Below are 56000 nucleotides of genomic sequence, written 5' to 3' on the forward strand. Positions count from 1 at the left end.
GTCAGCCGAGATTCTGGTGCCCCTCGCTCCGGGAAGCCCTCGCACCAGAACACTCTTGCTCAGGCGGGCCCTTGACGACCTCGGCGTGCCGCATGTCTGCGATGAGTGCGGAATTGGAGACACATGGCAGGGCCGACGGCTCGTGCTGGAGATCGATCACGTCAACGGCGATCGTCTGGACAACAGGCGGAAGAACCTGAGGTATCTGTGCCCTTCGTGCCACAGCCAGACGAGCAGCTTCTCGAAGCGGCGCCGGGAGGACGTCACTGCCTAGGTGCCGAGCCAGGCACAGTACAGTAAGCGTCCTGGGCCCGTACCCCAGCTGGCCAGAGGGCGCCGGTTTAGGTCCGGTGTGTCGTGGGTTCGAATCCCACCGGGCCCATAGGCAGATCAAGCCCCGCACCTTAGATGCAAAGGTGCGGGGCTTTTCCGTTGGTTCAGCCCAGCAACTCCCGCACCACCGGCACCAGCCCCCGGAACGCCTTGCCGCGGTGGCTGATCGCGTTTTTTTCTGCTGCCGTCAGTTCCGCGCAGGTGCGCGTCTCGCCGTCCGGCTGGAGGATCGGGTCGTAGCCGAAGCCGTTGGTGCCGGTCGGGGTGTGGCGGAGGGTCCCGGTGAGGCGGCCCTCGACGACGCGTTCCGTGCCGTCCGGGAGGGCCAGGGCCGCCGCGCAGGCGAAGTGGGCGCCCCGGTGCTCCTCGGCGATGTCCGAGAGCTGGGCCAGGAGCAGGTCCAGGTTGGCCCGGTCGTCGCCGTGCTTGCCGGCCCAGCGGGCGGAGAAGATGCCCGGGGCGCCGTTCAGGACGTCGACGCAGAGGCCCGAATCGTCGGCGACGGCCGGGAATCCCGTCGCCTGCGCGAGGGCGTGGGCCTTCAGCAGCGCGTTCTCGGCGAAGGTGACGCCGGTCTCCCTGACGTCGGGGATGTCGGGGTAGGCGTCCGCGCCGACGAGGTCGTGAGGCAGGCCTGCGTCGGCGAGGATCGACCTCAGTTCGGTGATCTTTCCGGCGTTGCGGGTGGCGAGGATCAGGCGGGTCATGCGCCCAGTATCCCCAGTTCCGCCCGGCGTCTCCTACGGGGTGCAGACCTTCGTCAGTTCGCCCGCCGCGTCGGTGACGGGGCTGAGGTCGGGGGTGTTGTCGCCGTTCTCGACAGCGGTGCGGACGTTGGCGACGGCTGCCTGGAGGTCGTCGACCGCCTTGTTGACGTCGGTGTTGTCCGTCTTGTCGCCGATCTTGTCGAGGTTGTTCTCGATGGAGGTCAGCGACTCCTCTGTCTGCGTGGGGTCGTTCGCGGCGTTCTCCACGGCCTGCTGGAGGTCGGTGACGCTGTCGGCGATGGAGTCGGCGGTCTGGACGCAGTCCAGGGCCTTGTTGACTGCGTCGCAGCCGGTCGCCGTCAGTCCCACGGTGAGGGCGACGGCCGCCGTGGCGGCGGCTATGACGGTTCGGCGACGCCGCTTCGGGCGTCGGCTCGCGGCCGTGGACATCAGTGTGTTCCTCCCCTTGCCAGGCCCAGGAGGCCCCCGTTGGTGTACTGGCCAAGACGCGTCGGCGGGCGGGCCGGTTGCTCGCGCCCGCCGCCCCTCTTGGTGTTCCCTTTACTTTTCGAGGACCGTATCAAGTGCCGTGCGCTGGAGGACAGTCAGTTCCGTGCAGCCCAGAACGGCCAGGTCCAGCAGGGAGTTGAGTTCCTCGCGGGCGAACGGCTCGGCCTCGGCGGTGCCCTGGACCTCGACGAAGCGGCCGTCGCCGGTGCAGACGACGTTCATGTCGGTCTCGGCGCGGACGTCTTCCTCGTAGCGGAGGTCGAGGAGCGGGACTCCTCCGACGATGCCGACCGAGACCGCGCTCACCGTGCCGGTGAGGGGCTGGCGGCCTGCCTTGATGAGCTTCTTGCCCTGGGCCCACGTGATGGCGTCCGCCAGCGCGACGTACGCGCCGGTGATGGCCGCCGTGCGGGTGCCGCCGTCGGCCTGGAGGACGTCACAGTCGAGGACGATGGTGTTCTCGCCGAGTGCCTTGTAGTCGATCACCGCGCGCAGTGAGCGGCCGATGAGGCGGGAGATCTCGTGGGTGCGGCCGCCGATCTTGCCGCGGACGGACTCGCGGTCGCCGCGGGTGTTGGTGGCGCGGGGGAGCATGGAGTACTCCGCGGTGACCCAGCCCTCGCCGCTGCCCTTGCGCCAGCGGGGGACGCCTTCCGTGACGGAGGCGGTGCAGAAGACCTTCGTGTCGCCGAAGGAGACGAGGACGGAGCCCTCGGCGTGCTTGCTCCAGCCACGTTCGATGGTGACGGGGCGGAGCTGTTCGGGGGTGCGGCCGTCGATTCGAGACATGGCGCTGATGCTAGCCGTAGCTGCGGAAGGGGCTCCTCCCACGGTGGTGGGAGGAGCCCCTTCGGTGGTGAGCCCTCAGGTGTGAGCGCGAAGGCTCACATCATGTCTTCGATCTCCGCGGCGATCGGGTCGGCGTCGGTGCCGATGACGACCTGGATCGCGGTGCCCATCTTGACGACGCCGTGGGCGCCGGCGGCCTTCAGGGCGGCTTCGTCGACGAGTGAGGCGTCGTTGACCTCGGTGCGCAGCCGGGTGATGCAGCCTTCGATCTCTTCGATGTTGTCGAGGCCGCCGAGTCCGGCGACGATCTTCTCAGCCTTGGTGGCCATGTTCCGTCTCCCTGAATTCCCTGATGCGAACCGCGATGTGAACCGCTTTTTCGCAGTAACCCACAGTTGGCCCAACTTCGCGAGCGATTGTGCCGGGTGTGCCGAAGGATGACGTCAGCGATGACGTCGCAGCAACCCAATCGTCCGTAGCTGGTCTACACCACCTGACAGGCGGTCGCCAAACGATGAGTGCCGAGAGCGCCGAGACCGAGATCAGCCCGGCCCGCCGACGCTGGCACACCGCGTTCCAGGGCCTGCAGAAGATGGGGCGCAGTCTTCAGCTGCCGATCGCCGTGCTGCCGGCCGCGGGCATCCTCAACAGGCTCGGTCAGCCGGATGTGTTCGGGGACGACGGGCTTGGCTGGACGAATGTGGCGAGGGTGATGCAAGGGGCGGGCGAGGCGCTGCTCGACGGTTCCCTCGGGCTGCCCCTGCTGTTCTGCATCGGCGTGGCCATCGGCATGGCGAAGAAGGCGGACGGTTCGACCGCGCTGGCGGCGACGGTGGGTTTTCTCGTCTATTACACCGTGTTGCGGCAGTTCCCGGAGGACTGTGAGCCGGGTTCGAAGGTGATTCCGGACATCGGGTGCCAGGCGACGGACAACACGGTGGGGGCTTTCGCGTTCCAGAACCCGGGGGTCTTCGGCGGAATCGTCATCGGGTTGCTGACGGCGTACTTCTGGCAGCGGTACCACCGCACGAAGCTGGTGGACTGGCTGGGCTTCTTCAACGGGCGCCGTCTGGTGCCGATCATCATGGCGTTCGTGGCGATCGGGTTCGCCGCGTTGTGCCTGTGGGTCTGGCCGCCCATCGGCGACGCTCTGGAGAGCTTCAGCGACTGGCTCGACAGGTTGGACGCCTGGGGTGCGGGCATCTTCGGGGTCGCGAACCGGGCGTTGCTGGTGATCGGTCTGCACCAGTTCCTGAACGTGCCCATCTGGTTCCAGTTCGGCAGTTTCACGAAGCCGGACGGCACGGTGGTGCACGGCGACATCAACATGTTCCTTCAGGGCGACCCGGACGCGGGTCAGTTCACCTCGGGCTTCTTCCCGATCATGATGTTCGCGCTGCCCGCGGCGGCGCTGGCGATCACGCACTGTGCGAGGCCGTCCCGCCGCAAGGAGGTCGGCGGGCTGATGCTGTCCGTGGCGCTGACGTCGTTCGTGACCGGTATCACCGAGCCGATCGAGTACTCGTTCCTGTTCGTCGCGCCGCTGCTGTACGCGGTGCACGCGGTGCTGACGGGGGCGTCGATGGCGGTGACGTGGGGGCTGGGTGTGCACGACGGTTTCAGCTTCTCCGCCGGGCTCATCGACTACGTCATCAACTGGAACCTGGCGACGCGGCCGTGGGCGATCATCCCGATCGGTCTGAGCTTCGCGGTCGTCTACTACGCGATCTTCCGTTTCGCGATCACGAAGTTCGATCTGAAGACCCCCGGGCGGGAGCCGGAGGATGAGCGGGAGGACGTCACGAAGGCGTGAGCGGAGGCCTGTGGCGGCCTGCCGCCGCACGGCTCGAGGGCCCTCGGAACTCGGTTCCGGGGGCCTTTTCGCATGCCCCGCGCAGAGCGGGAGGACGTCCGGGATCCGGCACGGCGCGTAGCGCTCCGGTTGCAGGTTTGACGGGTTCCTTATATCGCCTTCACCGTGCTACAACATGGTCTACACCACTGAGTGGTGTAGACCACCACCCGATGGAGGAAGTCTATGAGCACCGCCACCGCGCCCACGGCGGCCCCCTCGAAGAAGTGGGGATCCGGCCTGTTGCAAGGCCTGCAGAAGGTCGGCCGAAGCCTTCAGCTCCCGATCGCCGTGCTGCCGGCGGCGGGCATCCTGTTGCGACTCGGTCAGGACGACGTCTTCGGCAAGGACGGCCTCGGCTGGGACAAGGTCGCCAAGGTGTTCGCGACCGCGGGTGACGCCGTCTTCGCCAACCTGCCGCTGCTGTTCTGCGTCGGCATAGCCATCGGCTTCGCCAAGAAGGCCGACGGCTCGACCGCCCTCGCCGCGCTGGTGGGCTTCCTCGTCTACAAGAACGTGCTGACCGCGTTCCCGATCACCGACGCGCAGATCACCAAGGGCGCGGACGTGGCCGCCACCTACAACGACCCCAAGGTCTTCGGCGGCATCATCATGGGCCTGATAGCCGCGGTCACCTGGCAGCGGTTCCACCGCACCAAGCTGCCCGACTGGCTGGGCTTCTTCAACGGCCGCCGACTGGTCCCGATCCTGATGGCCTTCATCGGCACCGCTGTCGGCGTCCTGTTCGGCCTCGTGTGGGAGCCCGTCGGCGACGTCATCACCAACTTCGGCGAGTGGATGACCGGACTCGGCGCCGTGGGCGCGGGCATCTTCGGCGCCGTCAACCGTGCGCTGCTCCCCGTGGGCATGCACCAGTTCGTCAACACGGTGGCCTGGCAGGAGATCGGCTCGTTCAAGGACTCCTCCGGTGCCGTCTGGCACGGTGACCTGCCGCGCTTCTTCCACGGCGACCCGACCGCCGGCCAGTTCATGACGGGCTTCTTCCCGATCATGATGTTCGCGCTTCCGGCCGCCGCCCTGGCCATCACCCACACCGCTCGCCCCGAGCGCCGCAAGGCCGTCGGCGGCATGATGCTGTCGCTCGCGCTGACCTCGTTCGTCACCGGTATCACCGAGCCGATCGAGTTCGCCTTCATGTTCATCGCGCCGGTGCTGTACGTCATCCACGCGGTCCTGACGGCCCTGTCCATGGCCGTCACCTGGGCTCTGGGTGTCCACCACGGCTTCAGCTTCTCGGCAGGTGCGATCGACTACTTCCTCAACTGGAACCTGGCCACCAAGCCCTGGATGATCATCCCGATCGGCCTGGTGTTCGCGGCGATCTACTACGGCGTCTTCCGCTTCGCCATCATCAGGTGGAACCTCCCCACCCCGGGCCGTGAGCCCGAGGAGGAGGTCGAGGACCTCACCAAGGCGTAGGCGCGCACCCCGCCCGCGCAGGACATGCGAAGGCCCCCGGAGCCCTGAACCGCTCCGGGGGCCTTCTGCGTGGCGTCGGGTCTAGATCTCGTACGTCATCCGTGGCGCGGCCAGTTCCACCGGGCCGTCGAACACCGCGCGGGCGTCCGCCAGGTTGACCCGGGGGTCGGTCCACGGCGGGATGTGGGTCAGTACGAGCTTCCTCGCGCCCGCCCTGCTCGCCGTCTCGCCGGCTTCGCGGCCGTTGAGGTGCAGGTCGGGGATGTTCTCCTTGCCGTGCGTGAAGGCGGCCTCGCACAGGAAGAGGTCGGTGTCGCGGGCGAGGTCCTCCAGCGCGGGGCTGATGCCGGTGTCGCCGGAGTAGGTCAGCGACCTGCCGCCGTGCTCGACGCGGATGCCGTAGGCCTCCACCGGGTGCGCCACACGTTCGGTGTGCACGGTGAACGGGCCGATGTCGAAGGTGGACGGCTTGACCGTGTGGAAGTCGAAGACCTCGCTCATGGAGGAGGCCGACGGGGTGTCGGCGTAGGCCGTGGTCAGTCGGTGCTCCGTGCCTTCCGGGCCGTAGACCGGGATGGGGTCGCAGCGGCCGCCGTCGTGCCGGTAGTAGCGCGCGACGAAGTAGGCGCACATGTCGATGCAGTGGTCGGCGTGCAGGTGGCTCAGGAAGATCGCGTCGAGGTCGTAGAGACCGCAGTGGCGCTGCAACTCGCCCAGGGCGCCGTTGCCCATGTCGAGAAGCAGCCGGAAGCCGTCGGCCTCGAGGAGGTAGCTCGAGCAGGCCGATTCCGCGGACGGGAACGACCCCGAGCAGCCGACGACGGTGAGCTTCATGAAGGCGAAACCTCCGCTGGCGGGAAACCGAGAAGTACCGGGTGAGGTCCGGGGGACGGATCGTGGAACGAATGATCGTTAAATGGGGCGACGGGGGTCGTGCGGTGCGTCGAGCGTAAGGCGCAAAACCCCGGGTCGCTCCTCCGCCAGGGGCCGTTGTGGGCGAACTCACCTGTGGTGTCACCGGTTCGGCTGGACCGGGGGCATGTGAAGTGGTGATGGGGCGCGCGGCGGCGCTCGCACGCCGGTAACGTCGTCGTATGGACACGTCCTGGTGGCTCGCGCTCGCGGCGGTGATACTGCTCGCGCTGGTCGCGACGCTCGTGGACGGCTGGGGGCGGGGCCGCCGGCCGAAGCGGCGCGGGACCCGGCCGCCGGGCCGGACGACGGGGCGGCCTTCGGGCCGGTCGACCCGGGGCCACGGCTTCGCCGGCCGTCCCCAGCCTGCGGAGATCTGGTGGGCGGACGTGCCGTTCGAGGACGGTCCCGGGGTGAAGGACCGGCCGTGTCTGGTGCTCATGGTGCGCGGTGACCGCGCCACCGTCGCGAAGATCACCAGCAAGTACCACGACGAGCGGGCCGGGGTGATCCCGCTGCCGCCGGGTGCCGTGGGGGACGCGCAGGGGCGGCCGAGTTTCCTGGAGACGGACGAGCTGCGCCAGGTCCGGGTGAGCGACTTCCGGCGCAGGGTGGGTGTGGTGGACCCGGTCCTGTGGGACCAGGTCCGTCACCTGGCTACCTGAAACCCTACGCCCAGAGCTGGCCCTGGAGGGTTTCGATCGCTTCCTCCGTGGTGGCCGCGGTGTAGACGCCCGTGGACAGGTACTTCCAGCCGCCGTCCGCGACGACGAACGCGATGTCGGCGCTCTCCCCCGCCTTCAGCGCCTTCTTGCCGACGCCGATCGCCGCGTGCAGGGCCGCGCCCGTGGAGACGCCCGCGAAGATGCCCTCCTGCTGGAGGAGTTCGCGGGTGCGCGTCACGGCGTCCGCCGAGCCGACCGAGAAGCGGGTGGTGAGGACGGAGGCGTCGTACAGCTCGGGTACGAAGCCCTCGTCGAGGTTGCGCAGGCCGTAGACCAGGTCGTCGTAGCGCGGCTCGGCGGCGACGATCTTCACGTCCGGCTTGTTCTCGCGGAGGAATCGGCCGACGCCCATCAGCGTCCCCGTCGTGCCGAGGCCGGCGACGAAGTGAGTGATGGACGGAAGGTCGGCGAGGATCTCGGGGCCGGTGGTGGCGTAGTGGGCGCCCGCGTTGTCGGGGTTGCCGTACTGGTAGAGCATCACCCAGTCGGGGTGCTCGGCGGAGAGTTCCTTGGCGACGCGGACCGCGGTGTTGGAGCCGCCCGCGGCCGGGGAGGAGATGATCTCGGCGCCCCACATGCCGAGCAGGTCCCGGCGCTCCTGCGAGGTGTTCTCGGGCATGACGCAGACCATGCGGTAGCCCTTGAGCTTGGCCGCCATGGCGAGGGAGATGCCGGTGTTGCCGCTCGTCGGTTCCAGGATGGTGCAGCCGGGGGTGAGGCGGCCGTCCTTCTCGGCCTGCTCGACCATGTGCAGGGCGGGGCGGTCCTTGACCGAACCGGTGGGGTTGCGGTCCTCGAGCTTCGCCCAGATACGGACGTCGGCGGACGGCGAGAGCCGCGGCAGGCGCACCAGAGGGGTGTTGCCCACCGCGGCCAGCGGGGAGTCGTAACGCATGGGGTCCGGCGGCCGATCAGGCCATGCCGCCGGCCACGGCCGGCAGGATGGTCACGGTGTCGCCGTCGGTCAGCTTGGTGTCGATGCCGTCGACGAAGCGGACGTCCTCGTCGTTCAGGTACACGTTGACGAAGCGGCGCAGCTTTCCGTCGTCCACGATGCGGGCCTGGATGCCCGTGTGCCGGGTCTCGAGGTCGGTGAACAGGTCGGCGAGGGTGTCACCGGTGCCCTCCACCGCCTTCTGACCGTCGGTGTACTGGCGGAGGATGGTGGGGATGCGGACCTCGATGGCCATGGCTCAGGGCTCCTGTCGGAAGGTGTGGGCAGCGCGGGTTCGTGCGTGTGTGGCTCCCCCACGCTCGGCTGCGCTCGCGCGGGCGTACCCCCATCGGCTCACGGCCGTACGGCGGCGGGGTGGTGCGTCAACAGATGGCGCTGGCGAGCCTGCACAGGTCGACGTGCAGCCGCGCCACGAGCAGTGCGCCCGGCGTCTTCTCGCTCACGTCGTTCAGAACCATGGGCTCATCGTATCGATTCCCGGTCCGGCTCCTGGAATGTGATCCCACATCGCGGACGGTATGGGGCCGGGGAGTGAGATGTCACGGTGCCGCTAGGCCGACGTACGGCGCACCAGGCGAGTGGGGACGATCACGGACGGCCCGTCCGATGCCCCCTCCGATGCCCCCTCCGATGCCCCGTCCGGCGAACCGTCCGGGGTGTCCTCCCGGGCGAGCAGCAGCCGGGCCATCAGCCGGCCCATCTCCTCGATGTCCTGGTGGACGGTGGTGAGCGGCGGGTCGGTCGTCTCGGCGATGGAGGTGAGGTCGTCGAAGCCGACGACGGCCACGTCCTCGGGGACCCTGCGCCCGCGCTCCCGCAGGGTCTGCAGGGCGCCGGACGCCATGAGATCGGAGGCGACGAACACGGCGTCGAGGTCGGGGTGGCGGTCCAGCAGCGCGGCCATGGCGTCGGCGCCGCCCTGGCGGGTGTAGTCGGCCCGCTCGACGAGGGGCGGCGAGCCGGCGTCGCGCAGCACGTCCCGGTACCCGGCCAGCCGGTCCGCGGCGGAGTTCTCCTGGTCGTAGGGCCCGGTGACGGTCGCGATCCGCCGCCGGCCGAGGGCGACCAGGTGCTGGACGGCCAGCCGGGCGCCGCCGCGGTTGTCGCCGTCGACGTGGGCCTGGCCGGGCCGCACGGGGTCGCCGTCGCGCAGCAGCGGGCGGCCGCCGAACACGGCCGGGAGACCGAGCCGGTCGATGATCTCGGCCAGCCGGTCGCCGGGGCGCAGGGAGAACAGGATCGCGCCGTCGACATGGCCGCCGCCGAGGTAGTCGGCCACGCGCGCGTAGTCGTCGGGTTCCTCCAGGAACAGCAGGACGGCCTGGGCGCCGTGGAGTGCGAGTTCGCGGCGGACGCCGCGCAGGAGGAGGTCGAAGAAGGGGTCGATGAAGAGCCGGTTCTCGGGCTGGGCGGCGACCACGGCGACGGCGTTCGTGCGGTGGGTGACGAGTTGCCGGGCCCCCTGGTTGGGGACGTAGCCCAGTTCGGAGATCACCCGGCGGACCCGGTCGACGACCTCCGCCCGGACCCGGGCCTCCCCGTTGATCACCCGGGACACGGTCGACTTCGACACTCCCGACTGCCGGGCGACGTCTTCGAGCGTGGGCCGCCGTGCGTGCGAGCGTTGCGTCAACACCATCTCCGTTGGGGCGAGTTGTGCGTGCACCTTGCGGAAACGGTAACCGGCGGTCGGGAGCGGCGCCGGGACCAGGGCCTGCCCCGGGGCGTGTCCGACCACGCGAGCCCGGCGGGGACGGCCGGACGTGCCCTAGACGACCGGCTTGCCCGTCAGTTCCACGCCGGCCGAGCGCAGTTCCTCCAGGGCCCGGTCGGTGCTCTCCTTGGCCACGCCGGCGGTGAGGTCCAGCAGGACCTGGGTGCGGAAGCCCTCGCGGGCCGCGTCCAGGGCGGTGGCGCGTACGCAGTGGTCGGTGGCGATGCCGACGACGTCGACCTCGTCGATCTGGCGGTCCCGCAGCCAGTCGCCCAGCGTGGCGCCGTTCTCGTCGGCGCCCTCGAAGCCGCTGTACGCGGCCGCGTAGGCGCCCTTGTCGAAGACGGCGTCGATGGCGCCGGAGGCGACGGCGGGCGCGAAGTTGGGGTGGAAGCCGACGCCCTCCGTGCCCGCCACGCAGTGCGCGGGCCAGGAGTGCACGTAGTCGGGGTTGTCGGCGAAGTGGCCGCCGGGCGCGATGTGGTGGTCACGGGTGGCCACCACATGCCGGTATCCGGCGGGCGCCTGCCCGATCAGCTCGGTGATGGCGGCGGCCACGTCGGCGCCGCCGGCCACCGCGAGACTGCCTCCCTCGCAGAAGTCGTTCTGCACGTCTACGACGATCAAGGCGCGGCGCATGGTCGGTGTCCTTCGACTGAGGGTGAAGTAATTGAGCCTAGAGACTTTGTCGGCCCCGCGGGAGGGGGCGTCGCCCGGTGTGCGCCGGGTACACGCCCTAGTTACCCGACAGGCCCTGTACATACTCCGTGGGAATGACGGGTTCCCCGCGCGACAGCTGGGTCGCGGAGAGGGGCAGGCCGGCACGGGCCGCGATGTGGCGGTCGCGGACGGCGTCCAGGGGCTCGCGGCCGGCGACCTCGCCGCCCTTGACCAGCTCGACGAGCAGCTGGTGGTCGGCCAGTGCGGCGGGGACGGCGCCGGTGCCGACGACCTCGGCCTCGGCCACCCCGTGCGCGTCGGGCCGGCGTGCCGCCCACTTGCGGCCGCCGATGGAGGTCTTGCCGCCGGAGGACTTCTTCGCCACCGGCACCAGCGGTGCCCGCGGGTCGGCGGATCGGGCGCGGGCGACCAGCTTGTAGACCATCGAGCAGGTCGGGTGCCCGGATCCGGTCACCAGCTGGGTGCCGACGCCGTACGCGTCGACGGGGGACGCGGCCAGTGAGGCGATGGCGTACTCGTCGAGGTCGGAGGTGACGACGATCCGGGTGTCCGTCGCGCCGAGCTCGTCGAGCTGCTCGCGCACCCGGTGGGCCACGAGGAGCAGGTCGCCGGAGTCGATGCGGACCGCGCCGAGCTCGGGTCCGGCGACCTCGACGGCCGTCCGGACGGCCTCGGCGACGTCGTACGTGTCCACGAGCAGGGTGGTGCCCCGGCCGAGCGAGTCGACCTGGGCCTGGAAGGCGTCCCGCTCGGTGTCGTGCAGGAGGGTGAAGGCGTGGGCGCTGGTGCCCACGGTGGGGATGCCGTAGCGGAAGCCGGCGGCCAGGTCGGAGGTGGTGGCGAAGCCGCCGATGTAGGCGGCGCGGGAGGCGGCGACCGCGGCCAGTTCGTGGGTGCGGCGGGCGCCCATCTCGATCAGGGGGCGCTCCCCCGCGGCGGAGGACATCCGGGAGGCGGCGGCCGCGATCGCGGAGTCGTGGTTGAGGATGGAGAGGATCACGGTCTCGAGGAGCACGCACTCGGCGAAGGAGCCCTCGACGCGCATGATCGGCGAGCCCGGGAAGTAGACCTCGCCCTCCGGGTAGCCCCAGATGTCACCCGAGAAGCGGTATCCGGCGAGCCATTCCAGGGTCTCGTCGTCGACGATGTTCCGCTCGCGCAGGAAGCCGAGGACGTCCGCGTCGAACCGGAGGTTCTCGACGGCGTCCAGGACCCGCCCGGTGCCCGCGACGACGCCGTAGCGCCGGCCCTCCGGCAGCCGTCGGGTGAAGACCTCGAACACGCTGCGCCGTTCGGCCGTGCCCGCTTTCAGGGCTGCCTGGAGCATCGTCAGTTCGTACTGGTCCGTGAAGAGCGCCGTCGACGGAACATCCACCGGCAGCCCAAGGTCCGCAACGTCCACTTACCTCACCCAGTCCGTGACTCTCCGGCTACCCCAGGCGCGGCCGGGGGCCCGGGGGTTGTCCCCCGGTGTGTGCAGCATGGCAATGGATGGTACTCCCTTTTCGTCGGTGTGACGATTTCCCGGATGCGTGGCAGCATGGGCTTGTGACGTCACCCGCTCCCCTTGAGATCGAACGCACCGAGTCGGCGGAGGAGGTCTTCGCCGTACCCGAGCCGGACGTCCCCTGGGTCACGATCGTGCACAACGACCCGGTCAACCTCATGAGCTACGTGACGTACGTCTTCCAGTCGTACTTCGGGTACAGCAAGGACAAGGCCACCAAGCTCATGATGGACGTCCACCACAAGGGCCGCGCCGTCGTCTCCAGCGGTTCGCGCGAGGAGATGGAACGCGACGTGCAGGCGATGCACGGATACGGCCTGTGGGCCACCCTCCAGCAGGACCGGAAGTAGCCTCCCCTCCTATGCCTGGACACTTCGAACCGCTTCCCGGCGGCGGCGCGGCCGTCGCACTCGACGACGTCGAGATCTCCATCATCCGGTCGCTCGCCGTGCAGCTCCTGGAGCTCATCGGCCCCGGCCCGGCCGAGGACGCCCCCGACGACCCGCTCGCCGAGCTCTTCGCCGACGGGCCGAGCGAGCCTCCCGCCGACCCGGTCCTGCGCCGCCTCTTCCCGGACGCCTACACCGACCCGGAGGGCACCCCGGGGCCGGAGCGGGCGGGCGAGCAGAAGGCGCACTCCGCCGAGTTCCGCCGCTACACGGAGAACGACCTGCGGGCCGGCAAGCGCGAGAACGCCCTCACGGTGGTCCGCTCGCTGGACGCGTTGGCCTCCGAGGCGGCCGGCGCGGGCGGGGCGGTGCTGAAGCTGACGCCGCAGGAGTCCCAGCAGTGGCTCCGCGCGCTGAACGACCTGCGCCTCGCGATCGGCTCCCGCCTGGAGATCACCGACGAGGACGACACCGATCTCCTCTACCGGCTGCCGGACGAGGACCCGCGCAAGCCGATGGTGATGGCGTACCTGTGGCTGGGCGGGCTCCAGGAGACCCTCGTGGCGACTCTTCTGCCCTGATTTCTTCGCTTTTTTGTTCGCTCAGAGGACGCTCAAATCCGGATAACGATCGCATCAACGCGACGGCCGGGAGTGTCCTCTTTGTGTCTCGTTCATCCGCTTCTTCTTGTGTCGTGCGCCACAGCCCACCCGGGTGATCAATATTGCGGGCGTGATAAATCTTCACGACCGCCCGGCGAACACCACCCGTATGTTCCGCCGGGTGCGCCACCGAGCCGGTTGATCGCCGGCCAGGCATCGCTCCATCAATCCGGGGGGATCGAAACCCGATCCGAGGCCGACGAGAGGCCCGGGTCGGCATGGAGAAAGGCGCACCACACATGACCTCTGAGAAGGTCACTGACACCGCTGTCACTGACGCTCCCGAAGAGGGGTACGAGCGCGGACTCGGCAGCCGCCAGGTCCAGATGATCGCGATCGGCGGCGCCATCGGCGTCGGGCTCTTCCTGGGTGCCGGGGCGAACATCGCCAAGGCCGGTCCCAGTCTCATCCTGATGTACGCCCTCGCGGGCGGGATCATCTTCTTCATCATGCGGGCGCTGGGCGAGCTGCTGCTCTACCGCCCGGTCTCGGGTTCCTTCGCGGAGTACTCGCGCGAGTTCCTCGGCCCGTTCTTCGGCTACTTCACCGGCTGGACGTACTGGCTGATGTGGGTCGTCACCGGCATGGCCGAGCTGACGGCCGCCGCGATCTACGTCAACTACTGGTTCCCGGCCGTCCCCCAGTGGGTGACCGCACTGGTCTTCCTGGTGATCCTGTTCGGGGTCAACCTGATCTCCGTGAAGCTCTTCGGTGAGCTGGAGTTCTGGTTCTCGATGGTGAAGGTCACCGCGCTGATCGGCATGATCGTCATCGGCCTGGGCGTCCTCACCTTCGGCTTCAGCAGCGCCGGCGACACGGCCGCGGTCTCCAACCTGTGGGCCTTCGACGGCTTCTTCCCCAAGGGCGTCGGCTCGTCCCTGATGACGCTCCAGGGCGTCATGTTCGCCTACCTCGCGGTCGAGCTGGTCGGCGTCACGGCGGGCGAGTCGCAGGACCCGGAGAAGACCCTCCCGAAGGCGATCAACACCCTGCCGTGGCGGATCGCGCTGTTCTACGTCGGCGCGCTCACGGTCATCCTCTGCGTCGTGAAGTGGACGGAGTTCGCGCCGGGCGTGAGCCCGTTCGTCGAGGCGTTCGCGAAGATCGGCATCCCGGCGGGCGCCGGCATCGTGAACTTCGTCGTGCTGACGGCGGCCCTGTCCTCCTGCAACTCGGGCATGTACTCCACGGGCCGGATGCTGCGGAACCTGGCCGACAGCGGCGAGGCCCCCGCGGTCTTCCGCAAGCTGTCGTCGACGAAGACCCCCGCCTTCGGCATCACGGTCTCGGTCCTGTTCATGGGCATCGGCGTGATCCTGAACTACGTCGTCCCCGAGAAGGCCTTCGGCTACGTCACCTCGGTGGCCACCGCGGCCGGCATCTGGACCTGGCTCATGATCCTGATCAGCCACGTCCTCTACCGCCGCGCGGTCGTCGCGGGCCGGCTGCCCGCCTCGTCCTTCCCGGCCCCGGGCGGCTCGGCGTTCAGCTGGGTGGCCATCGCCTTCCTGCTCTTCGTCACCGGCCTGATCGCGTACGACGCCGACTCCCGGGTCTGCCTCTACGTGATGGCGGGCTGGGCGGTCGCGCTCGGCATCGGCTGGGCGGTCCTGAAGGGCCGCAACCCGGAGATCACCGAACGGCGCGAGCCGGAGTTCGAGAAGGTCGGCTGACCGACCGGTCGACCACCCCCGGGACGTCCGGTCGCAGGGAGCACTCGTGGCGCCCCCTGCGGCAGCCGCTCAGGACGTCCGCGATGTGGGCCGTTCCGTACCACTCCTCGGTACGGAACGGCCCCTTTGCTTATCCTGGCGACCATGCTGACCATCACCCAGGCCCTGCACGACCAGATCGTCGCCCACGCGCGCAAGGACCACCCCGACGAGGCGTGCGGCGTGGTCGCGGGTCCGGCGGGCACGGACCGCCCGGAACGTTTCATCCCGATGCTGAACGCGGCCATGTCGCCCACGTTCTACGAGTTCGACTCGGGCGACCTGTTCAAGCTCTACCGCGAGCTGGACGACCGCGACGAGGATCCGGTGATCATCTACCACTCCCACACCGCCACGGAGGCGTACCCGTCCCGCACGGACATCTCGTACGCGAACGAGCCGGGCGCGCACTACGTGCTGGTGTCGACGGCGGACACGGACGGCGGGGGCGAGTTCCAGTTCCGCTCGTTCCGCATCGTGGACGCGGTGGTCACGGAGGAGGACGTACGGGTCGTCGAGGCGTACTGAGGCGCGCATCCGCGTTGCGGTGGCCCCCGCGCGCCTATGCCGCCGCCGTGCCCCGCAGCAGCGAGCGGATGGGGCGCCACAGCTCCGGCACGGCCACGACGCCGAGCGGGACACCGTTGCCGGGGGCCGTGCGCCAGATCAGGCCGTCCGGGTGGTGGAGCACCGCCGTGACCTCGTCCGGGGTGGGTGGCGCCGCGTTGCCGCGCAGGTAGACGGCCCGCAGGCCCAGGTTGCGGAGCCTGGTCAGGGCTCGGGCCCGGTTCTGGGCGTGGACCAGCACGCGGACGTCCGTGGAGGGGCCCGGCAGGCCCTCTCGGGCGGTGGGGCTGGGCAGGTTCAACGCCACCACCACCATGCCGTCGGGCAGCTTGCAGAAGCCTCCTGCGGCCATGCGGTCACACCCCCGTGCGCGTCGGTATCGAGGTCGTCGCCGGGGCCGGCGCCGAGGTCGCTGTCGATGTCGGTGTCGATGCAGGTGTCAATAAGAAGGGCACAGGAGGCACCTAAACACGATCGGCGGCAACCCGCCAGAGGGGTTGCCGCCGATACGCGTCTGACCTGCTAAAACGTCGACTACTTGGTCGACGGACCGACCTTCACCTTGATCGTGGAACCGCTGAGCGGCTCGTTGACGATCTTGATCGAGGTGTTGGTGTCAGTGACCTTGACGCCCGCGAGCGGGGTCGTCGCGTCGTAGTACGTGGACTTGCCGTCGTCGAAGACCGGGACACCCGGACGCGACTTGATCTTGACCGCGACGTCCGCCTTGTGCAGCGTGATCGCGTCCGTCCGGTACTGGCTGAAGGGCGAGTCGAAGCTCTGCAGACGGGCGTTCATCGCGGAGCCGTCGGCCCACTTCAGCGCGGTCGGGTGCGAGTCGATCGGGAGGATCAGGCCCTCACCCGGGTGCTGGCTGGTGTTGTCGTCCGCCTGCGAGGTGTCCCACTTCCAGATCAGCAGACCGTTCTGGTAGGCGTAGTGCTCCACCCAGTCGGGCCGGGTCGTCGAGAAGCCGAAGTTGTACGGGCCGACCTTGAGGGTCTTGTCGTACGACACGTACTGGCGGTTCTCGGCGATGTAGTACTGGGCGTAGTCGTCCGTGATGGACGCGCCGATCCGGGAGAAGCCGGTCGCCGTCCACGCCGCGTCCGCGGTCTCCGCGTTGTCGGAGAACAGCGTGGCGCCGTCCGCCGTCACCTTGATCTCGTCGGCCGCGAAGCCCTTCTGGGCCACGCCGCCGTCGGTGGCGTACCGGAAGCGGAGGCTGATCTTCTGGCCCGCGTAGGCGTTCAGCGGGAAGGTCAGCTTCTGGTAGGCGTCGACCGTGCCGGTGAGGGCGGGCTTGCCGCTGCCGTCACGCGGGACGGCGCTGCCGTCGGCCAGGGTTCCGTCGACCGGCGTCCAGTTGGCGCCGTCGGTGGAGACCTCGGTGTACAGGTAGTCGTAGTCCTGCTCGATGTCCCACCAGCCGTCCAGGGACAGCGAGGCCGACGTCTTGCCGGTCAGGTCGACCGCGCGGGTCAGGGTGTTGCGCAGGTCGTCACCGCTGCCGCTCCACCACTGCGTGGCGCCCTCGGCCGGGGCGACCACCTCGGTGGTGACCTCCTTCTCCGGCAACTGGACCACGAGGGCCTGGGCGTTCTTGGTGTTGTACTCCGCGACGCCGAGCGTGTGGGTGGACTTCACGCCCGCCTTGGCCACGTCGTAGTCGAGCCAGCCCAGCTGGAGCTTGTCCCAGGCGTTCATGTCGCCGGGAAGGTCGCCGATGGCCTCCTTGCCGGTGCCGAGCCAGGAACCGGAGGACATCAGGGTCCAGAAGCCGGTGGAGTTCTCGCCGCCGCCGGAGGTGTCGTACTCGTCCGGCAGGCCGAGGTCGTGGCCGTACTCGTGCGCGTAGACGCCGAGTCCGCCGTTCTCCGGCTGGATGGTGTAGTCGCCGACCCAGATGCCGGTGTCGCCGACCTGGGCGCCGCCGAGCTTGTTGGTGTCCGGGCCGGTGGAGCCGGCGTCGGTGCCGAAGGCGTACCAGCGGTGTGCCCAGATGGCGTCCTCGCCCTGGGCGCCGCCGCCCGCGGACTCGTCCTCACCGGCGTGCACGATCTGGAAGTGGTCGATGTAGCCGTCGGACTCGTTGAAGTCGCCGTCGCCGTCGTAGTCGTAGCGGTCCCACTGGTCGAACTCGGCCAGCTCCGCCTTGATCTCGGCGGCGGTGGCGCCGGCCGCCTCACGCTCGGCGACCCAGGCGTTGACGCCGTCCTGGACCGCGTACCAGGCGCCGGTGGAGGCGTTGTTGGAGCCGTACCGGGCCTCGTTGTAGGGGACCTTGACCCAGTCGGTCACCTCGCCGTCGACCGAGTAGCGGCCCGAGGACTGCTTCTCGTAGTACTTCTTCAGCGACTCGGTGTTCTTGCCGGTGCCGAAGTACAGCTCCTGGAAGTGCTTCTGGTTGTAGTCCGCCTGCCAGGCGGTGGAGTTGTCCTTGCTGCGGTCCGGCGCGGCTATCTGGTTGTGCAGCGGGCCGGCCGTGCCGCCGTAGCGGCTGTCGACCTGGTCGCCGAACTCGACGAGGATCGTGAAGATCTTGTCGGTCTTCTCGCGGCCGAGCTCGACGTACTTGCTGTCGCCCTTCCGGCTCTTGAGCTGGACGACCTTCGAGCCGTCCCGGTTCTTGACCGATGCCTCGCCGGATATGACCTGCTCGATGGCCTCCTCGCGCTGCGCCTCCTGGGTCTTGCTGAGCGGGCCGTCGAAGTCGTGCTCCTTGGCCTTGGCCGGCTGCGGGTCCTGCCGGTCCACCGCCGGGGCCTTCGCCGAGGTGTTGTCGGCGGCCTGTGCCACGGCGAACGTCGAGAACGTCGCCGAGGCCGCCGCAAGGGCGACGACCGTGGCGGCCGTCCTGAACGTCCAGGATCTACTGGTCACTTGATGTCCTCCCACGCACGCGTCCGGACGCGCGGAAAGGGGGGATCCCTGTCAAGGAAGGTCCGCGCGCTGTTATACGCGTGTAGTCAAGTGACGCCATTTGACTACTGGTTTACGAGAAAAGACAGACCTTGACTTGGACAAGTCAACTGCATTATTGGGAGTGGGTGTTCGCATTGCGGACATGTGACTGTAACGTGGCGGAGGCCTCGACAGGCGCGCAGGACAGTCCACTTGATGGACGTCATGACTCCGTGCGCCCCCTGTGCACCGGCACCGTGGGTTAGGTCACGCTTACCGTTCGTCCCGCTCGGGCATGCAGGCGATTAGAGTCGAGACCGCCCCCGCTTCCGAGGACACCGATTGCCATGCCTCGTCCGACTGTCGCACAGCTCACGTACGGTTCCTGCACCGTCATCTGCTCGACGCTCGCCATGCTGCTGCTGTCACAGACGAGTTCGGGCCCCGGGATCGCGGTCGTCGTCGTCGCCGCGGTCGCGCTCGGCGTGCTCGTCGCCATGACGGTGCCGGTGCCCAAGCCGTCCAGGGCCCCCGTGGCCCGCTCCACGACCCGTTCCGTGATCCGGCCCGCGGCCCGCTCCACAGTGAGCGTGCCCGCGAGCCGGCCCGAGCCCGTCACCGTTCCCGCGCGCGCCCCCGTGCACGCGTCGGTCCGGGCTTCGGTCGCCTCCTCGTCCGAGCCCGTCCGGGAGCCCACGGCCCCCTGACACACGTGCGCAGGACGGAGGGCCCGCACCTCGTGGTGCGGGCCCTCCGTCGTGCGCGCGGTCGGCTCACCGCGTGCTGACCACCACCGTCTTGGCCGCCTTGTCGTGCAGACCCTGCTTGTAGGGCTTGTCGAAGAAGCTCCAGCCACCGCAGATCGCCGTCCACACACAGGCGCAGCAGAACGCGAACGGCACCCACAGCACCAGGGCGCGGATCAGCGAGGTCTGCGTGGAGGGAGTGGAGCCGTTGTCGAGGTTGGCCACCCGCATGCCGAGCCACTTCTTGCCCAGCGTCTGGCCCGACTTGGCGGTCAGGATCGTGTCGTACGCGACGTACAGGATCGCGGCGAGGAGTTCGCGCCCGAAGGTCTTGCCGAACTCGATGTCGTCCGCGTCCACCGTGTACTGCGCGACCCCGAAGGCCCAGGCCAGCAGGGACACCACGATGAAGACGAGGATCATGTCGATGATCCGGGCCAGCGTGCGCTTGCCGCTGTCGGCGAGCGGGGGCATCCCGGAGAGCGGGTCGGCCGGGTAGCCGCCGTAGGGGTCGCCGCCCTGCGGCCCACCGCCGTACGGGCCGCCGCCGAAGGGTGGGGGCTGACCCGACCCGCCGCCGTACGGATCGTGCGATGCGTCGTACGGCGAGCCCTGCCCCGCACCGGACGGGGGCTGACCCTGACCGTACGGGGACTGCGGGGGCTCCTGCCGCGGAGGCCGCTTCCTGAACGGGTCGTCCTCCGGCGGCTCGCCGCCGCCGGAGCCGGGGGGCGGTTCGGTGGTCATGCCCCCGAGTCGACCGCGAACCCGCGGACTCCGCATCCGGCGAGCGGCCGTCCGGGGGACGGGGTGCCGGGGTACGGAGACACGGGGTGCGGGCGTACCCAGGTGCGGGCGAACGGGGCTGCGGGCGTACGGGGCTGCGGGTCAGCCGGCGACGAACGTGTGCGCCGCCTTGTCGTGCCAGCACTGCCGCCACGGCTTGTCGAACAGGCCCCATACGACGCCCACCACACCGACGACGAGCAGACCGGGCACGCTGTAGACCAGCCAGCGGCTCAGCGCCGCCCGGAAGGACGGGGGTTCGCCGCCCTCGATGTCCCGCACCTGGAGACCGAACAGCTTCTTGCCCAGCGTGCGGCCCCACTTCGCGGTCGGCACGGCTTCGTACACGATCCCGAAGACCAGCAGCACGGCGAGGACGATCCCGAGGTACACCGACGTCGTGCCGTCGAGCAGCCACACGGTGACGGTCTCTCCCGTGAGCTTGGCGGCGTCGACCTTCGCGGTCACATGGTCGAGGGCCTTCACTCCCAGCGGCACGGCGGCAGCGGCGGTGACGGCCGCGACGACGAGGGTGTCCACCAGACGGGCGGCCAGCCGCTTGCCGAGGCCCGCGGGACGGGCCTCGGACGCCCGTCGGGCTGCCGCCTGGAAGATGTCGTCGACCGGGGGCTTCCAGGGCGCGACGGGTCCGTCCTCGGCTCCCGCGAGCTGGTGCACCTGCTGCGCCCACGAGGACTGCCCGCCGCCGGGACCGGCGGCCATCGGCACGGCGCCCTGCGGGGGCTGCGCCTGAGGACCGCCGGCCTGCCGGGGCACGCTCGGAGCGCCCTGCTGGGGGCCGGCGACGGGGGCGGACGGAGGCGCCTGGGCGCCGGGCTGCGCGGCCGGCTGAGCACCGGGCTGCGCGGCCGGGAACCCCGTGGGGCCTTGCGGAGCCGGGGCCGGGGCAGGAGCGGGCGCGGGGGCAGGAGCGGGGGCGGGGGCGGGGGCAGGAGCGGGGGCGGGCGCGGGTGCGGCGGCCGCGACGTGTGCCGGGCCCTGCTGGGCCGGGACGCCCGGGGTCTGACCCGCCGCCGCACGCTCGGCGGCCGCCTTGCCGGCCCCGAAACCGGGCTTGGCGGGGGCGGCGGAAGCCGCTGGGGCGGCCGGGAAGGCTGAGGCGGGGTCGCCGAACCCAGGGGTCCCGGGGGCCGGCGCGGGGCCAGGGTTCTGGGCGGCGGCGGGGAACGCGGGCGTGTCACCCGCCGGGCCGGGCGTGCCCGTCGCCTGCGCGCCGGACGCGCCGTCCTGGTGGCCCGTGCGCGGGGTCGGCGCGCGGAAAGTGACCGTGCCCTCGTCGGGGACGGGTCCCGGGGTGGCGGAGGCACCGGACGCGGGAGCGGCGCCGCCCGCCGTCGGCCGGCGGAAGACGAACGTGCCCCCGGAGACCACGTCCCCGGCGCCGGCACCGTCCTCCGGTTCCGCTGGCGGGATCGTCGACGTGCCGTCCGTGCTCGTGGACAGGCCCTCGGGCGGTGCCGGGGCGGGCGAGGGCACCCTCGGGTCGGCGCCCTGCGGGGAGCCCCAGGAGACCCGGCGGTCCTGGTCGCCGCCGAAGCCGGACTGGTGGGCGCGGTCGGCGCCCCACGCGGAGGCGGGCTCGGGACGGCCGCCGTACGGTTCCGCCGGTGCCGGGTCCTCGTCGAAGAAGTGCGGGCCGGTCTCCTCCACGGAGGCCGGCGGCGAGCCGGGCGGGGGCGTGAGCGGGCGGCCGTCGGAGGGCGCCGGCCGGCTGGTGCCCGGTACCCAGGAGGCACCGTTCCAGTACCGGACGTATCCAGGGATGGACGGGTCCGGGTAGTACCCCTCGCGGGGCCTGTCGTCGCCGGGTGCCGGGGTTGGGGCGCTCATGTCCGTCGTCCCGTATCTGCTCGGGGGTGGGATGGGGGGCTCCACATCTATCAGACCGACGCAAGCCCCACTGCCAGTCCTGTCGGACCCGCCCCTTTCCGGGCAACCCCGTGCACGCTCTTCACACGTTCGGAACGCACGCCGAAACCCGGGTCCGGAACCCGCCGAAAAAAGTCCGCCGAACCCGCGTAATGGTTCCGGGCCGAGCCCCTCTCCACTCGTACGGGCCCACCGCGGGTCCGCGCGAGGTCCGTCTCGAGAGGGGAACCGACATGCATCACACCGTGGTGGAACGCGAACTGGAGCTCAAGCTGATCCTGTCGCCGGAGCGCAGCATCCCGGTCCCGGCCCGGCTCGCCTACCGCAGCGACGACCCGTTCGCCGTCCACGTCGCCTTCCACATCAACTCCGAGCACCCGGTCGACTGGACGTTCGCCCGTGAACTGCTCGTGGAGGGCGTGTTCCGGCCGTGCGGGCACGGGGACGTGCGGGTGTGGCCGACGAAGGTGGAGGGGCGCAGTGTCGTGCTGATGGCGTTGAGCTCGCCCGACGGGGACGCGCTGCTCGAGGCGCCCGCGGCGCAGGTGTCGGCCTGGCTGGAGCGGACGCTGCGGGTGGTGCCCCCGGGGACCGAGGGTGAGCAACTCGGGATCGACGACGGTCTGGCCGAGCTGCTCGCCCCGACTCCCGCGGACGACCTGTGGCTGTGCGATCCGTGGCCGTCGGACGAGTCCGTGGACGGGGAGTGAGGCGCGGGCCCGGGTCCCGGTCCCGCTCTCGGAGCCGGTCGCGGCGGTGTCAGAACAGTTTGCCGGGGTTGAGGATGCCCAGCGGGTCGAAGGCCGCCTTGACCGCCCGCTGCATCTCCACGCCCACCGGGCCGATCTCGCGCGCCAGCCACTCCTTCTTCAGCACGCCCACGCCGTGCTCGCCGGTGATGGTGCCGCCGAGTTCCAGGCCGAGGCCCATGATCTCGTCGAAGGAGTCGCGGGCGCGCCGGCACTCGTCGGGGTCCGCCGCGTCGAAGCAGACCGTGGGGTGGGTGTTGCCGTCGCCCGCGTGGGCGACGACCCCGATGGTCAGCCGGTGCTTCTCGGCGATGCGCTCGACGCCCTCGAGCATCTCGCCGAGCCTGGACCGGGGCACGCACACGTCGTCGATCATCGTCGTCCCCTTGACGGCCTCCAGGGCGACGAGCGACGACCGCCGTGCCTGGAGCAGGAGTTCGGACTCGGCGAAGTCGTCGGCGGGGACCACCTGGGTGGCGCCGGCCGCCTCGCACAGCGCGCCGACGGCGGCGAGGTCGGCGGCCGGGTCGGGGGTGTCGAAGGCGGCCAGCAGCAGGGCCTCGGTGGTCTCCGGGAGCCCCATGTGGGCCAGCTCGTTGACGGCTCGGACCGTCGTACGGTCCATGAGTTCGAGGAGGGACGGAACGTGTCCGCCGGCCATGATCCGGCACACCGCGTCGCAGGCGGCGGCCCCGGACGCGAACTCGGCCGCCAGCACCAGTTGCCGCGGCGGCTGCGGCCTGAGGGCGAGGACCGCCCGGACGACGATGCCGAGCGAGCCCTCCGAGCCCACGAACAGGCGGGTGAGGTCGTATCCGGCGACGCCCTTCGCCGTGCGGCGGCCGGTGGTCATCAGGCGGCCGTCGGCGAGCACGACGTCCAGGCCGAGGACGTACTCGGCCGTCACCCCGTACTTGACGCAGCACAGGCCGCCCGACGCGGTGCCGATGTTGCCGCCGATCGTGCACATCTCCCAGCTGGACGGGTCGGGCGGGTAGTAGAGGCCGTGTTCGTTGACCGCGCGGGAGAGCGCCGCGTTGACGACGCCCGGTTCGACGACGGCGATCCGGTCGACCGGGTTGATCTCGATGATCCGGTCCATCTTCGTCAGGGAGAGCACGACGCAGCCCTCGGAGGCGTTGGCGGCCCCGGACAGTCCGGTGCGGGCGCCCTGCGGGACGACCGGGACGCGCAGCTCGGTCGCCGTGCGCATGACGTGCTGGACCTCTTCGACGGTGCGTGGCAGCACCACCGCGGCGGGAGTGCCGGCGGGGCAGAAACTGGCCATGTCGTTGGCGTAGGAGCCCGTGATGTCCGGGTCGGTGAGGACGGCCTCGGGGGGCAGGCCGGCGAGCAGACGGTCGACGAGGTGACGGCTCATGATCACAGGTTCGCACCCGGGGCCATCGGTGTGAACCCCGTCCGCCCGACCCTTCGGCTGACGTCGTACGGTCGTCGTACTGACGCACAGTGAGCGCCATGGAGAACAGCGCCATGGAGAACGCAGAGCGCGCCGCCGAGGAGCGCGCCGCCCCCGAAGAGGCCGCCGCGGGCGACGCGGCTCCCGCGGCCACCGGCAGGGTTTCCCGGCTGCGTCGGCGGCTGCTCGTCGGCTCGCTCGTGGGGTGTCTCGCGCTGGGCGGCGGGGTGCTGCTGTGCCTGCCCGGCGGGGAGCCCGCGGTGCGTCGGGCGTCCGCGCCTGCTCCGGGGGCACAGGCGGTCACGGCGGTCCGTGCGGGGGTGCCGGCCGCGCTGCCGGATCTGGCGGTGCTGATCGACGAGCGCGAGAGCCGGGTGCGGGCGCATCCGCGGGACGCGCGGTCCTGGGCGGTGCTGGGCACGGCCTATGTCGAGCAGGGCCGGCGCACCGCCGACGCCGCCGCCCTGTACCCGAGGGCCGAGCAGGCGTTGCGGACCTCGCTGAAGGTGCGTCCGAAGGCCAACGCCGAGGCCCTCGACGGTCTGGCGGCGCTGGCGAACGCGCGGCATGACTTCCGGGCGGCCGTGTCCTTCGGCGAGGCCGCGCGCGGGCTGGCGCCGAAGCGCTGGACGACGTATCCGCAGCTGATCGACGCGTACACCGGCCTCGGCGACTACAAGAAGGCCCGCAAGGCCCTCGACTCGCTGACGGCGCTGCACTCCGGTCCTGCCGTGCGGGCGCGGGCGGCGGGCGTCTACTGGGACCGGGGCTGGCGTGAGGACGCGCAGGCCGCGCTGGCCGACGCGGCGGCCGGTGCCACCTCCCCCGCCGAGCAGGCGGCCTGGCTGGAGCGGGCGGGGCAGCTGGCCTGGGAGCGCGGAGAGCGGGCGGACGCCCTGCGGCACTTCCAGGAGGCGGTCAGGATCGACCCCGACCAGCGGGCCGCGCAGGCCGGACAGGGGCGGGCGCTGGCGGCTCTGGGGCGGACCTCGGAGGCGTTGAACGCGTACCAGGTGGCGCTCGCCAAGCAGCCGTCGCCGGGATACGCGCTGGAGCTGGGCGAGCTGTACGAGTCGCTGGGGCTCACGCAGGCGGCGCGCGTGCAGTACGACCTGCTGCGGGCCCGGGTGCGGCAGGACGCGGCGGGCGGGGTGGACGGGGAACTGGTGCTCGGCCGGTTCGAGGCCGACCACGGGGATCCGGCCTCGGCGGTACGGCGGCTGCGGGCCGAGTGGCGACTGCAGCCGGGGATCGCGGTCGCGGACGCGCTGGGCTGGGCGCTGCACCGGGCCGGGGACGACAAGGAGGCGCTGAAGTTCGCCATGATCGCCACCGACCGGGTGCACGGGGGCGCCATGCACAGCGCGCCGTACATGTACCACCGGGGCATGATCGAGCAGGCGCTGGAGATGGCGGGGCCGGCCCGGCGGCACCTCCAGGAGGCCTTGCAGATCAATCCGTACTTCTCGCCACTGCTCGGCCCGGTGGCCCGGGCGGCGGTGGCCCGGCTGGGCGGCGAGCCGGCCCCGGCCGAGCTGCCCGAGTAGGGGTCGCACCGCCGCTCTCCGGCACCGCCGCTCTCCGGCACCGCCGCCCTCCCGATCGACGCGTCACGGATGGCCGGCGCGCCGCGGGTGATCAGCGCCCGTTACGCGTGGTAAAACCCGTTACGCGTGGTCAGCGCGGTTACAGGTTGCCGCGCTTCTCCTGCTCGCGCTCGATCGCCTCGAACAGGGCCTTGAAGTTGCCCTTGCCGAAGCCCATCGAGCCGTGCCGTTCGATGATCTCGAAGAAGACGGTCGGCTTGTCCTGGACCGGCTTGGTGAAGATCTGGAGCAGATAGCCGTCCTCGTCGCGGTCGGCGAGGATCTTCAGCTCGCGCAGGGTCTCGACGGGGACGCGGGTGTCGCCGACCCACTCGCCGAGGGTGTCGTAGTAGGAGTCGGGGGTGTCGAGGAACCGGACCCCGGCCGCCCGCATCGTCCGTACCGTCTGCACGATGTCGTTGGTGTTGAGCGCGATGTGCTGGACGCCGGCGCCGCCGTAGAACTCCAGGTACTCGTCGATCTGGGACTTCTTCTTGGCGATGGCGGGCTCGTTGATCGGGAACTTGACCTTGAGCGTGCCGTCCGCGACGACCTTCGACATCAGGGCGCTGTACTCGGTGGCGATGTCGTCGCCCACGAACTCCTTCATGTTCGTGAAGCCCATGACCTTGTTGTAGAAGCCGACCCACTCGTTCATCCGGCCGAGTTCGACGTTGCCGACGCAGTGGTCGATCGCCTGGAAGGTGCGGTGGGCGGGCGGTTCGACGATCGGCTCGGCGGCGGCGAAGCCGGGGAGGTAGGGGCCGTCGTAGCCGGAGCGGTCGACGAGGGTGTGGCGGGTCTCGCCGTAGGTGGCGATCGCGGCGAGGACGACGGTGCCGTGCTCGTCCTTCAGCTCGTACGGCTCGGCGACCGAGCGGGCGCCGTGCTCGATGGCGTAGACGTACGCGGCCCGCGCGTCGGGGACCTCGATGGCCAGGTCGACGACGCCGTCGCCGTGCTCGGCCACGTGCCGCTCGAGGAAGTGGCCGTGGCTGGTGGCGGCCTTGATGACGGAGGTCAGGACGAAGCGGGCCGAGCCGTTGGTGAGCACGTACGAGGCGGTCTCGCGGCTGCCGGTCTCCGGTCCGGAGTAGGCGACCAGCTTCATGCCGAAGGCGGTGGAGTAGTAGTGCGCCGCCTGTTTGGCGTTGCCCACGGCGAAGACGACCGCGTCCATTCCCTTGACCGGGAAGGGGTCGGCCTGCCGGGCGGTGTCGGGAGTGTGGTGTGTGGTCTGCGTCATAGCCGAAGCCTCGCGCCGGGCAGCAAGGTGCGCAATAGTTCGCTTCATCGCTGGGCAATGTGTTCAGTGGTCCGGCGGTTTCGACCGTCTTTCTGTACAGGGTGACCATCTCGGAGGCGGGCGGGTATGGCGATCGACCGACTGGACGGCCGGATCATCGTGCTGCTGGCCCGGGAACCGCGCCTGGGGGTGTTGGAGATGTCCCGGCGGCTGGGAGTGGCCCGGGGGACGGTGCAGGCGCGACTGGACCGGCTTCAGTCGAATGGAGTCATCCGGGGATTCGGCCCCGAGGTCGATCCGGCGGCGCTCGGCTACCCGGTCACGGCGTTCGCCACGCTCCAGATCCGGCAGGGGCAAGGAGCCGACGTGCGGGCCCACTTGGGGACCGTGCCGGAGGTGCTGGAACTGCACACCACGACCGGCAGCGGGGACATGCTGTGCCGGCTGGTGGCCCGTTCCAACGCCGATCTCCAGCGGGTGATCGACCTGGTCGTCGGTTTTGATGGCATTGTCCGGGCCTCCACCGCGATCGTGATGGAGAACCCCGTTCCGCTGCGGATCATCCCGCTGGTGGAGCAGGCGGCCGAGGACGACCGGGACAGGCCCTGACCCAGCGGACCTGACCCGGAGCTGGTCCGGTCCGGTCGACATGGGGCGGTGAGGGCGTGTGAGCTTCTGGGAGTACCTGGCCAACCGTCACCAGCAGCTGCTCACCGACGCCTACCAGCAGGCCAGCCTGGTCTTCCAGTGCATGCTCATGGCGACCGTGATCGGCGTCGTGATCGGGGTCGTCACCTACCGCAGCGGCTGGGCGGGCAACCTGGCCACCATCGGCACCTCCGCGATCCTGACCGTCCCGTCGCTCGCGATGATCGGTCTGCTGATCCCGCTCGTGGGGCTCGGCGTACCGCCGACGGTGATCGCGCTGACCCTGTACGGGCTGCTGCCGGTGGTGCGCAACGCGATCGTGGGGCTGCGCGGCGTCGATCCCACGCTCGTGGACGCGGCCAAGGGCATCGGGATGTCCTCGGCGATGCGGCTGCTGCGGGTCGAGCTGCCGCTGGCCTGGCCGCCGATCCTGACCGGGATCCGGGTCTCGACGCAGATGCTGATGGGCATCGCCGCCATCGCCGCGTACGCCTCCGGGCCCGGCCTCGGCAACGAGATCTTCCGCGGCATCGCCTCGCTCGGCAGCAAGAACGCCCTCAACCAGGTCCTGGCGGGCACGCTCGGGATCATCGTCCTGGCCCTGCTGTTCGACGCCGCGTACGTCCTCATCGGACGGCTGACGATTCCCAGGGGGATCCGTGTCTGAGACCGAGCCCGAGGATGGCGCCCACGGGGCGACGATCGAGCTGGTGAACCTCACCAAGCGCTATCCGGGCAACCCCAACCCCGCCGTCGACAACGTCACCATGGAGATCAAGGCGGGCGAGACCGTCATCTTCGTCGGCCCTTCGGGCTGCGGGAAGTCGACCACACTGAAGATGATCAACCGGCTGATCGAGCCGAGCGGCGGCCGGATCCGGATCAACGGCGAGGACGTCACCGACATCGACCCGGTGAAGCTGCGCCGCAAGGTCGGGTACGCGATCCAGTCGTCCGGGCTCTTCCCGCACATGACGGTCGCGCAGAACATCGCGCTCGTGCCGAGGATGATCGGCTGGCCGAAGGGCCGGATCCGGGACCGGGTGGAGGAGATGCTCGACCTGGTCGGGCTCGACCCCGGCGAGTTCCACGGCCGCTATCCGCGCCAGCTGTCCGGCGGGCAGCAGCAACGGGTAGGTGTGGCGCGGGCGTTGGCGGCTGATCCGCCCGTCCTGCTGATGGACGAGCCGTTCGGCGCGGTCGACCCGATCACCCGCGACCACCTCCAGGACGAGCTGATCCGGCTCCAGCACGAGCTGCACAAGACGATCGTGTTCGTCACCCACGACTTCGACGAGGCGATCAAGCTGGGCGACCGGATCGCCGTGCTGCGCGAACGCTCGCACATCGCCCAGTTCGACACCCCGGAGGCGATCCTCACCAACCCGGCGGACGACTTCGTGTCCGGGTTCGTGGGGGCCGGGGCGGCGCTGAAGCGGCTCAACCTGAGCCGGGTACGGGACGTGGAGATCACCGACTACCCGACGGTGACCGTCGACGACCCGCTCCAGACCATCTTCAACAAGCTCCGCTCCAGCGGCACGAACGAGATCCTGCTCCTCGACCAGCGCAGACGCCCCTACAAGTGGCTGCGCCGCGGGGACCTGATGCGGGCCAGGGGCTCGCTGGCGCGGGCCGGAACCCTGGTCAGCGACACGGTGACCCGGGACGCCACCCTGCGGGACGCGCTGGAGGCGGTGCTGACCGACAACACCGGGCGGGTCGCGGTCACCGGACGGCGGGGCGAGTACACCGGGGTCGTCGACATGGAGACGCTGCTGAACTCCGTGCACGAGCTGCTGGAGGCCGACCGGCTGGAGGCGCTGGAGGCCCAACACGAGCTGGAGGAGGCCCGGGCCGCGCAGACGCACGCGGAACAGGAGGGCCCGGGCGGGGAGGCGAAGGCGTGAGCACCCCCGACCTGCACGAGAACACCGGCCCGGACGGGACTCCCGGGCCGCAGGACGAGACCGAGGACGCGGGGCAGGAGACCAGGACCCCGGCGTCCGCGCCGCCCCGCCGTCGCCTCACCTGGCAGAAACTGACCTTCCTGCCCGCCTTCCTCGTCGCCCTGCTGCTCGCGACCTGGCTGTGGTTCCAGCAGGCGGACCTGGACCCGATCTCGGAGAACGCGCTGTCGAACGGGCAGGTGTCGAAGGCGCTGTGGCAGCAGGTGCAGCTCACGGTGATCTCCACCTTCTTCGTGCTGATCATCGCGATCCCGCTCGGCATCCTGCTGACCCGGGGTGCGCTGCGCAGAGCGACCCCGTTCGCGATGGCCGTCGCCAACATGGGGCAGGCGACGCCCGCCATCGGTCTGCTCGCCCTGCTGGTGATCTGGCTGGGCACGGGCACGAAAGCCGCCCTGATCGGCATCATCGCCTACGCGATCCTGCCGGTGCTCGCCAACACCATCGCGGGCCTGAAGTCGAACGACCCGACGCTGCTGGAGGCGGCCCGCGGCATCGGGATGTCCGCGCTGGGCGTGCTCCGCAAGGTCGAGCTGCCGCTGGCCGTCCCGCTGATCCTGGCCGGCGTGCGGACGGCCCTCGTCCTCAACGTCGGCACCGCCACCCTGGCGACCTTCGGCGGGGGCGGCGGCCTGGGCGTGCTGATCACCACCGGCATCACCAACCAGCGCATGCCGGTGCTGGTGCTGGGCTCGATCCTCACCGTCTCGCTGGCACTGCTCGTCGACTGGCTGGCCTCACTGGCGGAAGTGCTGCTGCGGCCGCGGGGGTTGGAGGTGGACTCGTGAAGCGCTCCCGCCCGGTGATCGCCGGGGTGCTGGCGGCACTGGTCTGCGGGCCGGCCGGGTGCGGGCTCACCAGCGGCTCCCCCATGGTCGACGACGTCTCGCCCGGGTCGATCGGACAGGGCGAGCCGCTCAAGGGCGCCGATCTCACCGTGACGTCCAAGTCGTTCACCGAGAACCTCATCCTCGGCGCGATGATGGGCATCGCCTTCGAGGCGGCCGGCGCGGACGTCCTGGACCGCACCGGCATCCAGGGCTCCATCGGCTCGCGCGAGGCGGTCAGGAACGGCGACGCCGACGCCATGTACGAGTACACGGGCACCGCCTGGATCACCTACCAGGGCAACAGCGAGCCCATCCCCGATCCGCAGCAGCAGTGGCAGGCCGTGCACGACGCCGACCTGAAGAACGGCGTGACCTGGCTGCCTCCGTCGAGGCTGAACAACACCTACGCGCTGGCCATGAACCAGGCGAACTTCAAGAAGTACCGCACCAGGACGCTGTCGCAGGTGGCCGCGTTGTCGAAGTCCGACCCGAAGGCCGTGACGCTCTGCGTGGAGAGCGAGTTCGCCAACCGCGCGGACGGGCTGCCCGGCATGGAGAAGGCGTACGGGATGTCCGTGTCGGCGTCCCGGATCACGCAGATGGACACCGGGATCATCTACACCCAGGTCCAGAAGGGGAGTTGCACGTACGGGGAGGTGTTCACCACCGACGGGCGCATCAAGTCCATGAACCTGGTGGTGATGGCCGACGACAAGAAGTTCTTCCCCAACTACAACGCGGCCCCCGTGATCAACTCCAAGACGCTGAAGAAGTGGCCGGCGATCGCGACGGTCATCGACCCGGTGACGAAGAAGCTGGACAACACGGTGGCCCAGGACCTGAACGCCAAGGTGGACGTCGACGGGGAGGATCCCCACCAGGTGGCCCTGGACTGGATGAAGAAGGAAGGGTTCGTGAAGTAGCCGTCCTGGCAAGGGACTTACGAGGTACCTCGCTCGGGAGACCGGCAGAGGGGACTTACAAAGGAGACGTTGCAAAGGAGTCTTTGCAACGCTATCTTTGTGCGCATGCCGGAACAGCCCGAGGTACGCAAGCTCGATGCCCGTTCGCTGCGCGGACTCGCGCATCCCCTGCGCATGGAGCTGCTCAACGCGTTGCGACGGCACGGCCCGGCCACCGCGTCACAACTCGCTGAAAGGCTGGGCGAGTCCAGCGGCGCCACCAGCTACCACCTGCGCCAGCTCGCCGCCCACGGCTTCGTCGAGGACGATCCCGAGCGGGGCAAGGGGCGGGAGAGGTGGTGGAAGGCGGCCCACCACGGTCTGTCCTTCGACGACGAACTGCTCACCGACTCCGACCCGGCAGTGCGCGGCGCGGCCGACATGTACCTGCACGAGGTCGCGACCAGCCAGACCCGGGACCTGTCCACCTGGCTGGGAGACCGCGGCTCCTGGCCCGAAGAGTGGAACCGGGTCTGGGACATGAGCAGCGCGACGCTACGGCTGACCCCGGAGCAGACCCGCGAACTCATCGCCAAGATGCACGAGTTGATCAACGTCTACCGTGACCTGGCTGCCGAGGCGGGCGACGCCGGCACCGCACGGATCCGCGTGCACACGCACGCCTTCCCCATCGCCACCGACTGACGCCACACACACCGACGCACCGGACCGAGAGGCATCGCCATGTACATCGAGCACCAGCTCGCCCTGTCCCGCAACGCCGAGTTCCGTGCCCAGGCCGACGCCCACCGCCTCGCCGCCGAGGCCAAGCGCCCGAGCGAACTGCGTACGCGCCTCGGCTGGACCCTGGTGGAGGTGGGGCTGCGGCTCGCCGCGGCGCCCGGGGCGAACAACCCGGCCGTCGCCTGGTAGCGGACCGCTAACAGCTCGGGACCGAGCCCTTGCCCTTCTCCAGGGCGGTCAGTGCGCTCACCGTGCCCTTCAGGGTGGTGACCGGGATCAGCCGGAGCCCCTTCGGCAGCTCGGCCTTGGCGTCGGAGCACTCGGCCTTCGGCACCAGGAACACCGTCGCCCCGTCCCGCCGGGCGGCCTGCGTCTTCAGTGCCACGCCACCGACCGCGCCGACCGTGCCGTCGGCCTCGATGGTCCCGGTGCCGGCGATCGTGCGACCGCCGGTGAGGTCGCCGCCGCTGCCGTCGCCGTCGAGTTTGTCGACGATGCCGAGCGAGAACAGCAACCCCGCACTGGGGCCGCCCACGTCGGACAGTTTCAGGGTGACCTTGATGCCGTCGCCGCTGCGGTCGAGGTACTTCAGCGCGGCCTCGGTCGCGGCGTCCTGGGACTGCCGCATCTGCTCGGTGTTGTGCTGCTCGATCTCCTTGGTGCTCTCCCCGCTGGGGTAGACGGAGTCGCGCGGCATGATCGCCTGGTCGGTGCGGAACCAGCCGTCGACGACGTCGGAGAGACTGACGTCCGTGTCGGGGTTGGTCGCCTCGATCGTCGTCATCCGCAGCTGCCCGCTCGTGTCCCGGACGGGCGCGCCCGTGATCGTGATGACCGGGGTGCCCTTGTTCTCGCCGAGGACGTTCGCCGTCATGCCCGGCTGCGCCACCGAGAACGGCAGCGGCGCGAACGCGGCCGTCGCGAGCAGCGCCACGAGCGGCAGCGCGCAGACGGTGAGGGCCTTGGGGCGTGAGAGGCGTGAGAGCACGAGGTCAATCTAACGTGACGCCGAGTTCCGGCTCACGGCTGGATGTCGTCCGGCCGACCGCGCGGCCGACCGTGAGCCCCGGCCCCGGCTGCCACCCGTTCTCCCCGGGCCCCTCCCGAGGCCCTCGCCGCGCGGCTCGGTGCGAGGGCGGCAGTGGTGCGTCAGCGCAGTGCCTCCGCCACCTCCCGCGCCGCGTCCACGACCCGGGGCCCCACCCGCTCGGGCACCGCGTCGGCCAGCATCACCACGCCCACGCTGCCCTCGACGCCGGTCACGCCCAGCAGCGGAGCCGCGGCCCCGCTCGCGCCGGCCTCCAGCTCCCCGTGTGTCAGCGTGTAGCCGGGTTCGTCCGCCGGCCGCGCCCCGTTCTGCCGCGCGAAGAGGATCGCCCGGCCGGCGGCACCGCGGTCGAGCGGATGCCGGAAACCGGCCCGGTACGCCACGTGGTAGTCCGTCCAGGTCGGCTCGACGACGGCGACGGCGAGCGCCTCCGTCCCGTCCACCAGGGTCAGATGCGCGGTCGCGCCTATGTCCTCGGCCAGCGACCGCAGCGCGGGCAGCGCGGCCTCCCGTACCAGCGGATGCACCTGGCGGCCGAGCCTCAGCACTCCGAGGCCGACCCTGGCTCGCCCGCCCAGGTCACGCCGTACGAGTGCGTGCTGCTCCAGTGTGGCGAGCAACCGGTACACAACGGTCCGGTTGACGCCCAGTTTGTTGGAAAGTTCGGTGACGGTCAGCCCGTGGTCGGTATCGGCCAGCAGCTTGAGGACTTTGAGTCCCCGATCGAGCGTCTGGGAGGTCTCCGCGGTCACGACGCCCACTCCTTAAGTGGTGAGGTCGGCAACCTCCGTCGCGGCGGATGCGTCACCGAGTCCCGTCAGTGACGCGCTTCAGAGGCCGCCGATCGACAGATGGGCCCGGCGTGTCCGGGCCCAGTCGCTTCACGGCTGCGCTCCGCGGCGGCGCTGCCACGGGGCGTGTGCGTAGCGGGACAGTAGCGAAGCAGGTTCGCTGAGCGGAAGGCTCCGTCCAGAATCCGGTCAGTGGCCGGTATGGACTACTTGCATTTATCCCGATACGTACGGAGCGTGACGTCGTGGCTCGCGCCCCCCGTCAGAGACCAGGGGCCCGTGACGTCGTGGCTCGCGCCGCCCGTCAGAGCCCGGGGGCCCGGATGAGGCCTCACTTCATCCGGGTCGCCCACTCCTGCACCTTGGCGATGCGCTGCCGCAGCTGCCCCGCCGTCGCCTCCGCGCTCGGCGGCCCGCCGCAGACCCGCCGCAGCTCGGTGTGGATCACACCGTGCGGCTTGCCGCTCTGGTGGACGTACGCCCCGACCATCGTGTTGAGCTGCTTGCGCAGCTCCATCAGCTCCTTGTGCGAGACGACCGGCCGCCGCTCGGCCGGCAGCTCCAGCAGATCGGCCTCGGAGTCCGGCCGCTTCTTGCTGTGCGCGATCTGCTTGGCCTGCCGCTTCTGGAGCAGCATCTGCACCTGGTCGGGTTCCAGCAGCCCCGGGATGCCGAGGTAGTCCTGCTCCTCCTCGCTCCCCGGGTGGGCCTGCATGCCGAACTCGGCGCCGTTGTACATGACCCGGTCGAAGACGGCCTCGGACTCCAGCGCCTCGAAGGCGAACTGCTCCTGCTCGCCGGTGTCCTCGTCCTGCTCCTTGTTCGCCTCGTCCATCTCCTGCTCGGACTCGGCGTACGGATCCTCCTCGCCCTCCTTCTTGGGCTTGTCGAGGGCGTGGTCGCGCTCGACCTCCATCTCGTTGGCGAAGGTGAGCAGGTCGGGCACGGTCGGGAGGAAGACGGAGGCGGTCTCGCCGCGCCGCCGGGACCGCACGAAGCGCCCGACGGCCTGGGCGAAGAAGAGGGGCGTGGAGATGGTCGTCGCGTACACCCCGACGGCGAGCCGCGGCACGTCGACACCTTCCGACACCATCCGCACCGCGACCATCCAGCGGTCGTTGCTGCCGCTGAAGTCGTCGATGCGGCTGGACGCACCGGTGTCGTCGGACAGCACGAGCGTCGCCTTGGTCCCGGTGATCTCCCGGATCAGCTTGGCGTAGGCGCGGGCCGACTCCTGGTCGGAGGCGATGACGAGCGCGCCGGCGTCCGGGATGGCCTTCCTGACCTCGGTGAGGCGCTGGTCGGCGGCGCGCAGCACGCTCGGCATCCACTCGCCGCGCGGGTCCAGCGCCGTACGCCAGGCCTGACTGATCGCGTCCTTGGTCATCGGCTCGCCGAGCCGCGCCGCGATCTCGTCCCCCGCCTTGGTCCGCCAGCGCATGTTGCCGCTGTAGGAGAGGAAGATGACGGGCCGGACGACCTGGTCGGCGAGCGCGGACCCGTACCCGTAGGTGTAGTCGGCGGCCGACCGCCGGATCCCGTCGTTGCCCTCTTCGTAGGTGACGAAGGGGATGGGATTGGTGTCGGAGCGGAACGGCGTACCGGTGAGCGCGAGGCGACGGGTCGCGGGCTCGAAGGCCTCGAGACAGGCCTCGCCCCAGGACTTGGAGTCACCGGCGTGGTGGATCTCGTCGAGGATGACGAGGGTCTTGCGCTGTTCGCTCCGGTTGCGGTGCAGCATCGGGCGGACGCCGACACCCGCGTACGTCACGGCGACGCCGTGGTAGTCCTTGCTGAGCGGGCCCGCGCTGTACTCGGGGTCCAGCCGGATCCCTATCCGCGCGGCCGCCTCCGCCCACTGCTTCTTCAGATGCTCGGTCGGCGCGACCACGGTCACCTGCTGCACGACATGGTGGTGCAGCAGCCAGGAGGCGAGGGTGAGCGCGAAGGTCGTCTTGCCTGCGCCGGGGGTGGCGACGGCGAGGAAGTCGCGCGGCTGCTCCTGGAGGTACTTCTCCATCGCCCCCTGCTGCCAGGCCCGCAGCTTGCTCGCGGTGCCCCAGGGGGCTCGGCCCGGGAAGGCCGGTGACAGGTGGTGGGAGTGGGAGGTGGAGGAAGCGGCGGTGGTAGTCACGGTCTCCGGGTTCGGGGTCGAATCAGAGGGGCCGCGCGAAGCGCGTCGGACGGGGCGGTGGGACGGCTGACGGGTGGGTGGCTCGGCTCTCGGCTGTGTATGACAACCGGGCCACCCTACCGGCGGCCCGACGCCGTCAACGAGCGAACAAGGCCGGGTCGGGTGCGGGTGGGACCCAGGTCACAGAAGACGGGCGACGCCGGCTCAGCGCGCGAAGCGCGGCAACCGGGCCGCGATCCCGGGCACGTCGAGGACGCCCTGACACACGTCCAGCACGAACCGCTCGGCCTCGTCCACGTCGAAGTCCACGTCCAGCGGATGACCGGCCAGGTGCAGATAGACCCAGGTCGCGTACCAGGCGATGCGCTTGTTGCCGTCGACGAGAGCGTGGTTGCGGGCCAGGGACTCCATCAGCGCCGCGGCCTTCCGCCACACGTCCGGGTACGCGTCCTGCCCGAACACGCTCGACCGGGGGCGGGCCAGGGCGGAGTCCAGCAGTCCGTAGTCGCGCACCTCGTCCGCCTCGAGCCGCCGGGTGAGGTTCAGCAGCTCGGGCAGCGTGAGGTAGTGCATCAGGCGAGCCTCCGGTTCAACTCGGCGCTGGCCCGCAGCACGTGCTCGGCGGCCTCTTCGAAGAGCCGTGCGTGCTCGTGCACGGCCTTGAGCACCGCGTCGTGCGCGAAGGCCTGCATGCTGCGTCCCTCCGCCTGGGCGCGCTCACGCAGGGCGTCGAGTTCCTCGTCCGTGAAGCGCAGGTTCAGTCCGGCCATGCATCGACGGTACCGGCCGGTACCAGCCGGTACCACATGGTTTTATCGCGATTCCGCCCGCAGCCGCGTCGTCACCCAGGCCCCGAACAGCGCGACGGCCGCCATCGGCAGGAAGACGGCGGCGAAGGCGGCCGGGTGGGAACCGGCGGAGGCCGCGGCCGTGGCCGACGCCGTATGCGCCACGCTCCCGCCGCCGAGCGCCGCGAAGGCGGCACCTCCCGCGGACAGCAGCAGCACGTTGGACAGCCCGTCCGAGATCTGGAGCGCGGCGGAGTTGGCCCCGGCCTCCTCGGGGGCGGACAGTTTCAGCAGCAGCACGCTCGAGGCGGCGATCACCAGCCCCATCCCCAAGCACCCGAAGCCCCAGGCGACGGCCACGGTCCAGACGGGCACGGCATGGACCAGGACACTGGGCGCGGTGGCGATGGCGGCAGCCGCCAGCACCATCCCGAGCGCCATCAGCCGCTCCCGGTACGGCTCCGCCCACGGCCGTGACTGCACCCACGACCCCAGCGCCCAGGTCGCCCCGCCGGCCGCGAGGGAGAACCCGGCGAGGGTCGGGCTCAGCCCCCGTTCCGTCACGAGCATCAGCGGCACGAAGGACTCGGCGGCGATGAAGGACCCCGCGGCCACCCCGCGCAGCAACACGACGGACGGCAACCCGCGGGCCGCCCGCCAGGTGCCGCGCGGGAGCAGCCCGAGCACGGCGGGCACGAGCAGCGCGATGCCCGCGGCGCCGGGGACGAGGGAGACCGGCCGCAGGTCCTGGGCGGCGTACTGAAGCAGTCCGGCGCCGAGGGAGATCCCGAGGGCGAGCCGGATCCGCCGCCGGTCGAAGGCGCCCGCGGCCATGCCCTCCACGGGGCCGCCGGCCCGCCGCCGTATCCGGGGCAGCGCGAGCGCGAGCGGAAGCACCACGAGGGCGGGTATCCCGAGGAAGACCCACCGCCACCCCAGCTGCTCGGTCACCGCGCCGGCGGCCAGCGGCCCGACCACGGACGGCACGACCCAGCAGGCGGCGAACGCGGCCATGATCGCGGGCCGCAGCCGCTCCGGGTAGGCCCGCCCGACGACGACGTACAGGGCGACGATCACCAGCCCCCCGCCGAGCCCCTGCACGGCCCGCCCGAGGATGAACACCCACATGCTCCCGGCGCTCCCGGAGAGGAGCAGCCCGGCCGCGAAGGCCGCGATGCCCCCGCCCAGCGCCCCGAGCGGCCCGCGCCGGTCCGACCACTGCCCGGCGAACACCATCCCGAACAGGCTGGTGGTGAAGTACCCGGAGAACGCGAACGCATACAACGCCACCCCGTCGAGCTCCCGCGCCGCCACCGGCATCGCGGTCCCCACGGCGGTCGCCTCGAAGGCGATGAGCAGCACGACGGAGACGATCCCGATGGTCAGAGCCCGGTAGGAACGCCCGAGAACGGTCCCGCCGGGGTCGCCGCTCTCGCCGGCACGCTCCACGGCGGCGGAGGACAGGACTTCGTCGGCGACACCGGTGTCGCGGGGTTCGAGGGCAGCCATGAGGGCCAGCGTAAGGTCCACAACCGACATTGACCCCTGTCGGAAGACGGGTCCACGCCCGGGACGATGGTCCTACGACCACCAGCGCACCCCCGCTTCATGAACGGCGTGTGGCAGTCCCGTTGCAGCCCTCGCGTCCCCCTTGAGCCCTTCCCCACCCCACCCGTACGGTCGACCTACCGAGTTCGGAACGGGGCGAACACCCCACTCCCGACCTGGCCGTGTCCATGGGTCCCCTTCCCACCACGGCCTTGAGGGAAGAAGAACTCGGCGAACGGCCGTGTGCCCGAGTGGCTTAGGGACTCGCCTGCAAAGCGAGGTACGTGGGTTCAATTCCCGCCACGGCCTCTACCTGGCCTGACCAGGCAGAACGAGAGGGCGGCACTCCTTCGGGGGTGCCGCCCTCTCGGGCGTCCGAGTCAGTTGGGCCGTGACGGCACCTCCGTACAGGACTGGCGCCGTGCCCAGAGGGTCCAGAGAGGCAGACATCGCACCCTGGGCTCGGAGCCACAGCGCTTCTAGGATGTGCCCGTGGACTGGGGGACTCTCGCGGGTACTGCGCTCGGTGCTGTTCTGGGTGTCAGCACAACCCTTCTTGGCGAACGGTCACGATGGCATCGGGAAGATGCGTCCCGCGAACGCAGCATCAAGCGGCAGCTTTACGGCGACTATCTTGCGGCTCTCTGGCTCACGAGGCACCGACTACGAGATCTGAAGCGAAGCGTCGGGCTGAGCAGGGAGGAACGCATTGAGCAGGCGGGGGAGATCCTCGGATCCGCCAACGCCTTCCAACTCCTCTACCAAATGCACATCATGGCACCCGACCGTCTCGGTGACGTAGCCGATCAGACGTTTCTGAAACTCCGGCACCTGAGGGATCGCTTCGATGAGCCTGACGTGAGCACAGATCCAGGTTGGTCGGCGACCCAAGCAGCTCTGGGCGAGGCGTTGGAAACCCTTCGGCTGGCCATGCGCTCGGACCTCAGCTCTCCTTGAAGTCGCCCGCCGCAATACCTGTTACCGGTGTGGACGTCGACCTCAACATGGTCGGGCAACGCACAGAAGGAAAAGGGCGGCGCCCCTCGGGGTTGCCGCCTTTCGGTCGTCAGCCTGCGGAGCAGAGGCCGCCGTCCGGGCAGAACATCACCCAGGTGAAGTTGTAGCCGGTCCGGATGGTGACGGGGTTCGGTGTGGGGCCGTCGTTGAGGTACGAACCCGAGTCGGGGGTGGCGGTGAAGGTGACCGTCGTGCCGACCTCGAAGCTCGCGGTGCAGGTGCCGGTCGGGTAGGGCTGCGGTTCGGGGTCCGTCGCGTACGGATCCCACGCCGTCTGGTGGCAGTTGATGCCCGCGGGCCGGCTGGTGATGGTGCCGCCGCCCCAGCCGTCGCTGACCCACGCGGACAGTTGAGCGGTGGACTGGGCCTGAACCGGTGCGACGGAGGCGATCGCGGCGGCCGTGGCGAGTGCGGTGACGACACCCGTCGCGCGCCAGGCGCCCTTTCTGTTCTTCGTCATGGAAGGCTCCTCGGATCGAACCATGCCGACCCCCTACGACCAGCCTATTCGCCCCCTCGGGTGTGTGCTACGGGAGCGGGTGGACGGCCGTGTGGCCTCTGATCCACCGGGTCAGGCCGGTGAGGTGACTGGGTGCCGTGGGCCGTGTGGATGCGGTGGTCGGCGCCGGGGAACACCTCTGCGGTCGGCGTTGCCCTCGGGTGGCGGCCGGGGCTCCAGGCCGCGGTGCCGAACCGGTGGACGCTCTCGGCGACGGGTAGCAGCGGGTCCGCGCCGCCGAAGACCGCCAGGTGCGGACAGCGCAGACGCAGCGTGTCCGGGACGTGGTCATGGTCCCGCTTGCGTTCGAGGAACTCCCAGAGGCGCACGTCGACGCCGGCCCAGTAGTCGCCCAACGACGGCAACACACCTTTCCGTTCCCCCGATTTAACCTACGCCCCCTTAACAAGCCCCTCTCTACGCGCGTAACTTGAGCCGACTCCCCCACACCGCCATCGGCCGTACACGACGTACGAGGAGACCTCCAGCGTGTCCAGACCCGTAGGAAACAGACCCCGCCGTGCCGCCTACGCGCTCATATCCGTGGGTGTGGCGAGCGCGTTCGCCATCACCTCGCTGCCCCCCGCCTACGCGACGCCGTCCGCCACCGCGGTGATCTCCGAGGTGTACGGCGGTGGCGGCAACTCGGGGGCGACCCTGACCCGGGACTTCGTCGAGCTGGGCAACGCGGGGTCGGCGGCCTATGACCTGGCCGGGTACAGCGTGCAGTACCTGCCGGGCGCGCCGTCGGCGTCCTCGTTGTGGCAGGTGACCGCGCTGAGCGGGTCCGTCGCCCCCGGCGGGCGCTTCCTCGTCGCCGAGGCCGCCGGGACCGGGGGGAGCACCGCGCTGCCCACCGCCGACGCCACCGGATCCGTCGCCATGAGCGCCACCAGCGGCACCATCGCGCTCGTCTCCGGCACCACCGCCCTGACGTGCAAGACCGCCGCCGACTGCGCCGCCGACGGCCGGATCGTCGACCTGGTCGGCTACGGCAGCGCCCTCGTACGGGAGGGCAGCGGGCCGGCCACCGGGGCCTCCAACACCGCCGCCGTCGCGCGGGGCGCCGCCCTGGGCGACACCGACGACAACGCCGCCGACCTCACGGCCGGGACCCCCTCGCCGGTCAACTCCGCAGGGCAGACTCCCGGTTCGGGCGACGGCGGCGGGGACGGCGGCGGCGATCCGACCACGCCCGGCACCGTCCGCGTCCACGACATCCAGGGCACCACCCGGCTCTCCCCGCTCGCCGGGCAGACCGTCAGCCGGGTGCCGGGCATCGTCACCGGGGTGCGGACCACCGGGTCCAAGGGGTACTGGATCCAGGATCCGGCCGCGGACGCCGACTCCCGCACCAGCGAGGGCGTGTTCGTGTACACCGGGTCCGCCACGCCCACCGTCGGCGTCGGCGACTCCGTGCTGGTCAGCGGCAAGGTGAGTGAGTACTACCCGAGCAGCACCAGCCAGTCGGTCACCGAGCTCACCGCTCCGACCGCGACCGTGCTGTCCGGCGGCAACGCGCTGCCCGCCGCCGTCGCCCTGAGCGCCGCGGACGTGCCCGCCGCGTACATCCCCACCGCCGGTGGCGGCAGCATCGAGTCGCTCGCCCTCGAACCGGCCGTGTACGCCCAGGACTTCTACGAGTCGACGGAGGGAATGCGGGTCGCGTTCTCCGACGCCCGTGTCGTCGGCGCGAGCGACGCGTACGGCGAGCTGTGGGTGACCGTCAAGCCGGACGAGAACGTCACGACCCGCGGCGGGACGCTCTACTCCTCCTACGACCAGCCGGGCACCGGCCGGCTGGAGGTCATGTCGCTCGACACCACCGCCTCCTTCCCCTCGGCCGACGTCGGCGACGAGCTGTCCGGCACCACCACCGGACCGCTCGACTACTCCACCTACGGCGGCTACAACGTCCAGGCCACGCAGCTCGGCACCCTGGTCGACAACGGGCTGAAGCCGGAGGTGACCCGTCGGCAGAAGGGCGACGAGCTCGCGGTCGCCACGTACAACGTGGAGAACCTGGACGCGCTGGACGCCCAGGAGAAGATCGACCGGCTCGCGCACGGTGTCGCGGTCAACCTCAACTCCCCCGACGTCGTCGCCCTGGAGGAGATCCAGGACGACAACGGCGCCACCAACGACGGCACCGTCACCTCCGAGGCCACCCTGAAGCGGTTCACCGACGCCATCCGCGCGGCCGGCGGCCCCCGTTACCAGTGGCGCTACATCGCCCCCACCGACAACCAGGACGGCGGCGAGCCCGGCGGCAACATCCGTCAGGTCTTCCTCTTCAACCCCAAACGGGTCTCCTTCACCGACCGGGCCGGTGGTGACGCCGTCACGGCCACCAGTGTGGTGAAGACCAGGCAGGGCGCGAAGCTCACCGCCTCCCCCGGGCGCATCGACCCGGCCTCCGACGCCTGGGACAACAGCCGCAAGCCGCTGGTCGGCGAGTTCGTCTTCCACGGCGAGACGGTCTTCGTGATCGCCAACCACTTCACCTCCAAGGGCGGCGACCAGCCCCTGCACGGCCGCTACCAGCCGCCGTCACGCAGCTCCGAGACCCAGCGCCAGGCGCAGGCGGCCGAGGTGAACACCTTCGTCAAGTCCCTGCTCGCGGCGGACCGGAACGCCAAGACCGTGGTGCTCGGCGACCTCAACGACTACGAGTTCTCCCGGACCGTCACCACGCTCACCGACGGCAAGGTGCTCAAGCCGCTGATCACCACCCTGCCGGCCGCCGAGCGGTACACCTACGTCTACGACGGCAACTCGCAGACCCTGGACCACATCCTCACGAGCCCGGCCGTCACGCACTACGACTACGACGTGGTGCACATCAACGCCGAGTTCGCCGACCAGGCCAGCGACCACGACCCGCAGGTCGTACGGATCGACGTCAGCCGGTGCCGCAGGGGCTGACCGCGGAGCGGAGGGCCGGTGCGGGCGCGGGGCTACGCGTACAGGCCCCCGCCCGCCTCGTCCTCGAAGACGCCCGGCCAGTACCGCCTGCCGTCGTCCGTGGGGACGGCCGGCACCGGGGTCGGGTCGCAGGCGACGGGGTCGACCGCGGCCAGGGTGCGGGACATCGTCTCGGCGAGCTGGTCGTAGGCCTCGGTCAGCCGGTGCACCGCGTCCAGCGCCCGCTCACGGCGGATCAGCCAGAGGGTGAACGCCAGCGTCGAGATGTCGGCGTTGAGCGGGCGCAGGCCGAGGTCCGGCTCGCTCCAGCTCAGCACCGCGCCCGTGGCGCCGTCGACGACCAGGCTGGTGTCCTCGAGGAGATGACCCAGGCGGATCAGCCGGTCGGCGTTCGCGGGCAGCAGCTCCTCGGTGAGGACACCGCCGCGGTCGTCCGCGTAGTACTCGGCGAGGGTCTGGAGCGGCATGTCCGTCTCCAGCGAGAACCAGACGACCTGCTCCGGCAGGCCCACCTCGCGCAGGAAGCGGCGGGTCGGGGCGTGTGTCAGCGCCCTCGGGCAGTCGACGTCCTCGAAGCGGACGACCTCGCCGGAGCCGAACTCCTCGTCCAGGAGCCGGACCGGCAGATCCAGGGCCAGGCCGGACGCCGTGCCCGGGCCCGCCACCAGGGCCAGCGGGCGGATCACCGCGGCCAGCTTCCAGAAGGGGCCGGACACGCCGCCCGTGTCCTTCGCGCCCTCCTCGAAGACGGCCAGCAGCTGCCGTGACGCCTCCGCCACCGCCTTCGGCCCGAGCCGGCTCGCGTAGCAGGCGAACTGGCCGCGCAGGGCCGCCAGTTCGTCAACCGCCGTCGCGAAGCACACCAGCTTCTCCAGGGAGGGTGCGAGCGGGCGGAGGTCCATCAGGTCGGGGCGGTCGTGCAGGAAGTACGTGGTGGAGATCTCGCCCGTCATCCCGTCGAGCAGGACGGACTCCGTCTCCCGGCCGTCGGCGCCCAGGAGTCCGCCTATCACCAGCCGGTCGCGCAGCTCCGCCGCCAGGCGGCCGTCGGGGTCGCCCGTGGAGTCCCCGACCGTGCGCAGGCCGTCGGTGCGCAGCGCCTCGAACGTCAGCAGGCCGGCGTCGCCCGGAGTCGCGGGCAGGCCGGGGCCGGTGAGCCAGCGGCGCGTCGGCGCGTGCGTGACGTACGGGTACAACTCGTCCTCGGTGAAGATGATCATCGTCGTGGCGGTGGTGGTCCTGGTCGTGCCCATCGGGTCCCCCGTGCGGAAAGTTGCGTGCGCCGTCCCACTGCTCCGCAGCCTATGCGGCACCACTGACAACGGCTCTGACCAGCGACAGCGCCCTGCACCCTGACAAGCACCCAGCACACCCGACACCGGTCCCGCACTGACAGACGTCGGCGGGGCCCCGCGAGTTCCCTCCCGACCCGATCGCCCCTCAGGTGAGGTACACGCCGCCCAGCACCACGACCACCGCCGCCACCACGAACAGCGCGATCCAGCCCAGCAGTCTGCCCACGCTCGGCGGGGGTTCGTACTCCCGGGAGTCCGGCTCCGGCTCGCTCACCGGTCCGTCACCACCGCCGCCTGGGGCCTTATCGGCAGCCGGTTCACCGGGCGGCCCGTCGCGGCCCGTACGGCGGAGGCGATGGCGGCGGGCGAGGTGACCACCGGCACCGCGCTGGCGGCCTTCGCCCCGAACGGGGCGACCACATCGCGTTCCTCGACCAGCTTGACGATCCGGATGTCCGGGGCGTCCAGCGCGGTGGGCAGCGCGTAGCCGGTGAGGTCGGGGTGGCGGATCAGGCCCCTCGGCGTGCGGAGGTTCTCGGTGAGCGCGATGCCGACGCCCTGCGTCACACCGGCCTCGATGCGCGCGGTGAGCTGCGCCGGGTTGAGGATCCGGCCGACGTCCTGGGCGACCGCCAGTTCGACGACCCGGACCGAGCCGAGCTCGATGTCGACGTCCACGACCGCGCGGATCGCGCAGAAGGCGAGGCCGACGAAGGCGTCGCCCTGGCCGGCCGCGTCCAGCGGCTCGGTCGGGTGCGGGCGGCACTGTGCCGTCGCCCACAGCTCCTTGCCGTGCATCTCCTCCGTGACGGTCGTCGACAGGACACCGTCGTACGAGGTGATCTTGCCGTCCGTGATCTGGAGCAGCTCCGTGGACATGCCGAACTTGTGCGCCAGGGGCTGGAGCAGCTGCGTGCGGACCATCTTCGCCGCGCGCTCCACCGCACCGCCCGAGACCCACGTGTGGCGGCCCCGGCAGCCGGGGCCCGCGGGCGGCTGGTCGGTGTCGACGGGGGCCACGTGCACCTCGTCGACGCCGAGCGTCTCCTGGACGATCTGGCGGGCCAGCGTCGTGAAGCCCTGGCCCGTCTCCACCGCCGCGCACAGGACCGTCGCGACCCCGTCCTGGACCTTCACGGTCGCCGTGGAGACCTCGTCGGCGCCCTCCGCGCCCAGCATGTGCACCATGCCGAGTCCGTAGCCGACGCCGCGGCGCACCGCGCCCGGTTCGCCCGCGCCCTCGGGGCCGCCGGGCAGCAGCCAGTCCTCCTCGGGCGTGTCCTTGGGGAGTGCCGGGAGGGGGAATTCCTGGACGGCCTGGAGGAGTTCGGCCACGGGGGCCGGACAGGTCACCGTCTGGCCGGTCGGCAGGACGTCCCCGGTCGCCATGGCGTTGCGCAGCCGCAGCTCCGCCGGGTCGACGCCGAGCTTCTTCGCCAGCTTGTCCATCTGCGCCTCGTAGGCGGCGCAGACCTGCATCGCGCCCTCGCCGCGCACATGGCCCGACGGCGGGTTGTTCGTGCGGACCGCCCAGCCCTCGATGAAGGCGTTCGGGACGACGTAGGGGCCGCAGGCGAAGGAGACGGCGGCGGCCAGGGCCTCGGCGGAGGTGTCGGCGTACGCGCCCGCGTCCAGCAGGATCTGCGCCTCGACCTTCACCAGCCGGCCGTCGGCGTCGGCGTGGTGGCGGTAGCGCAGCAGCGTCGGATGTCTGTGGGCGTGGCCGAGGAAGGACTCCTCGCGCGTGGCCGTGAGTTTCACCGGGCAGCCGGTCTTCAGCGCGAGCAGGCCGAGCGGGAGCTGGAAGCCCTGGTCCTCGCGGTCGGCGGTGGCGCCGGGCACCCCGGTGACGACGATCTTCACGCGCTCGGGTTCGAGGCCGTAGCAGGCGGCGGCGGTGTCCCGGTCGGTGTGCGGGTCGGTGGAGGCGAGGTAGAGCTCCACGCCGCCGTCGGGACGGGGCACGGCGAGGCCGGCCTCGGCGCCGATCGGGGCGGGGTCGGCGCGGCCGATGCGGTACTGGCCCTCGACGACGACCTCGCCGGCCGCGGACGGGTCGCCGTGGTGCAGCGGGATGTGCCGGATCAGGTTGCCGTCGGGGTGCAGCGCCTCCGCCTCGAAGGCCTGCTCGGGGTCGATCACCGGATCGAGCACCTCGTACTCGACGATGACGGCCGCGGCGGCCATCCGCGCGGTGTCCGGGTGGTCGGCGGCGACGGCCGCGATGGGCTCGCCGTGGTGGCGTACGACCTCGGAGGCGAACACCGGACGGTCGGCCTTGCCCCGGCCGTGCAGGGTGCGCCCGGGGACGTCCTCGTGGGTGACGACGGCCCGGACGCCGGGCATCTCACGCGCGTGTGACGTGTCGATGGACACGATGCGCGCGTGCGGGTGCGGCGAGCGCAGCACGGCCGCCCACAGCAGACCCTCGGCCCACAGGTCGGCCGCGTACGGGAAGGTGCCCTCCGTCTTGGCGCGGGCGTCGGCGGGCTGCAGGGAGGCGCCGAGGCCGTGCGGGATCGGCTCGGAGGCCGGGGCGGGTTCCATGGGCGTCGTCGCGGTGACTGTCTCGTTGCTCACGCCTGGCCTCCGTCCTGGCCCTGTCCGTATGCCGGGTCGTGCGGGTGGGGCTGTGCAGGGTTCTCGAACGCCGACGGGTGGACGCCTCCGGCGCCCGGTCCCGCCTGGTGCGGAATACGTGCCTCGTCGCCGTCCGTCTCGGCGTCGGCGGCGGCGACCGCCTCGCGTTCGGCGACGACGTCCTGGACGGCCCGCAGGACGCCCCGGTAGCCGGAGCAGCGGCACAGGTTGCCGCACAGGGCCTGGCGGGCCTCCAGTTCGGTGGGGGCCGGGTTGCCCTCCAGGAGGTCGTGCACGGTCATCGCCATGCCGGGCACGCAGAAGCCGCACTGCACGGCGCCGCACTTGGCGAGCGCCCGCTGCACGTCCGAGGGCTGGCCGTCGACGGCCAGGCCCTCGACGGTGCGGATCTCGCTGCCGGCGGTGGTGACGGCCGGGACCAGGCAGGAGGCGACGAGCCGCCCGTCGACCTGGACGTTGCAGGCCCCGCACTCGCCCTGCGAGCAGCCGTCCTTGGCGCCCGCGAGGCCGAGCCGCTCGCGCAGGACGTAGAGCAGCGACTCGCCGATCCAGGCGTCGGTGACGGGGCGGTCGGAGCCGTTGACGCGCAGCACGTAGCCGGCGAGGGGGTGTTCCTCGTGGAACGGCGCCGGGGCGTCGTCCGTCTCCTCCGCGGGCCCGTCGGACCCGGCCGGCTCGGCGGCATCGGTGGACCGCGGGGCGGCGGTGTCGGGGGCCGCTTCCGCCTCGGGATCGTGCGCGGTGTCCGCGGCGGTGGACCGGTCCTCGGGCTCCTCGGCCGGGCCGCGTGCGGCTCCGTGCGGGGCGCCGGGTTCGGCGGGCGGCTCCGCGGGGCCGTGCACGGCCTCAGCGGGCTCGTGAGCGGCCTCGTGAACGTGCTCGGCGTCCTCGGCCGCCGCGGCGGTCCGCTCGGCCTCAGCGGCCCGCTGAGCGTCGCGCTCGGCGGGCTCCGGAGTCCTGTTCGGGGCCACCGTGTACGCCTCGGCGGAGATTTCCGGGGCGAACGACCCGTTCGGGTGCGCGTGCTGCCCGGTGTGCTCGGCGGTGGGGTGGTGCCGGTCGGGGTCCACGGCCACCGGGCCGTGCTCCGGCGCGTGCCCGAACGCGGACAGGTCCGTCGCAGGCCGCACGGCCGTGCCGGCCTCGTCGGGGTGCTGCCCCCACGCCTGGTCCGGCACTCCGTGGTCCGTCGGGCCGGCCGGTTCCGTCGCCCAGGGCGCGGACGCGCCGCCGGGCAGGGTGGCCGGAGGCGTGCCGCCCCACTGCTCGACCAGCGACGAGGTGGTGAACTCGCCCGACTCGTCGGGCAGGTCGCCGCCCGCGACCGGGATCGACCACTGGCCCGTCACGTCGTGGCCGGGCGCGGACCGCGGTGCGCCCGACGGCCCGGAGGTGTCCTCGAAGGCCCACTGGCCGGTCGCGCCGGGGTGGTACGTGAACCGGTCGTCGCCCACCGTCTGCGGGGTGTCCTGCGGAGGCGGCCAGTCGGAGCCGCCCGCCGGGGCCGCCCAGGTTCCGGTGCCGTCCGTGGGCGCCACCGCTATCTGCGGCGGCACGTACCCGTGGCCCGGCGCGGCCAGCGGGCTGTCGCCGCGGGCGGCCAGGAAGGCGTCGATGCCGCCCTCGGGGAGCTTCACGAAGGCGGTCGCGCCGTCGTCGTAGTCCCCCTGGGGCAGCGGGTCCCAGCGGCCGCCGCCCTGCGGCGCGCCCTGGCCCTGCCCGTCTTCCTGTCCGTGTCCGTGTCCGGGTCCGTGCTGGTCGTCGCTCACGACAGCGCCCTCCCCAGTGCTCGTCGGGCCAGCGCGGCGACGGTGCGCCGCAGGTGCAGTACGGCAGGCGGAAGTTCCGGTACGGAGCCGTCCACGCCCGGCACCGGGTCGGGGATGCAGGCGGCGGCGACGTACTCCCCGAAGGCGGTCAGCGCCTCGGGGACGATGGTGCGGCTGTTGTCCCAGTCGATGAGCCGGGCGACCCACTGCTCGGCCTCCAGCGGCCGGAGCGGCATCGGCGCTATGGCCCCGACGGCGCACCTGACACCACGCCGGGCGGGGTCGAGGACCAGCGCCACGGAGGCCACCGCGCGGCCCGGGCCGGTGCGGCCGGTCGCCTTCAGGAAGATCTGCGGGGCGTGCAGCAGCGGCACGCGCACGTACCCGATGAGCTCGCCGCCGCGCAGCATCTCCATGCCGGCCAGCAGATGCGACACGGGCATCTCACGGCGGGCTCCGCCCGGGCCCGCGATGATCAGGGTCGCCTCCAGCGCGGCCAGCACGGGCAGCGCGTCGCCCGTGGGGGCGGCCGAGGCGATGTTGCCGCCGAGGGTGCCCGCGTTGCGGATCTGCGGCGGGCCCGCGGCGCGCGCGGCCGCGGCGAGCGCCGGGATCAGGGCGGCGAAGTCGGGGCGGCCCATGCGCGCGTGGGTGAGTCCGGCGCCGAGCAGCGCGTGGCCGTCCTGGTACTGCCAGCCGCGGATCTCGCTGATGCGGCCGAGGCCGACCAGTCCGGTGGGCCTGAGCTGCCCCGAGTTGACGGCGGCCATCAGGTCGGTGCCACCGGCCACGGGCACGGCGGCGGGCATGGCGGCAAGCGCCGCCACGGCCTCGTCCAGCGTCGTGGGCAGCGTGACGGCCTGCCCCGCCTGCGGTGCGTGCGTGGTCAAAACCGGCTGCCCCTTCCCGCTGCCCCACCTGGTCCCACCTGTGCTGCCGTACGGTACGTGCTGACAGGGCGGACGTGGCAACTCTGGCACATCTTCGCAACACCCGAACGCGGGGGTCCGCTAGGAGGCATTCGCCCACCTCACTGGGTAGATGGTCCGTTTTCGTACGGCATCACCGATGCGCGCGAATTGCCACTCTTCGGGGGCTGTGCCGGGGTATATCCAGGACGGGTGGTATCACCGGTTCGGGGGCGGGCCGTCGATCGGGCGCCCCAGGACACCCGGTCGCCGCTGCCACGGCCGGGGGCCGGCCGGCGGGCGGTAGCCGACGCCCAGCGCGTCGAGCCGCTCGTAGTGCGCCTCCATCCGTCGCTCGAAGTCGGCGAAGTCCCGCTCCTGCGGGGCGGGCAGGGCGCTCCAGGCGACCTCGGCGAAGGCGGCGAGCCGGGGGAAGGCCTGATAGTCCACGCGCGCGGAGTCCTCCATCACCTCGGTCCACAGGTTGGCCTGCGTGCCGAGCACACGCCCCGCTTCGTCCGGTGTCAGCTCCGTGGGAACGGGTTCAAACCGGTAGACGTCCTCCAGGGTGCGCACGAACCCGATCGGCACGGGCTCGTCCGCGCCGCCGTCCTGCCGGTGGTCCAGGTACACCTGCTGCTCGGGACACATCACGACGTCGTGCCCGGCCCGCGCGGCGGCGATCCCGCCCGCGTAGCCACGCCAGGACGACACGGCCGCCCCGTCCGCGAGCCCGCCCTCCAGGATCTCGTCCCAGCCGATGAGCCGACGCCCGCGCGCGGAGAGCCACTTGTCGAAGTGCCGGATGAACCAGGACTGGAGCTGGTCCTCGTCGGCGAGTCCGAGTTCCCCGATACGGGCCTGTGCGGCCGGCGACCGCCGCCACTGGTCCTTGAGGCATTCGTCACCCCCGACGTGAATGAACTCCGAGGGGAACAGCTCCAGCAGTTCCTCGAAGACCCCCTCGTAGAAGCGCAGGGTGTTGTCGGTGGGGGCGAGTACGTGGGGACTGATCCCCCAGGTGTCCCACACGGGGAGGGCGGTCGTGTCGATGACGTCGGTGTTGCCGAGTTCCGGATACGCGGCGATCGCGGCCTGCGAGTGGCCGGGGAGGTCGATTTCGGGGACCACGGTGATATGCCGCTCGGCGGCGTAGGCGACGATCTCCCGGATGTCGTCCTGCGTGTAGAAGCCGCCGTGCGGCTTCTCGTCCCACAGCGGTGAGGCCCGGTGGCCGAATTTCGTGCGCGCCCGCCAGGAACCGACCTCGGTCAGCCGGGGATACCGCTCGATGTCGATCCGCCAGCCCTGGTCGTCCGTCAGATGGAAGTGGAAGACGTTGAGTTTGTGCGCCGCCATCAGGTCCAGGTAACGCAGGACGCCGTCCTTGGGCATGAAGTGCCGGGCTACGTCGAGCATGAGACCGCGCCAGCGGAAGCGGGGGGCGTCCTCGATGATCTGGTGCGGGACGCCGTACATGATCCCCGGCCGCACGGGGGTGCGCCGGAAGGCGTGCCGGCCGAGCAGCTGACGCAGCGTCTGCGCGCCCCAGAAGACGCCCGCCGGGCTTCCGCCGCGGATCTCGATGCCCCACGTGGCGAGGACGCTCAGCTTGTACGCCTCGGGCTCCATCGTGTCGTCCAGACACAGCTGCACGGAGTCGCGGACGCCCTGCGGACCGGGCCGCAGGGGCACGCCGAAGGCCGCGCCGAGGGTGGCGCGCAGCCAGCGTTCGGTGCCCTCCGTGCCGGGCGCGGCCCACACGGTGGTGTTCTCGTCGATGACGACACCGCAGCGCTTGGGGCCGTCGACGGCACGTGGCACGGGGACGAGGTCGACGAGGTCGATCGCAGAAGACACATCAGTCCTTTACCGCGCCGCCCAGTCCGGAGACCAGTCGTCGCTGTACGAGTACGAAGAACACCAGAACCGGAATCGTCATGACCGTGGAACCCGCCATCACGCCGCCCCAGTCGGGGTCGTCCGGCTTGTAGAAGACCAGCAGGGCCATCGGCAGGGTCGACTGCGAGGTGTCGCTGATGATGAAGGACTTGGCGAACAGGAAGTCGTTCCAGGCGGAGATGAAGGAAAACACGCTCGTGGCCACCAGACCCGGCAGGACGAGCGGGAAAAGGATCTGCCACAGAAAGCGGGTACGGCTCGCCCCGTCGAGGTACGCGGCCTCCTCCAGCGCCTCCGGAACCGCTTTCACGAACCCTCTCAGCATCCAGATCGCGAAGGGCAGCGAGAAGGCGATGTGAGGCAGGATCAGGGACCCCAGGGTGTTCAACTGGCCGAAGTCCCGCATGAGGAAGAACAACGGGATCGTCAGCGCCTCCACGGGCACCATCTGGGCCACCAGGAACATGATCAGCAGGGTGGTGCGGAAGCGGAACCGGAATCGGGTCACGGCGGTCGCGGCGAGAAACGCGATCACCCCGGAGGCGATCACCACCGCGCCCGCCACGAGAAGGCTGTTGAGGAAGTAGCGGCCGAATTCCTGCTGCCCGAAGACGCGCCGGAAGGAATCCAGCGAGGGCGCGAGCGTCCACGGCCGCGGCTCGCTCGAGCGGATCTCCCCGGCCGGTTTGAAGGCGCCCAGCACCATCCAGTAGAGCGGGAAGGCGACGACCACCGCGACCAGCAGCGCGCAGGTCTCGGCGGCGAGCCGCCACGGACGGGCCACCAGGCCCCGCACAGCACGCACGCTTCCTCCTTTCACAGCTCCTCCCCCTGCCGGCGCAGCAGCCGCAGGTACACCAGCGTGACGGCGAGCAGGATCAGCAGCATCACGACGCCGATCGCCGAGCCGAGGCCGTACTGCGAGGACGCGAAGGCCTGCTGGTAGGCGTAGACGTTCAGGACGAGGTTCTGCCCGGCGATGCCGCCCCCGTTCGTCATCACGTAGATCTGGGTGAAGACCTTGAAGTCCCAGATGACCGACTGGATGGTCACGACCACGAGGATCGGCCGCAGCATCGGGGCCAGCACGGACCGCCAGATCCGCCACTGCGAGGCGCCGTCCAGGGCGGCCGCCTCCAGGACCTCGGACGGCACGGAGCGGATCCCGGCGTAGACGGTGACCATCACGAACGGGAAGGAGCACCAGACCACTTCGAGCAGGACAAGGAAGAAGGCGCTGAAACGGCCGTACGTCCACGAGTGGTCGCCGAGGCCCAGCAGCCGGTTCACCGGGCCGAAGTCCGGGTCGAACAGGAACAGCCAGACGGTGGAGCCGGTGACCGCGGGGGTCGCCCAGGCGCCCATCGCGGCCAGCATCAGCGCGAGCCGCGGCACGGCACGCACGCGCGTGAGGAGCACGGCGAGCGCGCAGCCGACGGCGAGGGTGGAGACCACACAGGCCGCCGCGAAGACGACCGTCGACAGGAGCACCTGCCAGAACCGGTCGTCGGAGAAGACGTCCGCGTAGTTGCCGAAGCCCCGGAAGGCGGTGGGCTCCCCACCGCTGACCTGGGCCTGGGTGTAGCGGAAGAGCGAGATCAGGCCTAGCTGGTAGACGGGGTAGGCGAGCAGCGCGGCAAGGACGAAGAGAGCGGGCGCGAGGTAGAGCCAGGGGGTCCGGCCGCCCCGGCGCCGCCTCCTTCGTACCGGCGGCGCAGAGGGCGCGGGGCGCTTCTCCACGACCGCCGTGTCGGTCACGGTCACCGGTTCACCCCACGCTGCCGAACGCGGCGTCCATCTTCTTCGCCGCCTCCGCCGAGGCCGCGGCCACGTCCTTCTTGCCGCTGACGACCTCCTGGAACATCGTCGGCAGGACCAGGGACGAGTCGATCTGCGACCACGCGGGCGACGCGGGCACGAACCTGGTCCCGGCGGCCAGGGTCTGCACGAAGGGCTTCACGAAGGGTTCCTTCGCGGCCGCCTGGTCCCGGACGTCCGTGAACGTGGGCAGGAAGCCCATCGCGTCGAACAGCGAGGCCTGGGTCTTCTTCGAGGCGAGGGCCTCCATCAACTGGACCGCGAGGGTGCGGTGCGAGGTGCTCCTCAGCACACCGATGTTGTTGCCGCCCGCGAAGGCCGGGGCGATCGAGCCGGAGGTCACGCCCGGCAGCGGTACGACGGCGTACTCGCCCTTCACCTTGCCGGCCTCCACGGCCGTGTGGCTGAAATCGCCGCCGATCGCCATGCCCGCCTTGCCCGCGGCGAACGCGGTGATGGTGTCGTTGCCGCCCATGCCCGCGCACTTGGCGGCGGGACAGTTGTCGTCGGAGAACAGGGACGTGTACGCGGTGATGCCCTTCCGGGCGGCCGCGCTGTCGATGCCGGAGGCGTACGAGCCGCTCTTGCCGGTGGCGAGTTCACCGCCGTTGGCCCACACGAAGGGCATCGCGCCGTAGGTGTAGGCGCCGCCGACCACCAGGCCGTACAGCTCGGGTTTCGCGGCGCGGATCTTCCGGGCGGTGGTCGCCAGCTGGGCCATGGTCTTCGGGACTTCCAGACCGAGCTCCTCGAAGACGTCCGTGCGGTAGTACAGGGCGCGCACGCCGACGTAGAAGGGGGCGCCGTAGAGCTTGCCGTCGACGGTGACGGACTGCTTGGCGGTGGGGTCGGTCGCCTTGGCCTCGCTCCAGTCGCCGAAGTCCTCGGTGACGTCCAGGAGTCCGCCGTCGTGGACGTAGCCGGCCGTGTCGGTGTTGCCGTACTCCATGACGTCAGGAGCGGACTTCGGGTCGTTGAAGGCGGCCTTGACGCGCTGGGCGCGGGTGTCGATCGGGATGTACTCGACGTCGACCTTCGCGCCCTTGTGGGCCTTCTCGAAGGCGGCGACGACCGAGTCGACGACTTGCTCCTTGGGCTTGTTGCCGACCTCCTGGAACAGCCAGACGCGCAGGGTGCCCGTCTTGGCGTCCGTGTCGGAAGAGGAGTTGTCGGATGTCTGGGGGGCGCAGGCGGCGACGACCAGGGCGGCGGCCGCGAGCGCGGCCAGTCGGGTGGGGAGCTTCATGGCGCGATCCTCCGAGCGTTGCAACATATGCAATGACTGTTTCGCTCTGCACAACACACCGGAGGCTAGGGACTACCTGAACACGCCGACAAGAGGTCTCAACCACTCTGTGACCCCGGGACGCACCCCGTGCAACGACATAGGCGGCACAAGGCGACACGGCGCGACAAAAGGCACCACATCCCGGCAGGACGCACAGGAAGAGCCGGAGGGCCGGAGGAGCGCGAGGGCCGCAGGGCGGCGGGGGAAGGCGGAGGGGGGCGGGGGAAGGCGGAGGGGGGCGAAGGGCCGGAGGGGGCCGGAGGCCGCAAGAGCCGGAAGGGCCCGAAGAACCCGAAGGGCGGGCAAGACGCGACGAAGGCCCCCGGGGCGCGTCACATCGCGCCCCGGGGGCCCCCGGAAAGTCCCTGCGGCTACTTCTTGTCGCCGCCCTTGCCCTTGTCGTCGCCGCCGCCGGCCATCGACTCGAAGATCTCCTTGCACATGGGGCAGACCGGGTACTTCTTCGGGTCGCGACCGGGCACCCAGACCTTGCCGCACAGCGCCACGACAGGCGTCCCGTCGAGGGCGCTCGCCATGATCTTGTCCTTCTGGACATAGTGGGCGTAGCGCTCGTGGTCCCCGTCGCCGTGCGACACCTGCGGCGTCGGCTCTACGAGGGTCCCCGTCCCAGTGCCTCGCTGGGGCTGGGTCTCAGGCTCAAGAGTGCTCATGGCGCCAAGGGTACTGAAGCCGGGTACCGAGCTCACATCCGTCAGTTGAGCGAAGCGTCGTCCGGATACGTCGCCACCATCGCGAGTTCGCTGCGCTGGCGGCGCAGCACCTCGCGCCAGAGTCTCTCGGGGGACGGCGAGGAGACGTCGCCGGGTTCGGACTCCACGACGTACCAGGCACCCTCGCCCAGCTCGTCCTCCAGCTGGCCCGGGCCCCAGCCGGCGTATCCGGCGAAGATCCGCAGGGAGCCGAGGGCCGAGGCCAGGAGCTCCGGCGGGGCCTCCAGGTCGACGAGGCCGATCGCGCCGTGCACCCGGCGCCAGCCGAGCGGGGTGCCGTCGACGGCCGTGCCACCGGGGATGACGGCGATCCCGAGGGCCGAGTCGAGGGACACCGGGCCGCCCTGGAAGACGACGCCGGGTTCACCGGTGAGATCCGCCCAGCCCTCCAGGATGTCGCTCACGCCCACCGGTGTGGGCCGGTTGAGGACGACACCGAGGGAGCCCTCCTCGTCGTGGTCGAGAAGGAGCACCACCGCACGGTCGAAGTTCGGGTCCGCCAGGGCGGGCGTTGCCACGAGCAGCCGCCCCGTGAGCGAGGACACCTCGGTCATGCCAGACATGATCCCGCATCTTTCCGCGAAGTGGGGAGGCAATGCGGGCACACGGGACGCGCACGGGCGCGGTCCGGGCGCACAGGGCCGCGGGGCGGGCGGTGGTGACCCCATGTGCCCGTTGGGAAACGGTTCGTGTTGTGACACAGCTATGACGTACCTGGGTGGTCCCTGGGCTTACGGGACAGGGGTCGACGGCGATTACTCTGTCTCATCTGGCCCTGCCCCCGACACCAACGGCCCTTGCCCCAATCCACCATCCATGGAACGCGAGATACATGACCGTCAACGGCTCTGACGACGTACTGCTTGTCCACGGCGGCACCCCGCTCGAGGGCGAGATCCGTGTCCGCGGTGCGAAGAACCTCGTACCCAAGGCCATGGTCGCCGCCCTGCTGGGCAGTGAGCCGAGTCGGCTGCGCAACGTTCCGGACATCCGTGACGTGCGGGTCGTCCGCGGCCTGCTCCAGCTGCACGGTGTGACGGTCCGGCCGGGCGAGGAGCCGGG

At 70.9% G+C, this 56000-nt stretch carries 57 protein-coding genes and 2 tRNA genes (2 of these 59 only partly in view); 23 read left to right on the plus strand and 36 right to left on the minus strand.

All coding sequences use genetic code 11. The features are described 5' to 3' along the window. Both OG736_RS17640 and OG736_RS17645 read left to right on the plus strand, forming a co-directional pair. Positions 1-274: the final stretch of an HNH endonuclease signature motif containing protein gene (locus OG736_RS17640; RefSeq protein ID WP_327183302.1), read on the plus strand. It extends 509 nt beyond the left edge of the window; the window shows 274 of its 783 coding nt (coding positions 510-783); its start codon lies off the left edge, out of view; its stop codon occupies positions 272-274. A gap of 33 nt (positions 275-307) precedes the next feature. Then, positions 308-382: transfer RNA gene (locus OG736_RS17645), tRNA-Leu, on the plus strand. Positions 383-437: 55 nt separating this feature from the next. Here the strand turns inward: OG736_RS17645 and rdgB are convergent. The 4 genes from rdgB to OG736_RS17665 form a co-directional block, all read right to left on the minus strand. Next, a complete protein-coding gene (gene rdgB / locus OG736_RS17650) occupies positions 438-1040 on the minus strand; it encodes an RdgB/HAM1 family non-canonical purine NTP pyrophosphatase (RefSeq protein ID WP_327183303.1) in 603 nt (200 codons plus the stop codon). Positions 1041-1073: 33 nt separating this feature from the next. Next, the gene (locus tag OG736_RS17655; protein WP_327183304.1) at positions 1074-1490 is read right to left on the minus strand and encodes a hypothetical protein; all 417 of its coding nucleotides are present in this window, start codon (positions 1488-1490) and stop codon (positions 1074-1076) included. Between the two features lie 111 nt (positions 1491-1601). Beyond that, positions 1602-2339 (minus strand): ribonuclease PH, encoded by a 738-nt coding sequence (rph, locus tag OG736_RS17660; RefSeq protein WP_057600392.1) that lies wholly within the window; start codon positions 2337-2339, stop codon positions 1602-1604. A 95-nt stretch (positions 2340-2434) separates the two neighbouring features. Further along, positions 2435-2668 (minus strand): PTS sugar transporter subunit IIB, encoded by a 234-nt coding sequence (locus OG736_RS17665; RefSeq protein WP_020132213.1) that lies wholly within the window; start codon positions 2666-2668, stop codon positions 2435-2437. 185 nt (positions 2669-2853) lie between these two features. Here OG736_RS17665 and OG736_RS17670 point away from each other — a divergent pair, with 185 nt between their 5' ends. Then, positions 2854-4152 carry a PTS transporter subunit EIIC gene (locus tag OG736_RS17670; protein ID WP_327187632.1) on the plus strand — a complete coding sequence of 433 codons (1299 nt, stop codon included), beginning with the start codon at positions 2854-2856 and terminating at the stop codon, positions 4150-4152. A 225-nt stretch (positions 4153-4377) separates the two neighbouring features. Continuing rightward, positions 4378-5631 (plus strand): PTS transporter subunit EIIC, encoded by a 1254-nt coding sequence (locus tag OG736_RS17675; protein ID WP_327183305.1) that lies wholly within the window; start codon positions 4378-4380, stop codon positions 5629-5631. Positions 5632-5712: 81 nt separating this feature from the next. On the opposite strand, the gene OG736_RS17680 is transcribed toward OG736_RS17675, so the two are convergent. After that, positions 5713-6465 carry an MBL fold metallo-hydrolase gene (locus OG736_RS17680; RefSeq protein ID WP_327183306.1) on the minus strand — a complete coding sequence of 251 codons (753 nt, stop codon included), beginning with the start codon at positions 6463-6465 and terminating at the stop codon, positions 5713-5715. A gap of 260 nt (positions 6466-6725) precedes the next feature. Here OG736_RS17680 and OG736_RS17685 point away from each other — a divergent pair, with 260 nt between their 5' ends. Next, positions 6726-7208 (plus strand): type II toxin-antitoxin system PemK/MazF family toxin, encoded by a 483-nt coding sequence (locus OG736_RS17685; RefSeq protein WP_327183307.1) that lies wholly within the window; start codon positions 6726-6728, stop codon positions 7206-7208. Between the two features lie 4 nt (positions 7209-7212). Here OG736_RS17685 and OG736_RS17690 read toward each other — a convergent pair whose 3' ends face one another. From OG736_RS17690 to OG736_RS17715, 6 genes are all read right to left on the minus strand, one after another. Continuing rightward, complete coding sequence (locus OG736_RS17690) at positions 7213-8163, minus strand: PLP-dependent cysteine synthase family protein (RefSeq protein ID WP_327183308.1); 951 nt, start codon at positions 8161-8163, stop codon at positions 7213-7215. A gap of 16 nt (positions 8164-8179) precedes the next feature. Then, the gene (locus OG736_RS17695) at positions 8180-8458 is read right to left on the minus strand and encodes a MoaD/ThiS family protein (RefSeq protein WP_327183309.1); all 279 of its coding nucleotides are present in this window, start codon (positions 8456-8458) and stop codon (positions 8180-8182) included. A 127-nt stretch (positions 8459-8585) separates the two neighbouring features. Beyond that, complete coding sequence (locus OG736_RS17700; RefSeq protein WP_020132206.1) at positions 8586-8681, minus strand: putative leader peptide; 96 nt, start codon at positions 8679-8681, stop codon at positions 8586-8588. Between the two features lie 92 nt (positions 8682-8773). Further along, complete coding sequence (locus tag OG736_RS17705; RefSeq protein WP_327183310.1) at positions 8774-9862, minus strand: LacI family DNA-binding transcriptional regulator; 1089 nt, start codon at positions 9860-9862, stop codon at positions 8774-8776. 129 nt (positions 9863-9991) lie between these two features. Further along, positions 9992-10576, minus strand: coding sequence for an isochorismatase family protein (locus OG736_RS17710; protein ID WP_327183311.1), 585 nt, complete (start codon positions 10574-10576; stop codon positions 9992-9994). A gap of 97 nt (positions 10577-10673) precedes the next feature. After that, complete coding sequence (locus OG736_RS17715; RefSeq protein ID WP_327183312.1) at positions 10674-12020, minus strand: nicotinate phosphoribosyltransferase; 1347 nt, start codon at positions 12018-12020, stop codon at positions 10674-10676. Positions 12021-12109: 89 nt separating this feature from the next. Here OG736_RS17715 and clpS point away from each other — a divergent pair, with 89 nt between their 5' ends. From clpS to OG736_RS17735, 4 genes are all read left to right on the plus strand, one after another. After that, positions 12110-12475: an ATP-dependent Clp protease adapter ClpS gene (gene clpS, locus OG736_RS17720; RefSeq protein WP_057600402.1), complete on the plus strand. Its 366-nt coding sequence runs from the start codon at positions 12110-12112 to the stop codon at positions 12473-12475. Positions 12476-12486: 11 nt separating this feature from the next. Beyond that, a complete protein-coding gene (locus OG736_RS17725; protein ID WP_327183313.1) occupies positions 12487-13095 on the plus strand; it encodes a DUF2017 domain-containing protein in 609 nt (202 codons plus the stop codon). Positions 13096-13415: 320 nt separating this feature from the next. Beyond that, positions 13416-14849 (plus strand): amino acid permease, encoded by a 1434-nt coding sequence (locus OG736_RS17730; protein ID WP_327183314.1) that lies wholly within the window; start codon positions 13416-13418, stop codon positions 14847-14849. 144 nt (positions 14850-14993) lie between these two features. Then, the gene (locus tag OG736_RS17735) at positions 14994-15416 is read left to right on the plus strand and encodes a M67 family metallopeptidase (protein WP_020132199.1); all 423 of its coding nucleotides are present in this window, start codon (positions 14994-14996) and stop codon (positions 15414-15416) included. A gap of 34 nt (positions 15417-15450) precedes the next feature. Here the strand turns inward: OG736_RS17735 and OG736_RS17740 are convergent, their stop codons facing one another. Together OG736_RS17740 and OG736_RS17745 are read right to left on the minus strand one after the other, a co-directional pair. After that, entirely contained in the window at positions 15451-15807 is a 357-nt protein-coding gene (locus OG736_RS17740) for a hypothetical protein (protein WP_327183315.1), read from the minus strand. Between the two features lie 182 nt (positions 15808-15989). After that, the gene (locus tag OG736_RS17745; protein ID WP_327183316.1) at positions 15990-18338 is read right to left on the minus strand and encodes an immune inhibitor A domain-containing protein; all 2349 of its coding nucleotides are present in this window, start codon (positions 18336-18338) and stop codon (positions 15990-15992) included. Between the two features lie 368 nt (positions 18339-18706). On the opposite strand from OG736_RS17745, the gene OG736_RS17750 reads away from it, so the two are divergent. Continuing rightward, positions 18707-19066 carry a hypothetical protein gene (locus OG736_RS17750; RefSeq protein ID WP_327183317.1) on the plus strand — a complete coding sequence of 120 codons (360 nt, stop codon included), beginning with the start codon at positions 18707-18709 and terminating at the stop codon, positions 19064-19066. A 66-nt stretch (positions 19067-19132) separates the two neighbouring features. Here OG736_RS17750 and OG736_RS17755 read toward each other — a convergent pair whose 3' ends face one another. Then, complete coding sequence (locus OG736_RS17755) at positions 19133-19852, minus strand: RDD family protein (protein ID WP_327183318.1); 720 nt, start codon at positions 19850-19852, stop codon at positions 19133-19135. Between the two features lie 141 nt (positions 19853-19993). Further along, the gene (locus OG736_RS17760; RefSeq protein ID WP_327183319.1) at positions 19994-21742 is read right to left on the minus strand and encodes an RDD family protein; all 1749 of its coding nucleotides are present in this window, start codon (positions 21740-21742) and stop codon (positions 19994-19996) included. Between the two features lie 272 nt (positions 21743-22014). On the opposite strand from OG736_RS17760, the gene OG736_RS17765 reads away from it, so the two are divergent. Continuing rightward, positions 22015-22491 carry an SsgA family sporulation/cell division regulator gene (locus OG736_RS17765; RefSeq protein WP_142264555.1) on the plus strand — a complete coding sequence of 159 codons (477 nt, stop codon included), beginning with the start codon at positions 22015-22017 and terminating at the stop codon, positions 22489-22491. Positions 22492-22540: 49 nt separating this feature from the next. Here OG736_RS17765 and OG736_RS17770 read toward each other — a convergent pair whose 3' ends face one another. Then, complete coding sequence (locus tag OG736_RS17770; RefSeq protein ID WP_327183320.1) at positions 22541-23911, minus strand: FAD-binding oxidoreductase; 1371 nt, start codon at positions 23909-23911, stop codon at positions 22541-22543. Between the two features lie 98 nt (positions 23912-24009). Between OG736_RS17770 and OG736_RS17775 the strand changes: the two genes are divergently transcribed. Beyond that, positions 24010-25497, plus strand: a complete 1488-nt coding sequence (locus OG736_RS17775) for a tetratricopeptide repeat protein (protein ID WP_327183321.1) — start codon at positions 24010-24012, stop codon at positions 25495-25497. Positions 25498-25636: 139 nt separating this feature from the next. Here OG736_RS17775 and hppD read toward each other — a convergent pair whose 3' ends face one another. Then, positions 25637-26782 carry a 4-hydroxyphenylpyruvate dioxygenase gene (hppD, locus tag OG736_RS17780; RefSeq protein ID WP_327183322.1) on the minus strand — a complete coding sequence of 382 codons (1146 nt, stop codon included), beginning with the start codon at positions 26780-26782 and terminating at the stop codon, positions 25637-25639. 126 nt (positions 26783-26908) lie between these two features. Between hppD and OG736_RS17785 the strand changes: the two genes are divergently transcribed. The 7 genes from OG736_RS17785 to OG736_RS17815 all read left to right on the plus strand — a co-directional run bounded on the left by OG736_RS17785 (position 26909) and on the right by OG736_RS17815 (position 32065). Continuing rightward, positions 26909-27391 carry an Lrp/AsnC family transcriptional regulator gene (locus tag OG736_RS17785; protein WP_142264559.1) on the plus strand — a complete coding sequence of 161 codons (483 nt, stop codon included), beginning with the start codon at positions 26909-26911 and terminating at the stop codon, positions 27389-27391. Positions 27392-27449: 58 nt separating this feature from the next. After that, a complete protein-coding gene (locus tag OG736_RS17790; RefSeq protein ID WP_327183323.1) occupies positions 27450-28097 on the plus strand; it encodes an ABC transporter permease in 648 nt (215 codons plus the stop codon). Beyond that, complete coding sequence (locus OG736_RS17795) at positions 28090-29340, plus strand: betaine/proline/choline family ABC transporter ATP-binding protein (protein WP_327183324.1); 1251 nt, start codon at positions 28090-28092, stop codon at positions 29338-29340. Before OG736_RS17790 ends, OG736_RS17795 begins: the two co-directional genes overlap by 8 nt. Then, the gene (locus OG736_RS17800; protein ID WP_327183325.1) at positions 29337-30188 is read left to right on the plus strand and encodes an ABC transporter permease; all 852 of its coding nucleotides are present in this window, start codon (positions 29337-29339) and stop codon (positions 30186-30188) included. The genes OG736_RS17795 and OG736_RS17800 overlap by 4 nt, the downstream gene beginning before the upstream one ends. A gap of 83 nt (positions 30189-30271) precedes the next feature. Continuing rightward, on the plus strand, positions 30272-31153 hold the full coding sequence (locus tag OG736_RS17805) for a glycine betaine ABC transporter substrate-binding protein (RefSeq protein WP_442817176.1): 882 nt from the start codon (positions 30272-30274) through the stop codon (positions 31151-31153). A 105-nt stretch (positions 31154-31258) separates the two neighbouring features. Next, positions 31259-31837, plus strand: coding sequence for an ArsR/SmtB family transcription factor (locus tag OG736_RS17810; protein ID WP_327183327.1), 579 nt, complete (start codon positions 31259-31261; stop codon positions 31835-31837). 39 nt (positions 31838-31876) lie between these two features. Beyond that, positions 31877-32065: a hypothetical protein gene (locus OG736_RS17815; protein WP_327183328.1), complete on the plus strand. Its 189-nt coding sequence runs from the start codon at positions 31877-31879 to the stop codon at positions 32063-32065. Positions 32066-32072: 7 nt separating this feature from the next. On the opposite strand, the gene OG736_RS17820 is transcribed toward OG736_RS17815, so the two are convergent. The 6 genes from OG736_RS17820 to OG736_RS17845 form a co-directional block, all read right to left on the minus strand. Next, positions 32073-32864: a YlbL family protein gene (locus tag OG736_RS17820; protein ID WP_327183329.1), complete on the minus strand. Its 792-nt coding sequence runs from the start codon at positions 32862-32864 to the stop codon at positions 32073-32075. Positions 32865-33025: 161 nt separating this feature from the next. Continuing rightward, entirely contained in the window at positions 33026-33676 is a 651-nt protein-coding gene (locus OG736_RS17825) for an IclR family transcriptional regulator (RefSeq protein WP_057600419.1), read from the minus strand. 370 nt (positions 33677-34046) lie between these two features. Continuing rightward, positions 34047-35849, minus strand: a complete 1803-nt coding sequence (locus OG736_RS17830; RefSeq protein WP_054240231.1) for a DEAD/DEAH box helicase — start codon at positions 35847-35849, stop codon at positions 34047-34049. A 204-nt stretch (positions 35850-36053) separates the two neighbouring features. After that, positions 36054-36422 (minus strand): type II toxin-antitoxin system death-on-curing family toxin, encoded by a 369-nt coding sequence (locus tag OG736_RS17835; protein ID WP_327183330.1) that lies wholly within the window; start codon positions 36420-36422, stop codon positions 36054-36056. Further along, a complete protein-coding gene (locus tag OG736_RS17840; RefSeq protein ID WP_142264566.1) occupies positions 36422-36619 on the minus strand; it encodes a hypothetical protein in 198 nt (65 codons plus the stop codon). The genes OG736_RS17835 and OG736_RS17840 overlap by 1 nt, the downstream gene beginning before the upstream one ends. A gap of 42 nt (positions 36620-36661) precedes the next feature. Further along, positions 36662-38146 (minus strand): MFS transporter, encoded by a 1485-nt coding sequence (locus OG736_RS17845; protein WP_327183331.1) that lies wholly within the window; start codon positions 38144-38146, stop codon positions 36662-36664. A 276-nt stretch (positions 38147-38422) separates the two neighbouring features. Between OG736_RS17845 and OG736_RS17850 the strand changes: the two genes are divergently transcribed. Together OG736_RS17850 and OG736_RS17855 are read left to right on the plus strand one after the other, a co-directional pair. Continuing rightward, positions 38423-38494 (plus strand) — tRNA-Cys (locus OG736_RS17850). A gap of 183 nt (positions 38495-38677) precedes the next feature. Beyond that, positions 38678-39142 (plus strand): hypothetical protein, encoded by a 465-nt coding sequence (locus OG736_RS17855; protein ID WP_327183332.1) that lies wholly within the window; start codon positions 38678-38680, stop codon positions 39140-39142. Between the two features lie 109 nt (positions 39143-39251). Here OG736_RS17855 and OG736_RS17860 read toward each other — a convergent pair whose 3' ends face one another. Together OG736_RS17860 and OG736_RS17865 are read right to left on the minus strand one after the other, a co-directional pair. Further along, positions 39252-39662: a hypothetical protein gene (locus OG736_RS17860; protein ID WP_327183333.1), complete on the minus strand. Its 411-nt coding sequence runs from the start codon at positions 39660-39662 to the stop codon at positions 39252-39254. 44 nt (positions 39663-39706) lie between these two features. Beyond that, positions 39707-40057, minus strand: a complete 351-nt coding sequence (locus OG736_RS17865) for a hypothetical protein (RefSeq protein WP_327183334.1) — start codon at positions 40055-40057, stop codon at positions 39707-39709. A 187-nt stretch (positions 40058-40244) separates the two neighbouring features. On the opposite strand from OG736_RS17865, the gene OG736_RS17870 reads away from it, so the two are divergent. Further along, positions 40245-42626 carry a DUF8508 domain-containing protein gene (locus OG736_RS17870; protein ID WP_442817177.1) on the plus strand — a complete coding sequence of 794 codons (2382 nt, stop codon included), beginning with the start codon at positions 40245-40247 and terminating at the stop codon, positions 42624-42626. Positions 42627-42658: 32 nt separating this feature from the next. On the opposite strand, the gene OG736_RS17875 is transcribed toward OG736_RS17870, so the two are convergent. The 11 genes from OG736_RS17875 to OG736_RS17925 all read right to left on the minus strand — a co-directional run bounded on the left by OG736_RS17875 (position 42659) and on the right by OG736_RS17925 (position 55492). After that, a complete protein-coding gene (locus OG736_RS17875; protein WP_327183336.1) occupies positions 42659-43879 on the minus strand; it encodes an SUKH-4 family immunity protein in 1221 nt (406 codons plus the stop codon). A 187-nt stretch (positions 43880-44066) separates the two neighbouring features. Then, a complete protein-coding gene (locus tag OG736_RS17880; RefSeq protein WP_327183337.1) occupies positions 44067-44195 on the minus strand; it encodes a hypothetical protein in 129 nt (42 codons plus the stop codon). Then, on the minus strand, positions 44192-46501 hold the full coding sequence (locus tag OG736_RS17885) for a xanthine dehydrogenase family protein molybdopterin-binding subunit (protein WP_327183338.1): 2310 nt from the start codon (positions 46499-46501) through the stop codon (positions 44192-44194). Before OG736_RS17885 ends, OG736_RS17880 begins: the two co-directional genes overlap by 4 nt. Beyond that, a complete protein-coding gene (locus OG736_RS17890) occupies positions 46498-48291 on the minus strand; it encodes a 2Fe-2S iron-sulfur cluster-binding protein (protein WP_327183339.1) in 1794 nt (597 codons plus the stop codon). The genes OG736_RS17885 and OG736_RS17890 overlap by 4 nt, the downstream gene beginning before the upstream one ends. Further along, complete coding sequence (locus tag OG736_RS17895) at positions 48288-49181, minus strand: FAD binding domain-containing protein (protein ID WP_020132417.1); 894 nt, start codon at positions 49179-49181, stop codon at positions 48288-48290. The genes OG736_RS17890 and OG736_RS17895 overlap by 4 nt, the downstream gene beginning before the upstream one ends. Positions 49182-49418: 237 nt before the next feature. Further along, positions 49419-51059, minus strand: coding sequence for a beta-N-acetylhexosaminidase (locus OG736_RS17900; protein WP_327183340.1), 1641 nt, complete (start codon positions 51057-51059; stop codon positions 49419-49421). A gap of 1 nt (position 51060) precedes the next feature. After that, complete coding sequence (locus tag OG736_RS17905; RefSeq protein ID WP_327183341.1) at positions 51061-51906, minus strand: carbohydrate ABC transporter permease; 846 nt, start codon at positions 51904-51906, stop codon at positions 51061-51063. A gap of 11 nt (positions 51907-51917) precedes the next feature. After that, on the minus strand, positions 51918-52865 hold the full coding sequence (locus OG736_RS17910; RefSeq protein WP_327183342.1) for a carbohydrate ABC transporter permease: 948 nt from the start codon (positions 52863-52865) through the stop codon (positions 51918-51920). 4 nt (positions 52866-52869) lie between these two features. Beyond that, positions 52870-54165: an extracellular solute-binding protein gene (locus OG736_RS17915; protein WP_327183343.1), complete on the minus strand. Its 1296-nt coding sequence runs from the start codon at positions 54163-54165 to the stop codon at positions 52870-52872. A gap of 413 nt (positions 54166-54578) precedes the next feature. After that, the gene (locus OG736_RS17920) at positions 54579-54878 is read right to left on the minus strand and encodes a DUF3039 domain-containing protein (RefSeq protein WP_078616040.1); all 300 of its coding nucleotides are present in this window, start codon (positions 54876-54878) and stop codon (positions 54579-54581) included. 41 nt (positions 54879-54919) lie between these two features. Continuing rightward, on the minus strand, positions 54920-55492 hold the full coding sequence (locus OG736_RS17925; RefSeq protein ID WP_020132411.1) for a YqgE/AlgH family protein: 573 nt from the start codon (positions 55490-55492) through the stop codon (positions 54920-54922). Between the two features lie 278 nt (positions 55493-55770). Here OG736_RS17925 and murA point away from each other — a divergent pair, with 278 nt between their 5' ends. Then, positions 55771-56000, plus strand: partial view of a UDP-N-acetylglucosamine 1-carboxyvinyltransferase gene (gene murA / locus OG736_RS17930; protein WP_020132410.1) — the beginning only. 1117 nt of this gene lie beyond the right edge of the window; only the first 230 of its 1347 coding nucleotides appear in the window; its start codon is at positions 55771-55773; its stop codon lies off the right edge, out of view.

The organism is Streptomyces sp. NBC_01334, assembly GCF_035983595.1.
Taxonomy (GTDB): Bacteria; Actinomycetota; Actinomycetes; order Streptomycetales; family Streptomycetaceae; genus Streptomyces; species Streptomyces coriariae.

Coding starts and splice junctions, on each gene's coding strand:
- OG736_RS17785 (WP_142264559.1), top strand. CDS start 26,909: ATGGCGATCGACCGACTGGACGGCCGGATCATCGTGCTGCTGGCCCGG.
- OG736_RS17765 (WP_142264555.1), top strand. CDS start 22,015: ATGCATCACACCGTGGTGGAACGCGAACTGGAGCTCAAGCTGATCCTG.
- OG736_RS17925 (WP_020132411.1), bottom strand. CDS start 55,492: ATGACCGAGGTGTCCTCGCTCACGGGGCGGCTGCTCGTGGCAACGCCC.
- OG736_RS17760 (WP_327183319.1), bottom strand. CDS start 21,742: ATGAGCGCCCCAACCCCGGCACCCGGCGACGACAGGCCCCGCGAGGGG.
- OG736_RS17810 (WP_327183327.1), top strand. CDS start 31,259: ATGCCGGAACAGCCCGAGGTACGCAAGCTCGATGCCCGTTCGCTGCGC.
- OG736_RS17915 (WP_327183343.1), bottom strand. CDS start 54,165: ATGAAGCTCCCCACCCGACTGGCCGCGCTCGCGGCCGCCGCCCTGGTC.
- OG736_RS17690 (WP_327183308.1), bottom strand. CDS start 8,163: ATGCGTTACGACTCCCCGCTGGCCGCGGTGGGCAACACCCCTCTGGTG.
- OG736_RS17680 (WP_327183306.1), bottom strand. CDS start 6,465: ATGAAGCTCACCGTCGTCGGCTGCTCGGGGTCGTTCCCGTCCGCGGAA.
- OG736_RS17920 (WP_078616040.1), bottom strand. CDS start 54,878: ATGAGCACTCTTGAGCCTGAGACCCAGCCCCAGCGAGGCACTGGGACG.
- OG736_RS17875 (WP_327183336.1), bottom strand. CDS start 43,879: ATGGGCACGACCAGGACCACCACCGCCACGACGATGATCATCTTCACC.
- OG736_RS17735 (WP_020132199.1), top strand. CDS start 14,994: ATGCTGACCATCACCCAGGCCCTGCACGACCAGATCGTCGCCCACGCG.
- OG736_RS17725 (WP_327183313.1), top strand. CDS start 12,487: ATGCCTGGACACTTCGAACCGCTTCCCGGCGGCGGCGCGGCCGTCGCA.
- OG736_RS17695 (WP_327183309.1), bottom strand. CDS start 8,458: ATGGCCATCGAGGTCCGCATCCCCACCATCCTCCGCCAGTACACCGAC.
- OG736_RS17775 (WP_327183321.1), top strand. CDS start 24,010: ATGGAGAACAGCGCCATGGAGAACGCAGAGCGCGCCGCCGAGGAGCGC.
- OG736_RS17840 (WP_142264566.1), bottom strand. CDS start 36,619: ATGGCCGGACTGAACCTGCGCTTCACGGACGAGGAACTCGACGCCCTG.
- OG736_RS17805 (WP_442817176.1), top strand. CDS start 30,272: ATGGTCGACGACGTCTCGCCCGGGTCGATCGGACAGGGCGAGCCGCTC.
- OG736_RS17835 (WP_327183330.1), bottom strand. CDS start 36,422: ATGCACTACCTCACGCTGCCCGAGCTGCTGAACCTCACCCGGCGGCTC.
- rph (WP_057600392.1), bottom strand. CDS start 2,339: ATGTCTCGAATCGACGGCCGCACCCCCGAACAGCTCCGCCCCGTCACC.
- OG736_RS17655 (WP_327183304.1), bottom strand. CDS start 1,490: ATGTCCACGGCCGCGAGCCGACGCCCGAAGCGGCGTCGCCGAACCGTC.
- OG736_RS17750 (WP_327183317.1), top strand. CDS start 18,707: ATGCCTCGTCCGACTGTCGCACAGCTCACGTACGGTTCCTGCACCGTC.
- OG736_RS17815 (WP_327183328.1), top strand. CDS start 31,877: ATGTACATCGAGCACCAGCTCGCCCTGTCCCGCAACGCCGAGTTCCGT.
- OG736_RS17705 (WP_327183310.1), bottom strand. CDS start 9,862: ATGGTGTTGACGCAACGCTCGCACGCACGGCGGCCCACGCTCGAAGAC.
- OG736_RS17710 (WP_327183311.1), bottom strand. CDS start 10,576: ATGCGCCGCGCCTTGATCGTCGTAGACGTGCAGAACGACTTCTGCGAG.
- OG736_RS17860 (WP_327183333.1), bottom strand. CDS start 39,662: ATGACGAAGAACAGAAAGGGCGCCTGGCGCGCGACGGGTGTCGTCACC.
- OG736_RS17845 (WP_327183331.1), bottom strand. CDS start 38,146: ATGGCTGCCCTCGAACCCCGCGACACCGGTGTCGCCGACGAAGTCCTG.
- rdgB (WP_327183303.1), bottom strand. CDS start 1,040: ATGACCCGCCTGATCCTCGCCACCCGCAACGCCGGAAAGATCACCGAA.
- hppD (WP_327183322.1), bottom strand. CDS start 26,782: ATGACGCAGACCACACACCACACTCCCGACACCGCCCGGCAGGCCGAC.
- OG736_RS17675 (WP_327183305.1), top strand. CDS start 4,378: ATGAGCACCGCCACCGCGCCCACGGCGGCCCCCTCGAAGAAGTGGGGA.
- OG736_RS17755 (WP_327183318.1), bottom strand. CDS start 19,852: ATGACCACCGAACCGCCCCCCGGCTCCGGCGGCGGCGAGCCGCCGGAG.
- OG736_RS17665 (WP_020132213.1), bottom strand. CDS start 2,668: ATGGCCACCAAGGCTGAGAAGATCGTCGCCGGACTCGGCGGCCTCGAC.
- OG736_RS17685 (WP_327183307.1), top strand. CDS start 6,726: ATGGACACGTCCTGGTGGCTCGCGCTCGCGGCGGTGATACTGCTCGCG.
- OG736_RS17740 (WP_327183315.1), bottom strand. CDS start 15,807: ATGGCCGCAGGAGGCTTCTGCAAGCTGCCCGACGGCATGGTGGTGGTG.
- OG736_RS17700 (WP_020132206.1), bottom strand. CDS start 8,681: ATGGTTCTGAACGACGTGAGCGAGAAGACGCCGGGCGCACTGCTCGTG.
- OG736_RS17670 (WP_327187632.1), top strand. CDS start 2,854: ATGAGTGCCGAGAGCGCCGAGACCGAGATCAGCCCGGCCCGCCGACGC.
- OG736_RS17730 (WP_327183314.1), top strand. CDS start 13,416: ATGACCTCTGAGAAGGTCACTGACACCGCTGTCACTGACGCTCCCGAA.
- OG736_RS17770 (WP_327183320.1), bottom strand. CDS start 23,911: ATGAGCCGTCACCTCGTCGACCGTCTGCTCGCCGGCCTGCCCCCCGAG.
- clpS (WP_057600402.1), top strand. CDS start 12,110: ATGGTACTCCCTTTTCGTCGGTGTGACGATTTCCCGGATGCGTGGCAG.